This window comes from Holdemania sp. 1001302B_160321_E10 (assembly GCF_015552275.1).
In the GTDB taxonomy this organism is placed as follows: Bacteria; Bacillota_I; Bacilli_A; order Erysipelotrichales; family Erysipelotrichaceae; genus Holdemania.
Genome location: NZ_JADNEM010000005.1, coordinates 113525 through 170690, shown reverse-complemented (window position 1 = coordinate 170690; position 57166 = coordinate 113525). Strand labels below are relative to the sequence as shown.

58 protein-coding genes and 1 other annotated feature (2 of these 59 cut by a window edge) are annotated in these 57166 nt (G+C 50.6%); of the genes, 40 read left to right on the top strand and 18 right to left on the bottom strand.

The window, feature by feature from the left end:
• The 12 genes from I2D94_RS04795 to I2D94_RS04740 form a co-directional block, all read left to right on the top strand.
• Positions 1–100, top strand: partial view of a PTS glucose transporter subunit IIA gene (locus I2D94_RS04795; RefSeq protein WP_229056758.1) — the 3' portion only. The gene continues 377 nt to the left of window position 1, outside the view; only the last 100 of its 477 coding nucleotides appear in the window; the start codon falls outside the window, past its left edge; its stop codon occupies positions 98–100.
• Between the two features lie 161 nt (positions 101–261).
• Positions 262–681: a 50S ribosomal protein L11 gene (gene rplK, locus I2D94_RS04790; protein WP_072683017.1), complete on the top strand. Its 420-nt coding sequence runs from the start codon at positions 262–264 to the stop codon at positions 679–681.
• Positions 682–696: 15 nt separating this feature from the next.
• Positions 697–1380 (top strand): 50S ribosomal protein L1, encoded by a 684-nt coding sequence (gene rplA / locus I2D94_RS04785; RefSeq protein ID WP_072683018.1) that lies wholly within the window; start codon positions 697–699, stop codon positions 1378–1380.
• Between the two features lie 32 nt (positions 1381–1412).
• Positions 1413–1538 (top strand) — a sequence feature (ribosomal protein L10 leader region).
• A 33-nt stretch (positions 1539–1571) separates the two neighbouring features.
• Positions 1572–2093 (top strand): 50S ribosomal protein L10, encoded by a 522-nt coding sequence (gene rplJ / locus I2D94_RS04780; protein ID WP_039863550.1) that lies wholly within the window; start codon positions 1572–1574, stop codon positions 2091–2093.
• 27 nt (positions 2094–2120) lie between these two features.
• Entirely contained in the window at positions 2121–2492 is a 372-nt protein-coding gene (gene rplL, locus I2D94_RS04775) for a 50S ribosomal protein L7/L12 (protein WP_072683019.1), read from the top strand.
• Between the two features lie 73 nt (positions 2493–2565).
• Entirely contained in the window at positions 2566–3162 is a 597-nt protein-coding gene (locus I2D94_RS04770) for a class I SAM-dependent methyltransferase (protein WP_195395796.1), read from the top strand.
• A gap of 109 nt (positions 3163–3271) precedes the next feature.
• On the top strand, positions 3272–7411 hold the full coding sequence (locus tag I2D94_RS04765; protein ID WP_195395795.1) for a DNA-directed RNA polymerase subunit beta: 4140 nt from the start codon (positions 3272–3274) through the stop codon (positions 7409–7411).
• A gap of 14 nt (positions 7412–7425) precedes the next feature.
• Positions 7426–11223 (top strand): DNA-directed RNA polymerase subunit beta', encoded by a 3798-nt coding sequence (gene rpoC, locus I2D94_RS04760; RefSeq protein WP_195395794.1) that lies wholly within the window; start codon positions 7426–7428, stop codon positions 11221–11223.
• A gap of 98 nt (positions 11224–11321) precedes the next feature.
• On the top strand, positions 11322–12662 hold the full coding sequence (gene gdhA, locus I2D94_RS04755; protein WP_072683023.1) for an NADP-specific glutamate dehydrogenase: 1341 nt from the start codon (positions 11322–11324) through the stop codon (positions 12660–12662).
• 111 nt (positions 12663–12773) lie between these two features.
• Positions 12774–13613, top strand: coding sequence for a metallophosphoesterase (locus I2D94_RS04750; protein ID WP_195395793.1), 840 nt, complete (start codon positions 12774–12776; stop codon positions 13611–13613).
• A 140-nt stretch (positions 13614–13753) separates the two neighbouring features.
• On the top strand, positions 13754–14200 hold the full coding sequence (locus I2D94_RS04745) for a MarR family winged helix-turn-helix transcriptional regulator (RefSeq protein ID WP_072683024.1): 447 nt from the start codon (positions 13754–13756) through the stop codon (positions 14198–14200).
• A 211-nt stretch (positions 14201–14411) separates the two neighbouring features.
• Positions 14412–15314, top strand: coding sequence for a sugar phosphate isomerase/epimerase (locus I2D94_RS04740; protein WP_195395792.1), 903 nt, complete (start codon positions 14412–14414; stop codon positions 15312–15314).
• A 69-nt stretch (positions 15315–15383) separates the two neighbouring features.
• On the opposite strand, the gene I2D94_RS04735 is transcribed toward I2D94_RS04740, so the two are convergent.
• The gene (locus I2D94_RS04735) at positions 15384–16634 is read right to left on the bottom strand and encodes a CCA tRNA nucleotidyltransferase (RefSeq protein WP_195395791.1); all 1251 of its coding nucleotides are present in this window, start codon (positions 16632–16634) and stop codon (positions 15384–15386) included.
• Entirely contained in the window at positions 16631–17284 is a 654-nt protein-coding gene (locus tag I2D94_RS04730; RefSeq protein ID WP_072683027.1) for a transcriptional regulator, read from the bottom strand. Before I2D94_RS04730 ends, I2D94_RS04735 begins: the two co-directional genes overlap by 4 nt.
• 195 nt (positions 17285–17479) lie before the next feature.
• Between I2D94_RS04730 and eda the strand changes: the two genes are divergently transcribed.
• Positions 17480–18442, top strand: coding sequence for a bifunctional 4-hydroxy-2-oxoglutarate aldolase/2-dehydro-3-deoxy-phosphogluconate aldolase (gene eda / locus I2D94_RS04725; RefSeq protein WP_072683028.1), 963 nt, complete (start codon positions 17480–17482; stop codon positions 18440–18442).
• A 21-nt stretch (positions 18443–18463) separates the two neighbouring features.
• Positions 18464–19486, top strand: a complete 1023-nt coding sequence (locus tag I2D94_RS04720) for a sugar kinase (RefSeq protein ID WP_072683029.1) — start codon at positions 18464–18466, stop codon at positions 19484–19486.
• A gap of 602 nt (positions 19487–20088) precedes the next feature.
• Here I2D94_RS04720 and I2D94_RS04715 read toward each other — a convergent pair.
• Entirely contained in the window at positions 20089–20724 is a 636-nt protein-coding gene (locus tag I2D94_RS04715; protein ID WP_072683030.1) for a hypothetical protein, read from the bottom strand.
• 12 nt (positions 20725–20736) lie between these two features.
• Complete coding sequence (locus I2D94_RS04710; RefSeq protein ID WP_072683031.1) at positions 20737–22635, bottom strand: BglG family transcription antiterminator; 1899 nt, start codon at positions 22633–22635, stop codon at positions 20737–20739.
• Between the two features lie 181 nt (positions 22636–22816).
• Here I2D94_RS04710 and I2D94_RS04705 point away from each other — a divergent pair, with 181 nt between their 5' ends.
• The 12 genes from I2D94_RS04705 (at position 22817) to I2D94_RS04650 (ending at position 31480) form a co-directional block, all read left to right on the top strand.
• Entirely contained in the window at positions 22817–23131 is a 315-nt protein-coding gene (locus I2D94_RS04705) for a PTS sugar transporter subunit IIB (RefSeq protein WP_072683032.1), read from the top strand.
• A 24-nt stretch (positions 23132–23155) separates the two neighbouring features.
• Positions 23156–24511 (top strand): PTS sugar transporter subunit IIC, encoded by a 1356-nt coding sequence (locus I2D94_RS04700; RefSeq protein ID WP_083538341.1) that lies wholly within the window; start codon positions 23156–23158, stop codon positions 24509–24511.
• 23 nt (positions 24512–24534) lie between these two features.
• Positions 24535–24849, top strand: coding sequence for a PTS lactose/cellobiose transporter subunit IIA (locus I2D94_RS04695; protein ID WP_006057311.1), 315 nt, complete (start codon positions 24535–24537; stop codon positions 24847–24849).
• Positions 24850–25092: 243 nt separating this feature from the next.
• Positions 25093–26535, top strand: a complete 1443-nt coding sequence (locus tag I2D94_RS04690; RefSeq protein WP_195395790.1) for a family 1 glycosylhydrolase — start codon at positions 25093–25095, stop codon at positions 26533–26535.
• Positions 26519–27136 (top strand): YitT family protein, encoded by a 618-nt coding sequence (locus I2D94_RS04685; RefSeq protein WP_195395789.1) that lies wholly within the window; start codon positions 26519–26521, stop codon positions 27134–27136. The genes I2D94_RS04690 and I2D94_RS04685 overlap by 17 nt, the downstream gene beginning before the upstream one ends.
• Entirely contained in the window at positions 27124–27810 is a 687-nt protein-coding gene (locus I2D94_RS04680) for a hypothetical protein (protein ID WP_195395788.1), read from the top strand. Before I2D94_RS04685 ends, I2D94_RS04680 begins: the two co-directional genes overlap by 13 nt.
• Positions 27811–28247: 437 nt before the next feature.
• A complete protein-coding gene (locus tag I2D94_RS04675; RefSeq protein WP_195395787.1) occupies positions 28248–28586 on the top strand; it encodes a PadR family transcriptional regulator in 339 nt (112 codons plus the stop codon).
• Entirely contained in the window at positions 28583–29257 is a 675-nt protein-coding gene (locus tag I2D94_RS04670) for a permease prefix domain 1-containing protein (RefSeq protein WP_195395786.1), read from the top strand. Before I2D94_RS04675 ends, I2D94_RS04670 begins: the two co-directional genes overlap by 4 nt.
• A gap of 4 nt (positions 29258–29261) precedes the next feature.
• A complete protein-coding gene (locus tag I2D94_RS04665; RefSeq protein WP_195395785.1) occupies positions 29262–29804 on the top strand; it encodes a hypothetical protein in 543 nt (180 codons plus the stop codon).
• A gap of 42 nt (positions 29805–29846) precedes the next feature.
• Complete coding sequence (locus tag I2D94_RS04660) at positions 29847–30113, top strand: hypothetical protein (RefSeq protein WP_195395784.1); 267 nt, start codon at positions 29847–29849, stop codon at positions 30111–30113.
• 113 nt (positions 30114–30226) lie between these two features.
• Positions 30227–30934, top strand: a complete 708-nt coding sequence (locus I2D94_RS04655) for a zinc metallopeptidase (RefSeq protein ID WP_083538343.1) — start codon at positions 30227–30229, stop codon at positions 30932–30934.
• 87 nt (positions 30935–31021) lie between these two features.
• On the top strand, positions 31022–31480 hold the full coding sequence (locus I2D94_RS04650) for a hypothetical protein (protein ID WP_195395783.1): 459 nt from the start codon (positions 31022–31024) through the stop codon (positions 31478–31480).
• Positions 31481–31522: 42 nt separating this feature from the next.
• Here I2D94_RS04650 and I2D94_RS04645 read toward each other — a convergent pair whose 3' ends face one another.
• Entirely contained in the window at positions 31523–31864 is a 342-nt protein-coding gene (locus I2D94_RS04645) for a hypothetical protein (RefSeq protein ID WP_039863535.1), read from the bottom strand.
• A 201-nt stretch (positions 31865–32065) separates the two neighbouring features.
• On the opposite strand from I2D94_RS04645, the gene I2D94_RS04640 reads away from it, so the two are divergent.
• Entirely contained in the window at positions 32066–32539 is a 474-nt protein-coding gene (locus I2D94_RS04640; RefSeq protein WP_072683042.1) for a ribonuclease domain-containing protein, read from the top strand.
• Positions 32536–32868 carry a barstar family protein gene (locus I2D94_RS04635; protein WP_229056757.1) on the top strand — a complete coding sequence of 111 codons (333 nt, stop codon included), beginning with the start codon at positions 32536–32538 and terminating at the stop codon, positions 32866–32868. The genes I2D94_RS04640 and I2D94_RS04635 overlap by 4 nt, the downstream gene beginning before the upstream one ends.
• Positions 32869–33231: 363 nt before the next feature.
• Here the strand turns inward: I2D94_RS04635 and I2D94_RS04630 are convergent, their stop codons facing one another.
• The 7 genes from I2D94_RS04630 to I2D94_RS04600 all read right to left on the bottom strand — a co-directional run bounded on the left by I2D94_RS04630 (position 33232) and on the right by I2D94_RS04600 (position 38382).
• Positions 33232–34098 (bottom strand): PTS system mannose/fructose/sorbose family transporter subunit IID, encoded by an 867-nt coding sequence (locus tag I2D94_RS04630; RefSeq protein WP_072683044.1) that lies wholly within the window; start codon positions 34096–34098, stop codon positions 33232–33234.
• Between the two features lie 2 nt (positions 34099–34100).
• Positions 34101–34889 carry a PTS sugar transporter subunit IIC gene (locus I2D94_RS04625; protein ID WP_195395782.1) on the bottom strand — a complete coding sequence of 263 codons (789 nt, stop codon included), beginning with the start codon at positions 34887–34889 and terminating at the stop codon, positions 34101–34103.
• Positions 34890–34907: 18 nt separating this feature from the next.
• Positions 34908–35399, bottom strand: coding sequence for a PTS sugar transporter subunit IIB (locus tag I2D94_RS04620; protein WP_072683046.1), 492 nt, complete (start codon positions 35397–35399; stop codon positions 34908–34910).
• Between the two features lie 19 nt (positions 35400–35418).
• Positions 35419–36099: a PIG-L deacetylase family protein gene (locus tag I2D94_RS04615; RefSeq protein ID WP_195395781.1), complete on the bottom strand. Its 681-nt coding sequence runs from the start codon at positions 36097–36099 to the stop codon at positions 35419–35421.
• 50 nt (positions 36100–36149) lie between these two features.
• Positions 36150–37091: a GNAT family N-acetyltransferase gene (locus I2D94_RS04610; protein WP_195395780.1), complete on the bottom strand. Its 942-nt coding sequence runs from the start codon at positions 37089–37091 to the stop codon at positions 36150–36152.
• A gap of 158 nt (positions 37092–37249) precedes the next feature.
• Entirely contained in the window at positions 37250–37963 is a 714-nt protein-coding gene (locus I2D94_RS04605; protein WP_072683049.1) for a GntR family transcriptional regulator, read from the bottom strand.
• Between the two features lie 71 nt (positions 37964–38034).
• On the bottom strand, positions 38035–38382 hold the full coding sequence (locus tag I2D94_RS04600) for a hypothetical protein (RefSeq protein WP_195395779.1): 348 nt from the start codon (positions 38380–38382) through the stop codon (positions 38035–38037).
• A 457-nt stretch (positions 38383–38839) separates the two neighbouring features.
• Between I2D94_RS04600 and I2D94_RS04595 the strand changes: the two genes are divergently transcribed.
• The 4 genes from I2D94_RS04595 to I2D94_RS04585 all read left to right on the top strand — a co-directional run bounded on the left by I2D94_RS04595 (position 38840) and on the right by I2D94_RS04585 (position 42008).
• On the top strand, positions 38840–39490 hold the full coding sequence (locus tag I2D94_RS04595; protein ID WP_195395778.1) for a hypothetical protein: 651 nt from the start codon (positions 38840–38842) through the stop codon (positions 39488–39490).
• 64 nt (positions 39491–39554) lie between these two features.
• Positions 39555–40250, top strand: a complete 696-nt coding sequence (locus I2D94_RS18650) for an MATE family efflux transporter (protein ID WP_365917668.1) — start codon at positions 39555–39557, stop codon at positions 40248–40250.
• Positions 40251–40257: 7 nt separating this feature from the next.
• Positions 40258–40905, top strand: a complete 648-nt coding sequence (locus I2D94_RS18645) for an MATE family efflux transporter (RefSeq protein WP_365917681.1) — start codon at positions 40258–40260, stop codon at positions 40903–40905.
• A complete protein-coding gene (locus I2D94_RS04585; RefSeq protein ID WP_072683053.1) occupies positions 40905–42008 on the top strand; it encodes a metallophosphoesterase in 1104 nt (367 codons plus the stop codon). Before I2D94_RS18645 ends, I2D94_RS04585 begins: the two co-directional genes overlap by 1 nt.
• Before the next feature lie 151 nt (positions 42009–42159).
• Here the strand turns inward: I2D94_RS04585 and I2D94_RS04580 are convergent, their stop codons facing one another.
• From I2D94_RS04580 to I2D94_RS04565, 4 genes are all read right to left on the bottom strand, one after another.
• Positions 42160–43263: a radical SAM/SPASM domain-containing protein gene (locus tag I2D94_RS04580; RefSeq protein ID WP_195395777.1), complete on the bottom strand. Its 1104-nt coding sequence runs from the start codon at positions 43261–43263 to the stop codon at positions 42160–42162.
• 52 nt (positions 43264–43315) lie between these two features.
• Entirely contained in the window at positions 43316–43912 is a 597-nt protein-coding gene (locus tag I2D94_RS04575) for a hypothetical protein (protein ID WP_195395776.1), read from the bottom strand.
• Complete coding sequence (locus I2D94_RS04570) at positions 43909–44280, bottom strand: iron chaperone (RefSeq protein WP_229056756.1); 372 nt, start codon at positions 44278–44280, stop codon at positions 43909–43911. Before I2D94_RS04570 ends, I2D94_RS04575 begins: the two co-directional genes overlap by 4 nt.
• A gap of 521 nt (positions 44281–44801) precedes the next feature.
• Positions 44802–46685 (bottom strand): BglG family transcription antiterminator, encoded by a 1884-nt coding sequence (locus I2D94_RS04565; protein ID WP_195395775.1) that lies wholly within the window; start codon positions 46683–46685, stop codon positions 44802–44804.
• Between the two features lie 336 nt (positions 46686–47021).
• Here I2D94_RS04565 and I2D94_RS04560 point away from each other — a divergent pair, with 336 nt between their 5' ends.
• Genes I2D94_RS04560 through I2D94_RS04540 form a run of 5 tightly spaced genes read left to right on the top strand, consistent with a single transcriptional unit; the run spans position 47022 to position 51303 of the window.
• Positions 47022–47360: a PTS sugar transporter subunit IIB gene (locus I2D94_RS04560; protein WP_006057274.1), complete on the top strand. Its 339-nt coding sequence runs from the start codon at positions 47022–47024 to the stop codon at positions 47358–47360.
• Positions 47353–48582: a PTS sugar transporter subunit IIC gene (locus I2D94_RS04555; RefSeq protein ID WP_117894976.1), complete on the top strand. Its 1230-nt coding sequence runs from the start codon at positions 47353–47355 to the stop codon at positions 48580–48582. The genes I2D94_RS04560 and I2D94_RS04555 overlap by 8 nt, the downstream gene beginning before the upstream one ends.
• Entirely contained in the window at positions 48579–48929 is a 351-nt protein-coding gene (locus I2D94_RS04550) for a PTS lactose/cellobiose transporter subunit IIA (protein ID WP_195395774.1), read from the top strand. Before I2D94_RS04555 ends, I2D94_RS04550 begins: the two co-directional genes overlap by 4 nt.
• Before the next feature lie 2 nt (positions 48930–48931).
• Entirely contained in the window at positions 48932–50356 is a 1425-nt protein-coding gene (locus I2D94_RS04545) for a glycoside hydrolase family 1 protein (RefSeq protein WP_195395773.1), read from the top strand.
• Positions 50353–51303 carry a S9 family peptidase gene (locus tag I2D94_RS04540; protein WP_195395772.1) on the top strand — a complete coding sequence of 317 codons (951 nt, stop codon included), beginning with the start codon at positions 50353–50355 and terminating at the stop codon, positions 51301–51303. The genes I2D94_RS04545 and I2D94_RS04540 overlap by 4 nt, the downstream gene beginning before the upstream one ends.
• A gap of 344 nt (positions 51304–51647) precedes the next feature.
• Here I2D94_RS04540 and I2D94_RS04535 read toward each other — a convergent pair whose 3' ends face one another.
• Positions 51648–52394, bottom strand: coding sequence for a TetR/AcrR family transcriptional regulator (locus I2D94_RS04535; protein ID WP_195395771.1), 747 nt, complete (start codon positions 52392–52394; stop codon positions 51648–51650).
• 141 nt (positions 52395–52535) lie between these two features.
• Between I2D94_RS04535 and I2D94_RS04530 the strand changes: the two genes are divergently transcribed.
• From I2D94_RS04530 to I2D94_RS04520, 3 genes are all read left to right on the top strand, one after another.
• Positions 52536–53423, top strand: coding sequence for a 4Fe-4S binding protein (locus tag I2D94_RS04530; protein WP_195395770.1), 888 nt, complete (start codon positions 52536–52538; stop codon positions 53421–53423).
• A 1035-nt stretch (positions 53424–54458) separates the two neighbouring features.
• Positions 54459–54971, top strand: coding sequence for a hypothetical protein (locus I2D94_RS04525; RefSeq protein ID WP_195395769.1), 513 nt, complete (start codon positions 54459–54461; stop codon positions 54969–54971).
• Between the two features lie 34 nt (positions 54972–55005).
• Positions 55006–56046 (top strand): hypothetical protein, encoded by a 1041-nt coding sequence (locus tag I2D94_RS04520; protein ID WP_195395768.1) that lies wholly within the window; start codon positions 55006–55008, stop codon positions 56044–56046.
• A gap of 46 nt (positions 56047–56092) precedes the next feature.
• Here the strand turns inward: I2D94_RS04520 and I2D94_RS04515 are convergent, their stop codons facing one another.
• Positions 56093–57166, bottom strand: the 3' portion of a protein-coding gene (locus I2D94_RS04515; RefSeq protein ID WP_195395767.1) for an FAD-dependent oxidoreductase. It continues 693 nt past the right edge of the window; 1074 of the gene's 1767 nt are visible here — the last part of the coding sequence; its start codon lies off the right edge, out of view — the gene reads right to left on this strand; it ends in the stop codon at positions 56093–56095.

Below are 57166 nucleotides of genomic sequence, written 5' to 3'. Positions count from 1 at the left end.
GACGATGCTGGTCGTAACCAACGGCAGCGGGTATCAGCTGGAAATTGCCAAGCCCGGAGTGGTTAAGACCGGCGATCCTGTCATTCGTGTGACGCGTTGATAAATCCGGTCAAAATCGAAAATATCCCTTGACTAAAGGGTTAAAACCGCTTAGAATAGTAATGCTGTCGAAGGCAGCAAGTTTTATTATGCGTGGGAGGACGGTGTTGCACCTGTCCACTAACCACAGCACAGACAATCAATTTTAAGGAGGAATGTCTTGTGAGCAAGAAAGTTGCAAAGATTTGTAAGCTCCAGTTCCAGGCCGGCGGAGCCCGTCCGGGACCGGCGCTGGCCTCTGCAGGCATCAACATGCCGCAGTTCTGCAACGCATTTAACGATGCGACCAAGGATCGTGCAGGCGATATCGTCCCTGTCATCATCACTGCGTATGAAGACAAGAGCTTTGATTTCGTTCTGAAAACGACACCAGCCTCAGTTCTGATCAAGAAGGCTGCCGGTATCAAGTCCGGATCGGGCAGTGCCAAAGCCAACATCGTCGGAAAGATCTCTCTGGAAAAGTGCAGAGAAATCGCTGAGTACAAGATGCCGGATCTGAACGCCAATGATGTAGAAGCAGCAATGCGGATTATCGCCGGGACAGCGCGCAACATGGGCGTTACTGTCGAAGGCATGGAATAAGAGAGGGACATCACGATGGCAAAAAGAGGTAAGAAATACACAGAGGCCCTGAAGCAGGTCGACGCAGCGAAGCTGTACAGCCTGACGGAAGCGGTAGCTCTGGCGAAGAAAATCAACACAACAAAGTTCGACGCATCCGTCGAAATCTCCTTCAACCTGAACGTTGACCCACGTCACGCTGATCAGCAGATCCGCGGCGCGATGGTTCTGCCAAACGGCACAGGCCGTTCCCAGAAGGTCTTAGTCGTGACTCAGGGCGCGAAGGAACAGGAAGCCAAGGATGCCGGCGCAGATTTTGTCGGCGGCAAGGAAATCCTGGAAGATATCAAAAAGGGTTGGTTCGGATTTGACGTGATCGTCGCAACTCCGGATATGATGGGCGAACTCGGCAAGCTGGGTAAGATCCTGGGTCCTAAGGGCTTGATGCCGAACCCGAAGACGGGCACCGTCACGATGAACATCGCCAATGCCGTCAACGAAATTAAGAAAGGTAAGGTTACTTACCGTGTTGACAAAGAAGGCAACATCAATGTTATGATCGGCAAGTGCTCCTTCACTGACGAACAGCTGGCGGAAAATGCGAAAGCGCTGTACAACGTGATCGCGAAGGCACGTCCGGCGGCAGTCAAGGGTAACTACATGAAGAGCATCACGGTTTCCACGACGATGGGACCGGCGATTCGTGTCGCTGCTGAGTAATTGCTTGACAATTACGCAAACCCTGTTAAAATTAGTTTGTTATCAATATACCATAGACAGCAACGGCCTAATGGCTTAATCAGGTTGCCGAGGTAGGAAGATCAACTTTGAACTTTCAAAACCCGTGCTGTCTTGAGTGCGGGTTTTTATATTCAGGTATATTGTGACAGTATAAAATGGAGGTGTACGGAATGAAAGATGCGGTATTAGAATCTAAAAAGGCAGTCGTTTCCGAAATTCAGGAAAAAATGACCGCCAGCCAGTCAACAGTCGTTGTTGAATACCGTGGTCTGACAGTTGCCGAAGTCACTGAGTTGAGAAGAAGCCTGCGGGCTGAAGGCATTGAATTCAAGGTTTACAAGAATTCCATGTCCCAGCGTGCCGCTGAGGCTGCCGGATTCAACGAACTGACAGAACAGCTGACCGGACCAAACGCAATCGCATTCTCTGATGATGCTGTTGCGCCAAGCCGCGTGCTGGCGAAGTTCGCCAAGAAGCACGACAAACTGGTTCTGAAAGGTGCGATCGTCGAAGGTAAAGTCGTCGGCGTCGATACGATTAAAGAACTTTCCAGCCTGCCGAACCGTGAAGGCATGCTGTCGATGCTGCTGAGCTGCCTGCAGGCGCCTGTCCGCAGCTTCGCTTGCGCTGTGAAAGCAGTCGCTGACAAAGACGGAGAAGCTGCTCCTGCTGAAGAAGCAGCTGCTGAATAACAAAACTGACCAAGGAGGAATAAGAACATGGCAAAGTTAACAAATGCTGAAATCATCGAATCTCTGAAAGAGATGACAATTCTGGAACTGAACGAACTGGTAAAAGCGATCGAAGAAGAATTCGGCGTAACGGCTGCGGCTCCGGTTGCAGTTGCGGCTCCGACTGAAGCTGCAGCGCCTACAGGACCGACTGAAGTTTCCGTATTCCTGAAGGAAGTCGGCGCTTCGAAGGTTGGCGTCATCAAGGTTGTTCGTGAAATCACTGGCTTAGGCCTGGTTGAAGCGAAGGGCTTAGTTGACAAGTGCCCAAGCGCAATCAAGGAAAACATCAAGCCGGAAGAAGCGGAAGAAATCAAGAAGAAACTGATGGATGCCGGCGCTTCTGTCGAAATTAAATAAGTTTCGCACAATCCGACAACAGAACAATTCCGTCATGACGGCGGAATGCAATTAGCCCATGGGAGGCGATCGAATGAGTCATTACTTTACTGACAATCGTCAACTACCACAAAACCGGAAGGAGATTTCTTTCCGGTTTTCGGGCTTTATTATCCCTTTGATCACGGATAACGGCGTGTTCTGTAAAAGTGAAGTGGATTTTGGATCGTATGTCCTGTTGAAAACGATCAAGGAAGAACCGCTGGGAGATCACATACTGGATCTGGGCTGCGGCTACGGCGTGATCGGCATCACCGTGAAAAAAATGTTTCCGGACGCTGAAATGCTGATGGTGGATGTCAATCCCCGGGCGGTTGAGCTGGCTGTTCTTAATGCGCAGAAGAACGGCGTGGAGGCTGAAGTTCGGGTATCGGATATCTTTGGGAATGTCACTGAAACGTTGAGCGATATTCTAACCAATCCGCCGATCCGGGCGGGCAAAAAAGTAATCTATGCGATGTTTGAGCAGGCGTATGATCATTTGCGTCCGCAGGGACATCTGTATGTGGTGATCCGCAAGCAGCAGGGCGCGCTCAGCGCTAAAGCTAAAATTGAGGAAATATTTGGCAACTGTGAAGTGATCAACAAGGAAAAGGGATATTACATTTTAAAATCGACAAAAACAGATTGACAACTTGTGTTAAGTTTGGTACTATATTAAATTGCAAAAATGTATAAAAGTTAAGGGGGTTTTAGGCCCTTTTAGCCGTTGTTAACACTGTTATGAAAGGATGGCGTACATGGAAAAAATGCAGAACTACCGTATTGAAAAACTGGGTAAAAAGGCAGAACGCCGGAATTATTCCAAGGTCAGCGGCAACCTCGATCTTCCTGATCTGGTTGAAGTGCAGACTCAGTCTTTTGAATGGTTTATCAGAGAAGGCATCAGGGAAGTTTTTGAAGATATTTACCCGATTCAGAACTACGGTGGAAATATTCGCCTGAAATTCGTAGATTACGAATTCGGCACGCCAAAGTATACCGTCAACGAGTGCAAATACCGGGAGGCGAACTTCGCCGCGCCATTGAAAGCGAAAATGGAGCTGGAAATGGTCGACAATACAACCGGTGAAGTACTGACAAAGTGGGAAGACGTTTTCCTGGGCGAATTCCCGATGATGACGGAAACCGGAACTTTCATTATCAACGGCGCTGAACGTGTTATCGTTTCTCAGATTGTACGTTCGCCAGGCGCTTATTTTGATATTGCTTCCGAAGACAAAACTGGCAAAGATAGCTACAACTGTGAACTGATCCCAAGCCGCGGCACGTGGCTGGAGTTCATGACCGACGGCAAGAAGGCGGCGTTAGGCCGGATTGTCAACATGTCGGTCGACCGCAAACGTAAAATTTTATCCACAATCCTGTTCAAGGCGATCGGGATGTCCTTGAACCTGGAAAAGAGCGAAGACGGCTTTGATACGGCGGAAATCCGCCGGTTCTTAAAAGCGTTGGGACTGGAAGTGTTCGAAGAGAACATCGTTGAGGGCGAACCTCGCGAATTCCTGAACCTGTATATGCTTTTATATACCTCGTTCTTCGGCAACTATGAAGAAATCCGCAATACGCTGGCCGCTGATAAGATCAAGACGAGCAACGAAGCGCTGCTGGCGATCTATGAAAACCAGCGCTCTGATGAAGTACCGACGATCGACGGTTCGATCAACTTGATGAACGCCAAGTTCTTCGATCACCGCCGGTATGACCTGACCAAGGCCGGCCGGTATAAATTAAATAAGAAACTGTCGCTGACGGACCGGATGGAAGGCACTTATCTGGCTGAAGACGTCCTGAGCGGCGAGGGCAAAGTGTTGTTTGAAAAAGGCACGTTTGTCACGAAGAAGGAAAGAAACGTCCTGCGTGTGGAAATGCTCAAGGGCAGCCATGTCATAGCTTTCCCATTCGTGCATGAATTCTCACATCCAGATACTTCCATGATGGATACGTCCTGGAGTCTGGGATTGATCGGCCGTATTCTGGCCAACGACGTCGAGTGCGGCGAACGCCTGTTTGAAAAGGGCACCGTTCTGACGGAAAAAGATATTGAAGCCCTGGCGAAGGAAGTCAAAGAAGTCCGCGTCTATTCCGGATTGGTGGCTAAGCCGGTCGCACTGACGGCAGAAAACGCCTCCGCGGTCCTGAATTATGGTCACCGTTTCTTCGTGATCGGCCGGTTGACGGCGAATAACGAAGACATGACCAACAACGGCGAGCTGGTGGTTGACCGCTACATCCCGGATGAGGATTACTCGAAGCTGAGCGCTTCCGAGCAGCAGGTCATCATCGAACGTGCACATCAGAATCAGGCGATCACAGCCTGGCTGGTCGGCGCGGCCGTGCAGACGATTCAGGTTTCGACGTCTGCGGATTGCAGCAATCCGATCAAGATCGTGGCGATCGACCCGATCAACCAGAAAAAGACGATCACGATTTCCGACATGTATGCCTTCTACAGCTATGAGCTGAACATGATGGACGGCGTCGGCAGCGTCGACGATATTGATATGCTGGGCAACCGCCGGATCCGTACGGTCGGCGAACTGATCCAGAATCAGTTCCGGATCGGTTTGAGTCGGATGGAACGGGTCGTTAAAGAAAGAATGTCGATTGCCGAGGCCGCAGGTCTGACGCCGAAGCAGTTAACGAATATCCGTCCGCTGACGGCGGCGATCAAGGAGTTCTTCTCCTCCTCGCAGCTGTCGCAGTTTATGGATCAGCAGAATCCGCTGGCCGAGCTGACCAACAAGCGCCGTATTTCCGCGCTGGGTCCGGGCGGCTTAACGCGTGAGCGCGCCGGCTTTGAAGTCCGTGACGTTCACAACAGCCATTACGGCCGGATCTGTCCGATCGAGACGCCGGAAGGCCCGAACATCGGTCTGATCTCCAACTTGACAACGTATGCCAAGATCAACGAATATGGCTTTATCGAAACACCGTACCGTCTGGTCAAAGAAGGCGGCGAGGTTACTGAGGAATATGTCTATCTGTCAGCCGATGAAGAAAACGACTACATCATCGCGCAGGCGAACGAAGTGCACGAAGGCCGTCTGATCAACGACATGGTCGTTGCCCGAAAAGCGGGAGAAACAATCATGGCTCACCGCGATCAGGTCGAACTGGCGGACGTTTCGCCGAAACAGATCGTTTCGGTTGCGACCGCATGTATTCCATTCCTGGAAAATGACGATGCTTCCCGTGCCCTGATGGGCGCGAACATGCAGCGTCAGGCCGTACCGCTGCTGAATCCGCATTCTCCATATGTCGGAACCGGCATGGAGCACCGCATAGCGCGGGACTCCGGCAGCGCGTGCATCTGCACCGGCAACGGGGTCGTCACCTATGTCGATGCCAATAAGATCGTCGTTACGGAAGATGAAGGCGAACAGCGCGTTTACGAGCTGCAGAAATTCCGCCGTTCCAACGCCGGCACCTGCATCAACCAGCGGCCGATCGTCAAGCATGGCGAACGCGTGGAACGCGGCGATATTCTGGCCGATGGTCCTTCGATGGAAAAAGGCGAGCTGGCGTTAGGCCAGAACGTGACGATCGCGTTCATGACCTGGCACGGTTACAACTACGAAGACGCGATCATCATGTCCGAGCGGATGGTCCGCGACGATGTCTACACTTCTATTCATATTGAGGAATATGACATTGAATGCCGCGAAACGAAGCTGGGACCTGAAGAAATTACCCGCGATATTCCAAACGTCAGTGAAAATGCCTGCCGTCACCTCGACGGCCGCGGCATCGTCATGATCGGCGCGGAAGTCAAGGAAGGCGACATCCTGGTCGGTAAGGTTACCCCGAAGGGCCAGAGCGAAATCTCCCCGGAAGAAAAGCTGTTACTGGCGATCTTCGGCGAAAAGTCCAGAGAAGTCCGCGACAATTCGCTGAAAGTTCCGCATGGCGGCGCCGGCATCGTCCATTCGATCCGCATTTTCAAGCGCAACGAGGGTCACGATCTGCCGCCGGGAGTCAATGAAGTCGTTAAAGTCTATATCGTTCAGAAACGTAAGATTTCTGAAGGTGATAAAATGGCCGGCCGTCATGGCAACAAGGGCGTTATCTCCAAGATCCTGCCGATCGAGGATATGCCGTATCTGCCGGATGGCACACCAATCGACATCATGCTGAACCCATTCGGCGTTCCATCTCGTATGAATATCGGACAGGTTCTGGAAATCCATCTGGGCATGGCCGCGAAGACGTTAGGCGTGAAGTTTGCGACACCGGTCTTCGACGGTATTTCCAATGACGAATTGAAAGCGATCATGGAAGAAGCGCAGACCTCGCCGGATGGCAAGCTTGTGCTGCACGATGGCAAGACCGGCGAGCCGTACGATGAACGGATCTCTGTCGGCGTCATGTACATGATCAAGCTGGCGCACATGGTCGACGATAAACTGCACGCCCGTGCAACCGGCCCATACAGCTTAGTCACGCAGCAGCCGTTAGGCGGTAAGGCGCAGAACGGCGGCCAGCGTTTCGGTGAAATGGAAGTCTGGGCGCTGGAAGCTTACGGCGCCGCGCATACGCTGCAGGAAATCCTGACCGTGAAGTCTGACGATATCGTTGGACGCACCAAGACCTACGAAGCCATCATCAAGGGCAAGGATCTGCCGGAACCGGGCATTCCTGAATCGTTCCGCGTCTTAAAGCATGAGCTGCAGGCGCTGGCGATCGACGTCAAGATGCTGGATGAAGAAGGTCTGGAAGTCGATATGAAGAAGATGGAAGCGGACGAGATTAACGAAGTTGCAGCCCTGGAGAACGTCGTATCCGAAACCTCGGCAGAGATTCCGGCCCAGGTCATCGACGAGGAGGATCTGCCGGAAGAAGCGGCTGTAATCGGATTTGATGACGAAGACGTTGAGTAAAGGAGGCGTAAGCGATGAGTGTCAATAAATTTGCCGCCATTCAGGTCGGTCTGGCATCCCCGGAACGAATCCGCGAATGGTCCTATGGCGAAGTCAAAAAGCCGGAAACGATTAACTACCGTTCTCAAAAACCAGAACGGGACGGCTTATTCTGCGAACGGATTTTCGGTCCTTCCAAAGACTGGGAATGTTATTGCGGAAAATACAAGAAAGTACGCTATAAAGGCGTAATCTGTGACCGCTGCGGCGTAGAAATCACCAAGAGTTCCGTCCGCCGCGAACGGATGGGTCACATTGAACTGGCAGCTCCGGTTGCGCACATCTGGTATCTGCGCGGCATTCCAAGCCGCATGAGCCTGCTGCTCAACATCACGCCGAAGGCGCTGGAAGAAGTCGTTTACTTCGTATCCTGGGTCGTTACCGATCCGATGGATACGCCGCTGGCTGTCAAACAGATCCTGTCAGAAAAAGAATACCGTGAGAACACCGCACTGTATGGTCCGGGCAGCTTTGTTGCCCAGACCGGCGCGGAAGCGGTCAAGACCTTGTTGGAAAAGGTCGATATTGAGAAAGAACACGAGATTGTCATTAAAGAACTGGAAAACGCGAACGGCGACAAGCGCAAGAAATTGATCAAGCGCTTGGAAACCATCGACGCGTTCCGTCATTCCGACAACAAGCCGGAATGGATGGTTCTGACCGTATTGCCGGTCATTCCGCCGGATTTACGGCCGATGCTGCAGCTGGACGGCGGCCGCTTCGCGACCTCCGATTTGAACGATCTGTACCGCCGTGTCATCACCCGGAACAATCGTTTGAAGAAGCTGCTGGAGTTGGGAACTCCGGCGATCATCGTCCAGAACGAAAAACGTATGCTGCAGGAAGCGGTCGACGCTTTGATCGACAACGGCCGCCGTTCCAAGCCGATCACCGGCGCGGGCGGACGGGCGCTGAAATCCCTGTCGCATTCCTTAAAGGGTAAGCAGGGACGTTTCCGTCAGAACCTGTTAGGTAAGCGTGTCGACTTCTCCGGCCGTTCCGTTATCGCGGTCGGACCGGATCTGAAGATGTATCAGTGCGGAATTCCGCGCGAAATGGCAATTCAGCTGTACAAGCCGTTTGTCATCAATGAAATTGTCAATCAGGGCATCGCCGGCAATCCGAAAACGGCTGAAAAGCTGATCGACCGCCAGGATCCGCGCGTCTGGGACGTCGTGGAACAGGTGATCGACAATCATCCGGTCTTCCTGAACCGTGCGCCGACGCTGCATCGTCTGGGCATTCAGGCGTTTAAGCCGAAGCTGGTCGAAGGCCGTGCGATCCGTCTGCATCCATTAGTCTGTACCGCGTTCAACGCCGACTTTGACGGCGACCAGATGGCTGTCCATCTGCCGCTGTCCGAAGAAGCCCGTGCCGAAGCGGAAATCCTGATGCTCGGTTCCAACAACATTCTGGGTCCGAAGGATGGTAAGCCGATCGTTACGCCGGGTCAGGACATGGTTCTGGGCAACTTCTATCTGAACATGGAAGAAACGGCGGACGAATTCTTCACGAAGGCAGATTTCCTGGATTCTCTGGGCGATCATGAAGCGGCTGAAATGTGGCGCCGGTTCGGCACCAACGAAGGCCATGTCTTCAAGGACACCAACGAAGTCTTAATCGCGTATCAGAGCAAGCAGGTGCATCTGCATACCCGCATTGCCCTGCCGGGATACGCGCTGCATAAGAGCTGCTTCACGGAGAAGCAGAACCATTCGTACCTGGTAACGACGGTCGGCAAGGTCATTTTCAACGAAATGTTCCCGGCAGACTTCCCATATATCAACGATGTCAACAAGGCAAGCTTACAGGCGACGCCGGATAAGTTCTTCCTGCCGTTAGGCACGAACATCAAGGAAGCGATCGCCGCAATGCCGCTGAATCCGGAATTCAAGAAGAAGGATTTGTCCAATGTCATCGCCGAAGTGTTCAACCGGTACAGAACGGAAGGCACTTCCGATATCATGGATAACATCAAGGATCTTGGCTTTGAATATTCCACAGTTGCGGGCATGACCGTATCTCTGGCGGATATCAACGTCGTTCCGAACAAACAGAAATATGTTGAAGAAGGCCGTGCTCAGGCTGATAAGCTGGATAAGCTGCTGAAACGAGGCATGCTGACGCCGCCGGAATGGGAACGCCACTTCTCGAAGCTGTGGGCGGATATCAAGGATGAAATCGGCGATGCCGTTATGAAATCCCTGCCGCGTAAGAACCCGATCAACATGATGGCGGTTTCCGGAGCGCGAGGCAACAAATCCCACTTTACTCAGCTGTGCGGCATGCGTGGTCTGATGGCCCGTCCGACACAGTCGAAGTCCAAGAAAGAATACCAGCCTTCGATCATCGAAGTTCCGATTTACTCTTCCTTCCGTGAAGGTCTGAATGTGTCCGAGTTCTTTATCTCCACTCACGGCGTGCGGAAAGGTCTGACCGATACCGCCCTGAAGACGGCTGAATCGGGTTACCTGACCCGTCGTCTGGTCGACGTAGCTCAGGATGTCGTCATCATTGAGGAAGACTGCGGAACCGACCGCGGCTATCTGGTTGAGGATATTGTTGACCGCAAGACCAACACGATCCTTGAACCGCTGGCTGAACGCTTAATCGGCCGTTACAGCCAGGATGCGATCGTCGATCCGAACACCGGCGAAATTCTGGTTGAAGCGGATACCTACATGGATGAAGCGATGGCGCAGAAGGTGGTCAATGCCGGCGTCACCAAGGCTTATATCCGCAATACGTTCACCTGCGAAAGCGTCAACGGCGTCTGCCGCAAGTGCTATGGCCGCAACATGGCGACTGGCAAACTGGCGGAAGCCGGCGAAGCGATCGGCATCATGGCCGCGCAGTCCATTGGTGAACCGGGCACACAGCTGACCATGCGTACGTTCCATACCGGCGGCGTCGCTTCCGGTAACGACGGCGATATCACGCAGGGTCTGCCGCGAGTCGAAGAATTGTTTGAAGCCCGCTGCCCGAAACATGTCGCAGTCCTGTCCAAGATCGACGGTGAGATCACCGAGATCAGCGAACTGGAAAACAAGAGCGGCATGCGCATCGTGGTCACCAACGAAAAGGAAAGCATCGAACACAAATGCGATCTGACGCAGACGATCCGTTCCTGGCTGAAAGTCGGGTCCCAGGTCGTTGCGGGCGATAAGCTGACCGAAGGTCAGGTTAACCCGAAGGAACTGCTGGAAGTCGCAGGCGTCATGGAAGTTCAAAACTATATCCTGAAGGAAGTCAAGAAGGTTTACGCTTCTCAGGGTATCGAAATTTCCGATAAGCACATCGAAGTCATGATCCGGCAGATGCTGCGGAAGATCATTGTCATCGACGGCGGCGACACCGGCTTAAGCGCAGGTCAGACGCTGTCCCTGAACAACATCACCGGCATCAACCGCGCTTGTCTGTTAGCGGGCAAGCATCCGGCGGTCTTTGGTCCGACGCTGCTGGGTATCTCAAAAGCATCTGTCGAAACCGATTCCTTCCTGTCCGCGGCATCCTTCCAGGAAACCACCAAGGTCCTGACCGAAGCGGCGATCAAGGGCAAGGTCGACCATCTGATCGGTCTGAAGGAAAACGTTATCATCGGCAAGCTGATCCCAGCGGGAACCGGCTCAAAATTCGAGCGTGAAACGACGCACCTGATCGAAGAACGGGCAGCGGAGCTGCGCGAGGAACGGGAAGAACGTTCCGTCGATCTGGAAGAAGATGTCAAGCTTCCGGAAGAAATGCTCGGCAACCACGCTGAACCGGCGGTCTAAAATGAACGAGAGAGGGAATATCCGAAAGGAATGTCCCTCTTTTTTTCATTGAATTTTCAGGCCGAGTAGCATATCATAATAAAAAAGGTGGGATAACAATGAATTCATATTGTGAACGTGTTTTACATCAGCTGAAACAAAAAGACGCCTCGCAGCCCGAGTTTCTGCAGGCGGTGGAAGAAGTGCTGACGTCGGTCAGCCTGATTTTTGATCATCATCCGGAATATGAGAAAATGGCGATTCTGGAACGCTTGACGGAGCCGGAGCGGATCATCCAGTTTAAAGTACCGTGGACAGACGACCAGGGCCAGATGCATGTCAACCGCGGCTACCGCGTCCAGTACAGCAGCGTCTTGGGCCCTTATAAAGGCGGTCTGCGGTTTCATCCGGCGGTCACGCTGGGCATGATGAAATTCCTGGCGTTTGAACAGATCTTCAAGAATGCGCTGACGACGCTGCCGATCGGCGGCGGCAAGGGCGGCAGCGATTTCGATCCGAAAGGGAAGAGCGACGCGGAAGTAATGCGCTTCTGTCAGAGCTTTATGATTGAATTGTCCAAGCATATCGGACCGGATGTCGACGTGCCAGCGGGCGATATGGGCGTCGGCGCACGGGAAATCGGTTATTTATACGGTCAGTACCGGCGTTTAAAAGGTGTCAGCGAGCGCGGTGTGCTAACCGGCAAGGGCGTAGGCTATGGCGGCAGTCTGGCACGCAAGGAGGCGACCGGCTACGGGTTGATCTACTTCGTCTTGGAAATGATGAAAGCGGCGCAGATGGATCCGCAGGGGAAGAAAGCGATTGTCAGCGGCAGCGGCAACGTCGCGATCTATGCCGCGGAAAAAGCGCTGCAGAATGGAATTCAGGTCATCGCGATGAGCGATTCCAAAGGCTATATCGTCGATGAACAGCTGGATCTGAATACGGTGAAGAAAATCAAGGAACAGCTGCGCACCTCGCTTTCGGCATATCCGGAAATGGCGGGCCATGGCGAATATCATGAAGGTTCGGTCTATGACGCCAACCTGAAGGTTGATCTGGCTTTCCCATGCGCGACACAGAACGAGATCAACAAGGAACGTGCCCGGCGCTTAATCGAAGCGGGCTGCCAACTCGTTGCCGAGGGCGCGAACATGCCGAACGATAACGAAGCGATCGCTTTGTTTCGTCAGCAGGGAATCCTGTTCTCCCCGGGTAAGGCGTCCAACGCCGGCGGCGTTGCGACTTCCGCGTTGGAAATGAGCCAGAACAGCATGCGTCTGGCCTGGTCGTTTGAAGAAGTCGACGACAAGCTGCGCGGGATTATGATCTCTATTCATAAGCAATGCCAGGAGGCAATCCGGCAGTATGCGCTGGATCCGAAGGATTATGTGACGGCCGCCAACATCGCCGGTGTTCAGAAGGTGATTGACGGAATGATCGCGATGGGCGATTATTAAAAAGCAAATCGCCGCCGTGTTTTTAAGGCCAACGCGAATCCAACATAAAAGGAGAATCACAATGAAACAACCGGTTTACTATACCATCAGGGTTACTGAGGGAGGCTGGCGATGAAGCTGGCCCTTCTCTTTTTCGGCCTGATCGCCGCCTATCTGTTGATTGGCTGGCTCATCAGTTTTCCAATTCAATTACGATCCTATACACTGTCCAGTCCGAAGATCAAAACGCCGGTCAGACTGGCGGTCGTCTCCGATCTGCACAGCACGGTCTACGGACCGAATCAAAAGCGGCTGCTGGACAAGCTGCGGCAATCCCGGTGCGATCTCATTCTCATGCCGGGAGATATCATCGACGATATCAAACCGCTGCGGGGCGCGGAATTATTTCTTGATCAGGCTGCGGCGATAGCGCCGTGTTATTATTGCACAGGCAACCATGAAAATATTGATACTCTGATCACGCTCCCGGAGGTCAAAGCACGGGTGCGTCAGGCGGGAATTACCGTTTTGGACAGCAGGAAAGAAACCATCACGATCCGCGGAACACGATTCACGTTGTGCGGAATTGACGATCCCCGCAAATATGCGTATATTGATCGGGATTCACAAGAGGAAATTGAACTGATGAAGGCGCTGGGTTCGGTGCAGACCTGCCCGGAATATACGATACTCTTAGCGCACCGGCCGGAACGTTCGCCGATCTACGCGCAGTTCGGGTTTGATCTGATCGTGTCCGGCCATGCCCATGGCGGACAGGTTCGAATTCCCGGTTTGATCAACGGTTTGTTTGCGCCCCGGCAAGGCTGGTTCCCGAAGCGGGCAGGCGGTTTGTATCAGGAACAGAACTCGGATTTAATCGTTTCCCGGGGATTATGCCGGCGATGGTATCTGCCGCGAATCTTCAATCCGGTTGAAATTCCCGTAATTGAACTCACTCACAATGACGGATAAAAGAACGAAACGCTTCGTTCTTTTCTTTTTAATCAGCGTGAAATGTGAAGTAAAACGTTTAATTCACATTGAATTCGGTAAAATTGTAACGTTTAACTGGACTTTTGATTTATAATAAGAAAAAAGAAAGGAGTGAGTTCATGAATCAAATTCGGGACGTTGTGAATTTGGACACCAAAGCGTTTATTATGTTTTCAGATTTAATCAAACAGTTTTATGAAGTAAAATCCGATACGCTTAAAGTTTTGAATCTCAAGTTATCCCATCTAAAAATCCTGCATCTGTTGTCTGACCACAATGGAATTAATCAGCAGGAAATTGCGGTCATTTCCGCCAGTAAGCGCTCTACAATTTCAGAAATCATTTCAGAAATGGAGAGTGAGGATCTGGTGATGCGAATCGGCAACGATAAAGACCGCCGAGTAATGAACATCTTCCTGACGGAGAGAGGGAAAACCGCTTCGGATCTTATTCAGTCGGAATTCAGAAAATATTGTATGCAATGTATGGACAGTTTTTCAGACGCTGAAGTTTTGCTTTTCCAGCAGCTGCTCAACCGGTTTCAATTTCAAAACGAAAAAAAATAAACGCTGCGAATCGAAGCTCATTGGAAGTTTTCCTCTTCTGGAAGACTTCTTTTTTTAGTGTTGGTAAGAATGAAGATCAGGATCAAAAAAGGAAAATGACGAAGATGCGGCTTGTCAGACATCGGGGGTGTTTGCTTGTTTCCTGACAAGATTGGCCGTATAATAAAAACAGAAAGGTTCTGCTTACAGAGAGCGGAAACAGGAGGGAAACATGCGGGAATGTTCACTGCACTTTGATTTTGTCAACGCCGAGGGCAAGCTGGATCTCAACAAGGCGGACACGCTCATGGAAATGGCGTTGAAATTAGGCATTCATACGTTCAATACCTATTGGGATCAGGAGGTGTATCCGGAAAAGGATGCCGAAGATCAGGAATTTGCCGATCAGATTCATGCGCTGGCTGTCCAAAAAGGGATGAAGGTGTCGTCTTATCATTTTGTCGGTTCCGTGTTGGATGAGGACGATCCTGAACAGAAACGGGTCCGTCATTATATGCAGAAAAGTCTGGATATTTACAGTGTTTTGGAACCGGGGGTGTTCGTTGTGCATCCGGGGACTTTTTCAGACGGGGGATTTAAGAAAAATAAAATCGTTCATCAAGCTTCGTTAGAAAAATGGGGTGCAGAAGAAACGAACCGGCGGGTTGTGGAAAACCTGCGCTGGTTTGGCCAGCGGGCTGCGGAAAAAGGGATTAGGCTGGCAATCGAGAATATCTATGGCGGGCGTTTTTACAGTCAGATCGACGAATTGATTGCGCTGGTGGAAGAAGTGAATTTGGAGAATGTCGGTTTCTGTCTGGACGTCGGCCACGCGAATGTGGACGGCGTGGATATCCCGGCCACGATCCAGCGCATGGGAAAGAAGCTGTACGAAGTGCATCTGCATGACAACAACGGGAAAAAGGATCAGCATCTGCCGATCGGTTTTGGTACGGTGAACTGGATTGAAGTTATTGAAGCGCTCAATGCGATCAATTATCCAGGCACTGCGACCTTTGAGTTCTTCCGCTGGCCGCTGCCGGATTACGAACAAGGATTAACCCGCGCGGTGGAAATGTGGCGCACGCTGGAGTTCATTCAGGAAAACGGATATTTCACGACCAACTGGAATTAACGGGAGTCAGAAAAAAAGTCGGTTTTCAAAAATCATGAAGAAGACAAAAAAAGCCGGAGCCCAGAGTGTTTACTCGGGGTGTTCCGGCTTTCGTTGTTGATGGACAAAGCTCAGAAGTGCTTCTTTTTGATTCGGAATCTGATCTTCCATCACCGCTTTCAGCGTTTGCGTTAAAAGTGCGGAGATCTGGGGGCGGGGACAGCCGGCGGCGATCAAGTCAGCGCCGTTGACCGCCAGTTGTTTGAGGGTCAGGCAGTCCTGGCCGCGAATTTCTTCACTGGCGGCGATCAGGCGAGCGGCTTGTTGCGGTGTAAGCCGGTTTAAGCCCTGTTGAAGCTGGATCCATTCCACGACCAAATCCGGAAGTTCGCTGATCAGAAGCCGCAAACCAATGCGATCCTGAGGAAGCGGGCGATTTTGATATTGGACAAGTTGGATCAGATTTTTTTTGTTTCGATTGGAAAACCTCAGCTGCCCAGCCCAATGCTGAGCCTGATCAATGCAATAGGTCAACGGCGCTTGCGGCAATTCCAGAAAGAAACAGGCCAGCCGGGGCAGCGTCACCGGCGGACAGAATCGGAATGCGTCGAACGCTTTTTGAATCGCCTGCGGTGATTGCAGGGCGGGAAGCTGAGGAAACAGAACCGTGAGAATTTCATGATTGCCGGCGAAGATTTCCGGCCAGCGAAGTCCGACGACCATCTTTTCCATTTCCCGGGCAATGCGCTCGGCAGACAACACCCGCAGCAGTTCTTTCTGATGAAAGAGCGCGGAACGTGTGTCAGGATGGATTGTAAATCCCAGGGTGGAAGCGAACCGCAGCGCCCTGAGAATCCGCAGCGCATCTTCGTCAAACCGCTGCACCGGATCGCCAATGCAGGCAATGATTTTGTTTTTCAGGTCTTGCTGGCCATCGAAATAATCCCGCAGTCCGAGATCCGGATGCCAGCACAGCGCGTTGATCGTAAAATCCCGCCGCGCGCAGTCTTCCTGTAAAGATCGTGAAAAGTGAACGGATTCGGGATGCCGGTGATCGTGGCAGCCGGCATCAGATCGGTAAGTCGTGACTTCGATCGGAAAATCGTGAATCATGACCGTCACTGTGCCGTGCTTCAATCCCGTCGGAATCACCAGGTATCCCGCATTGCGGAAGCAGGCGATCGTCTGTTCAGGCAAAGCGGAGGTCGTTACGTCGATATCCTGCACCGGCCGTTCCAACAATGCGTCGCGAACGCAGCCACCCACCCACCAGGCTTCATAACCCGCTTCGTTAAGGCACTTCAGGCCGGTCAATCCGGCACTGCGCAGCGTGGGATTCATTCCTTATCTTCCTTGCGGATGGTATCCAGATAGCTGTAAAGTGTAAACTTGGAAATATCGAGGAAGGCGCAGATCTTATCACCGCTCTTTGTGATCAGGAAAGCGCCCTTGTGATCAAGGAATCGAACGATTTCCATCTTTTCTTCCTTATTCATTTCCCTGGCAGGCTTGTCCATGCGCTTGCGGCATTCCTGCAGAAGCAGCTCCAGAATCTGATTGACGTCGTTGGTAAACGGTTCCTCGCCGATCTTTTTTTCTTCCTGCGGAAGCAGGGTAAATGCGTCCAGATTTTTTCGAGCTTCCACCAGCGGCGTGATGTCGGTATTCAGACACAGTGAACCGATATTCTTCCCTTCGCTGTCCTGAAAGAAAATTGAGCTGTTGCGGATGATCCGGCCATCGTCGGTCACCATGACTTTATTATAGCGGTGAGTGTCGGTTTGTTCGCTGGAGAGAACCTCCAGTCCCCAGGCGCCGCCGCCGTCGCCAATCTTTCTTCCGCTGATCTGGCCGTTGCGGATATCAATGATCGTATGCGCATAATCCTTCGTGTTGTCATGCAGCACGATTTCGCATTGCGGTCCGAAATGATGTTCCAGCAGATCCAGAATCTGGGAAAAAAGCAGACGTTGTTCTTCGATCGAATTCACCTGCGAATTCCTCCTTTTTCTCTAATGAATATTGTTTCAGAGGAGTGGATAAATGTCAAGATAGTCCGGATGAAACCTAAAATATTTTTAGCATATTACTAAATATCTAAAAAAAATTTAGAACATCTCTTTACAAACCGGGGAAAGCATGTATACTAGAAGTGTATCAACTCATAAAAAAAAGGAGTGGAAATCATGGATGCAATTTTAGAAAAAATCAGCCGGATCGGCATTGTGCCGGTCATCAAAATCGACCGGATCGAGGATGCTGAACCGCTGGCCAGGGCGTTGTGCGAGGGTGGTCTGCCTGTCGCCGAGGTGACGTTCCGTACTGAACATGCCAGGCAGGCGATGCAGATCATCAATGAAAAGTTCCCGGAAATGATCCTGGGTGCAGGCACCGTTCTGACGACCAAGCAGGTCGACGATGCGATCGAAGCGGGAGCGAAGTTCATCGTTTCGCCGGGACTGAATCCGGAGATCGTCCGTTACTGCCAGTCTAAAAACATCATGATTCTGCCAGGCTGCGCGAATGCCAGCGATATTGAAGCAGCGTTGTCATTTGGCTTAACCACGGTGAAATTCTTCCCGGCTGAGCCGTTAGGCGGCCTGAAAATGATTAAGGCGCTGGCGGCTCCGTATGTGAACGTCAACTTCATGCCGACCGGCGGAATTAAGGAAAATAATATCTGCGAATACCTGGCTTACGACCGGATCGTGGCCTGCGGCGGCACCTGGATGATCGATTCCAAGCTGATTGCCAACGGTGAATTCGATAAGATTAAGGAACTGACGCAGAACGCAGTTAAGACGATGCTGGGTCTGAAGCTGGATCATGTCGGCATCAACGCTACGCCGTCAACCTCTGAAGGGATTGCGAACGAAATGGCAGGTCTGCTTCAGTGCGATGTCCGCGCCACATCCAAGAGCTTCTTTGCGGGCGAGACCGTGGAAGTGATGAATGAAAACGGCCGCGGAACGCATGGGCATATCTGTTATACCGTGAATTCTGTGGATCGCGCTGTCCGTTACTTTGAAGCACGGGGTTATAAATTCGTTGAAGAAACGAAACAGTTCGATGCCAGGGGGCATCTGAAATTTGCTTACTTTGAAGGTGAAATCGGCGGCTTTGCGATTCATCTGAAAAATGCGGCATAAGGAAAGGGGTAAATCTCAATTATGAAAATCATTACATTAGGCGAAATCATGCTTCGTTTGTCCACGCCGGGCAATACTCGTTTTGTTCAATCTGATTCCTTTGACGTCGTTTACGGCGGCGGCGAAGCGAACGTCGCGGTTTCTTTGGCTAATTATGGTCATGACGCGTATTATGTCACCAAGCTGCCGAAGCATGAAATCGGTCAGTCGGCGGTCAACGCACTGCGCCGGTATGGCGTGCATACCGACTACATCGCCCGCGGCGGTAATCGGGTAGGCATCTATTATCTGGAAACCGGAGCTTCAATGCGGGCTTCCAAGGTTATTTATGATCGTGCGGGTTCCTCGATTGCCGAGGCTTCGGTCGATGATTTCGATTTCGATACGATCATGGAGGGGGCCGATTGGTTCCACTGGTCGGGCATCACGCCGGCGATCAGCGCCAACGGCGCGGCTTTGACCAAAGCGGCCTGCATTGCGGCGAAGAAGCACGGCGTTACTGTTTCCTGCGATTTAAACTATCGTAAAAAGCTGTGGACACCAGCCGAAGCGCAGGCGGTCATGAAGGATCTGATGCAGTATGTCGATGTCTGCATCGGCAATGAAGAAGATGCGGAGCTGTGCCTGGGCTTTAAGCCGGAAGGAACGGATGTTTCCAGCGGCAAGCTGGATCTGAACGGCTACAAGACAATCTTTGAGCAGATGCGCGTCCAGTTCGGTTTCAAGACGGTCTGCACAACGCTGCGCGAAAGCTTCTCCGCCACGCATAACGGCTGGTCGGCGTTGATTTATGACGGCGAGGAATTCTATCAGTCCAAGCGGTATGAGATCAATCCGATTGTTGACCGGGTCGGCGGCGGCGATTCGTTCTCCGGCGGTCTGATTCACGGCCTGTTAACCAAGAAGACGCAGGGTGAAGCTCTGGAATTCGCGGTTGCGGCTTCGGCGTTGAAGCACACGATCAACGGCGATTTCAATCTGGTCAGCGCCGAGGAAGTCGAAGCGCTGGCAGGCGGTGACGGCTCTGGACGTGTTCAGCGCTAATTTAGAACAATGAATTATCAATCCTTTGTTCCTCTAGGGAGCAGAGGATTTTTTTGTGTTATTTTATTGAGTTGGAATAAAAGCAGATCAACGCTGAAATTAATTCAAGAAAGGCAAAAAGATTGTTTCATTCGTTATTCGATCGCAGGCTTAACTAACTATTTTAAATATTCACGATAATACATGGGGATTAAGGTAGATCATGTTAATTTGGAAAAAGTGATGAGTCTATGAATTACGATGTACAGCTTCTCAAAATGGGATGTTTCTGACGTGAGAGTGCAGCTGATTTAATACATAGATTCGGATTGCCGACACGCTGCTTTATACAGATAAAAAGCGAGGTTTGATAACTGATATTCGTAAAAATTACTCCGTTGCGGTCAATCTTGAAACAGTCGTGCCGGCCGCAATGTTTTTGAGATCGCCTCCGGGATAGCCGCAGATGCCTCTATTTCTCATCATTCCGCTTTTGTATATGACAAACAAAGGATGGAAATTCGCAAATAAATTGAAAATGAGCTGAAGAATATCATGACGACACAGGGATATACGCTTTCTGATCGCAGTAAAAAGGTTCAAAGTTTGGATTCATTTATAGATCAGTCTTTCATAAAAATAAGATCTAACAGATGGAAACGCTCGATATCCAAAGAACCCAGCGCCTGATAACAGCTGTTGCAATAGGCGACCACTCGTTTGTCAGGATAGTAACCAGCCTGAGCTTGCAAAAGCTTTTGCTGCTTGGCAAAATCCAGAATTTTAACCTGAGCCTGCAGCGCTTTGAAGTAAGTCGGGGCGCTTTGCAGATTTCGCTCGCTGATCGGATTCATCAAAAGGGTGCCGCAGGTGGGCGGCGCTGTCTCACCCATTTCATGCACGGTATAATTCATTCTCGCCAGCAAGCTGCGAACCTGACGGCGCAGAGGGACATCTGCCCGGGCGCAGTCCTGCAGCGTGATGACCTGTCCGTGCACATCAGGCCAGAGAAACTCACAATCCTGCTCCAACAAGTCATAAAGTGTTATGACTGAACAAGAAGGAAATCGTTCTTTAAGAATCGCTGTGCAGCTGAGACAAACCGTGATCAGGGTATCGCCGGACTGAAACTTCAATCCCTCACTCCGGCAGCAGCCCGTCGTTTCAGCGTTCCAGCGACATTGAAGATAATCCCTTATTTCAGCGGCAGTTTGCGGATGGGCAGCCTGAAACTGACAGCTGGGAAATGCAGTAAACATCAAATCCCTCCTTTAGAACTGACTGAACTTTGCCATGAATTCATCATAATTTCTCGTTTCCAACAATTCAAAAGCCAGATGACTATTTTGAATAATTTTGGAGATTTTATCAAAGAAAATCCGTGTCAATGCCTGATTCTCATTGATACAGACCAAGAAAATAATCTGAACCGGTTTCGCATTCCACGTCACCGGTTTTTTCAGCTTGCAGATGGAGATAAAATTCGGCAGCTGTTCCGGGTTTAACGGATGCGGAATCGCAATTTTATTATTATATTCGGTTGTCCCCATGCGCTCCCGGGCGGCGACGGAATCATAGAAATTCGCAGGCAGCGGCAAACTTTTTCGAATGTGTTCAATTTGTTTCATCAAGGCTTCCTGCCGTGAAGAAGCGCTGATTTCCAGATACAGCTCGGGACGGATCAGTTTGTCCAGATGAAACTTCTCATTCAGATTGTTCAGCAGCAGGCGCAGGATATGCAGATCATTCTCCGAAAGACTTGGCTGGATTTTTAACGTCGGTTTATCGAAACGCAGATTCATTTCCGTGGCATTAAGAATCACGTCGAACTTTTTCAGTTCCTCTGCATCCAGCGATTTCGCATCGAACAGCTTGACCAGATTGATAAAATCCGCCAGCGTTTTGTTTAGCCGGTAAGCGATCAGCTTAAACAAACTGGAAATATCGTTGGAGATCACGGCGATATTCACTTTTACCCGCGCTTCCGGGCCCCGCTCCAGAGCCAGCGCGATGTGCAGCGTGAAGTACATGATTTCTTCCTCGGACACGGCGATGCCATATTTTCTGGGAATAAACGACAGGCCGCAGACCGCCAGCTCGTTGGCGAACGGAAACTCGTCGCGGATCGACGACAGATTCGACTGCGTGACCTGCATGTTATTTTCCAGCCGGTGCAGAAACGGCACGATGTGCGTTAAGAGATTCGCCCGCAGATCCTTATCCTCAAACAAATCGATTTTGGACAGCTTCAAGATATTGCGCAGAAATAAATTATAAAAAACAACGGCGTCCTGCGGCAGATCCTCACCCAGACTTCCATGATCGGCGTTGATTTTCTTTTTCCCGTTGATATGGAAGGCAAAATAACACAGCTCCGCTTCCGGCAGCGACACATGGAAAATTTCCTCGATCGAGCGGTTGATATCAATCGCTGTTTTGTATTCCAGCGACTGCCGCATGGCTTCGCTGACTTCCTGATTGATGATATTGTTGGTTTCCACGCGGTTGATCGCGATCAGAATATGCAGCGACAGCGCGCTGCAGGAATCGGCGGTGATCGAAATGTTCGCGTTCATCAGTGATTCCGCGATGACGTGCTGAATCAGGCTCAGCTGCTTCGATTTGTAACTGGTCTCCTGCGGCAGAAAGTCGATGATTCCGCTGATCGACGCTTCCTTGGACAGACATCGGCGGATATCCTTTTCCTTGCCGGTGATCCGATAGCCGTTGCTGTGACTGTGCTGCAGTGTCAGATGATAGCGTTCCAGCGTCGGCTTCAGCTCCTTAAGATCCTTGCGCAGCGAGGAAGGAGAAATATAAATTTCATCGGCCAGATCGTATAAATTGAGATATTCATTTTCTGTGATCAGCCGGGCAAGCAGATATTTTTTGCGGTTTTCCGGAGAGCCGACGTCATTGACTTCCCCCACGCTTAAAGACTGGACATAATGATTGAATTTATCCGGATCGTAGACGATCAACACCGATCCTGATCCGCGCTTGATTAAAATATCAGCCCCGTTTTCCATCAATTCATCCTTGAGCTGATTGATGTATTTCAACAATGTCTTGACGCTGACGTTCAGCGTAAAAGCCAGCGCCGAGCTGGACAGCGGTTCCGAGGAAGCCATCAGCTTCTGAAGCAGAATCAGCCGGTCTTTTTCGTACATAAAACGCCCCTCTTTTCTTTTTCATTATAAACAATTATAAAATTTGAAATTGCCTTTATCTTCTTTAACACAAAGGTAAATTCTTCAAATAAAGTTTACCTTTTCGATAGGGAACTCCTTTCCTGCACCGTTTTCTTTCCGGTGGTATAAATAAATCAGAAGCCAAGAGGAGGGTAATGCAATGAACATTTTACTGGTCTGCGCCTGCGGTTCCAGCACCAGCGTCGTCTTGCAGAAAATGAAAGAAAACCTGACAAGCGACGAACCGTGGACAATCGAAGCAAAGTCGCTGTCGGAGGCGAAGAAGGTCATGGGGAAATATGACTATGTCCTGCTGGCGCCGCAGATCCGCTATCAGATCAAAACGGTGCAGAGTCTGGCCGAGCCGTATGAGGGCTTAACGGTCATGAACATTGAACCGGCAGACTTCGGCCGCTGCAATGGCAAGGCGATTCTGGATCAGATTCGCCGCTGCGAACAGGCAAAACAAAAATAAAAGGGAAAAGGGGGACTTTATTCCATGGCGAAACAACAGCACGAAAAAAAGAAATTCCTCGACCGGTTTGAAGAATTATGTATGCCGATGGCGACCTTCTTCGGAACCGAACCGCACTTTCTGGCGCTGCGCGACGGCGTCGTCAGCGCGCTGCCGTTTACGTTTGTCGGCGGCATTGCTTTCTTAATCTACAAGTGTCCGTGGCAGGAAGGCTACGCGACCGGCGTCGGTTTCTTTGACGCCTTCATGAACGCCTGGTTCCAGATGTCGACGAACTTCAAGGACATCTGTTATGCGCCGTATGGAGCGACGCTGGGCATCATCTCGATTTTCATCTGTTTCACCGTAGCGTATTCGCTGGCCGAGCATTATAAAAAGAACGCCGTCAATTTCGCGGTGTGCGCAACCTCGATATATCTGTTGATCGCCTCACCGGTTATTTCCGGCGCGATGTCGATTGCCTATTTAGGCTCCGTCGGCATTCTGGTCGCCTGTCTGGTCGCTCTGGGATCGGTGGAAATCATGCGGATTTCGATTGAGAAGGGCTGGACGATTCACATGCCGCCCAGCGTCCCGCAGGTCATTGAGAATACGTTCAGTACGATTTTCCCATATGTCTACGCGTTGATACTCTTCTATGCACTGAGCGTGATTTCCCAGCTGGCTTTCGGCAAGCTGCTGCCGGAGCTGTGGCAGTACATCTTCACGTTAATTACCGTGGCGGTGGAAAACCCGGTCGCCGTCACCGTGCTGACCGCGTTTGAAAACCTGTTGTTCTCGTTCGGCATTCATCCGACGACGGTCGTCGGGCCGCTTCTGGATCCGCTCCAGCTGGTCACGCTGACCGCCAATGCCGAAGCCTTCGCGGCCGGTACCGCGCTGAATGCTCTGCCGCACGTCTATACCCAGTCGTTCTGGGCGTATTATTCCTGCATCGGCGGAGCGGGCTCCACGCTGGCCTTGTGCGCAATGTGCGTCAAGAGTAAGTCGAAACAGCTCAGCGCCGTCGGCAAGGTGGCGATCATTCCATCGCTGTTCAATATCAACGAGCCGGTGATCTTCGGCCTGCCGATCTTCCTGAATCCGATTCTGGTCATTCCGTTCATGTTAGCGCCATCGGCCAATATCCTGCTGGGCTGGCTGTGTACCTCGCTGGGGCTGGTCAATCATTCGTTCCTGTTTTTGACCTCGACAACGCCGACCGTGCTGGGCGCGTTCATCTCGACGCTGGACTGGCGTTCCTGCCTGTTAGTCGTCGTGATGTTTGCGATCGACTGGGTGATCTATTATCCGTTCTTCAAGATCTATGAAAAACGCTGCATCGAGCAGGAAAGCGGGGAAGCCGCTGAATTGGAAGCGTCCGCCAACGCATCCGCATAAGACAAAAGAAACGAGGCAGAAACATGACCGATATCAAAATGACAGCTTTTGAAATTATCTCGTATGCCGGGGACGCAAAAAGCTCTGCTTACGAAGCGCTGGAAGCGGCGAAACAGAACGATCATGCCGGCTATGAAGCGAAGATGGAAGAAGCGGAAAATAAAATTAACGAGGCTCACAAAGCGCAGTACGCGATGCTTCAGGAGGAAGCCGCCGGACAGATGCACGCCGAGTTTTCGATCATCGTCGTGCATGCTCAGGATCATTTGATGACGACAATGGCGACGATCGATCTGATCAAAGAGCTCAGCGAACTGTATTTCCTGCGGCACGCATAAACGACAGACAGCTGCCTGCATTCCAGGCAGCTTCTTTTCCAATCAGACTATTTCAGGTCAGACTATTTCAGACTGAACAAGCAAGCCTCGGAAAGGCCGTCACGAAAGCGGGTAGAAATACACAAAACAAAAGGTGAAAGTAAAATGCAAAATTAAAAACGGAAGTAAAACAATAAAGTGAATTGCGAAAGCAGAATACAGAGTAAAAACGCAGAAGTCAAAAACTTGAAGAAGGAGGAAGCGATGAAACACGGATTTCCAGACGATTTTTTATGGGGCGGCGCGATTGCAGCCAATCAGGCAGAGGGGGCATGGCAGGAAGGCGGCAAAGGGCTGTCCGTACCCGACGTGGACTGGCACAATCCCCATTTAGTCCGCGGCGGCAAGCGCGATGCGGATTCAGAAATGACCAGCACCCGGTTAAATGAATTATTAGCGATCAGGGAGGACTGGCAGTTCCCCAAGCGCAGCGGCATTGATTTTTATCACACCTACAAGGACGATCTGGCGCTGATGAAGCAGCTGGGACTGAAAGCCTTCCGCACCTCGATCAACTGGGCGCGGATCTATCCCAACGGCGACGACGAGCAGCCCAACGAAGAAGGTCTGCAATTCTACGACGACCTGATCGACACGATTGTAGCCAATGGCATGGAGCCGATCATTACGCTGTTTCATTATGAACTGCCGTTAAAGCTGGTGACGGAATACGGCGGGTGGCGCGATAAACGTCTGATCGAATTTTACGCCCGCTTTGCCCGGACTTGTTTTGAGCGTTATCAGGGAAAGGTGAAATATTGGATTTTGATCAATCAGATCAATCTGATTTATGTCGAATCGTTTAATTCCCTGGGTATTCTGTGCGATCAGGTCGACAACCTGGAAGAAGCGAAATACCAGGCGATTCACAATCAGTTTGTCGCCTGTTCGCTGGCGACCAAGCTGGGACGGGAGATCGATCCGGAATTCAAGCTCGGCATGATGATTTCCGATCATAACTGCTATCCGGAAACTGCGTCGCCGGAGGATGTGTTCAGCACCCTGCAGAAGAATCAGATGAGTCAGTTTTTCTATGGCGACGTGCGGATCCGCGGACAGTATCCGGGCTATGCGCTGCGGTATTTTGAGGATCATCAGCTGAACATCGTGATGACGCAGGAGGAACTGGATCTGATTCACAACTATACCGCCGACTATATGGCGTTCAGCTATTATTACTCGCGAATGAATTCAGCGGTTCACAACACGGCCGATCTGAACGATATCTCCCGCAACCCGCTGCTTCCGGCTTCGATTTGGGGCTGGTGCGTTGATCCGCTGGGTCTGCGCAATTCGCTCAACGTGTACTATGACCGCTACCAGCTGCCGCTGATGATTGCGGAAAACGGACTGGGAGCGCTGGATGAGCTGAAAGCAGGAACGGTTGCGGATGATTACCGGATTGATTATCTGCGCGAGCATCTTAAGGCGATCAAGGAAGCGATCCGCGACGGCGTCGAGGTGTTCGCTTACTGCGCATGGGGACCGATCGACATTGTCAGCTGCACGACCAATGAAATGTCCAAACGTTATGGGTTTGTGTATGTCGATCTAAACGACGACGGCACAGGCAGCCGGAAACGGTTTAAGAAAAAGAGCTTTGACTGGTATAAGCGGGTGATTGAAACGAATGGAGCGGATCTCTAGCCTGAGATGGAAGACAGCGGTCCTGGCGGCGCTGGCCGGCGTGGGCATCGGCGTGGGCGTCGGCTTGATCTTAAACGCGAATATCGGTTCGGACACGGTCACGGTTTTTCAGGATGGGCTGCATTGCCAGCTGCATATCAGCTATGGTCAGGCGTCGCGGCTGTATAATCTGGTTTTGATTGCGGCGGCGTTTCTGACCGCACGGAACTACTTCGGGGCCGGTACTGTGATTTCAGCGCTGGTCACTGGCTTCGCGATTGACGGCACAGTGGCGCTGACCGGCGGTCTGATCGCCGGAATCAGTCTGCCCGGACGCCTGCTTGTCTTCCTTATCGGGCAGACAGTATACGCCTTCAGCTTGGCGATGTTGATCCGCTGTCAGTTGGGGATGAACGGATTGGACAGCCTGCTTCATGCGGCCCAGGCCCGCTTGGGCATATCGTATTCGATTCTGCGCTGGGGCGCGGATCTGGCACTGACGGTGCTGGGCTGTCTGGTCGGCGGCATCGCGGGCGTCGGTACGGTGATTTCCATTGTCACGACGGGCCCGCTGATCCATCGGTTTCAAAGAGGAAGGAGGACTGAATCATGCTCAAATTGATTTTGTTGTCGATCCTGGGTGTCGCGGGGCTGGCGCTGCCGCTCACGTTGATTCTCACGGCGAAAGAGAAACCGAAAATCCCCGGCGTCTTGTTGGGAGCCGCATTTTACTTAACCGCCAATCTGTTCTTGAATGTGTTTAAAAATGCCTGGTCGCTGAATCTGGATACGCCCACCTCCACGGTCTTTTATTTGATCACGGCGGTCTTGACCTGGACGCTGACAGCCGCGTTGTTTTTTCGCCGTTTTCGTCCGGCTTCGCTCGGCAGAATCAGTCTGATTTATGGCGGCTATGCGCTGATCAATACGTTTGTCGTGACGATGGCCGGTTATTCTCCGCTGATTCAGTATGGCTTACTGGAGGTCAGCGGTCAGACTGCTCAGCTTCCTGCGGCATCGGCCGCGATATTGAGCGCCGCTTATGCTTCTCTTGGTCCGCTGGAGCTAATTCTGGCATTAATTGAACTGGTGGTGGTTTTCCTGATTCTGGCCCAGCTGTTCCGGCGGTTATTCGCAGACAATTCGGTGAAGCGGCTGGCGGAGTTTGGTCTGGGATTGTTCCTTTTGATGGTGATTCAATATGGAAAATGGGGGATGCTCGTCAGCTTCATCGCCTATGGAATGGAACTGGCGGGACTTCTGGTACTTGGTAAACAAAAGAAGTTGAAACCATGAATGAAACAACATCTGCTTTTCCTTCCGATTTTATCTGAGGCGAAGTCTTTGCGGCAAATCAGAGGGAAGACGACAGGCAAGCTGAGGGCAAGGGCGTTTGTCTGGGGGATATCAATGAATGTATTGTAAATCTGCCGCGGGATCAGAAATGCAATACTGAAATGATGATAATACGGATTCAGGAAGCGCTGGCGCGAAAAAACAGATTTTCCCCCAAAGCTGCGGCACATCTGTTTTTTATCTGGATTGAAATGAGGGGAAGTGGCTGAATCTAATGGTAAGCTGTGTGCTTGAATCATCAGGAACACAGCTTTTATTTTGGCATTGAATCCTCTTGATCACAAAGCAGGAAGTATTGATAGATAATGCCTTGTTATACCTTGATGAACTATGTATAATAAAAGCATAGAAGCTCTAGGCGTGGAAGGAGGTTGTTTATGAATTATGATAAAGGCTTGATCGCCGGCAGTTCCGCTTTGTTGGTATTAAGTTTGTTGAAGGAACAGGAACGCTACGGCTATGAATTGATCAAGACGCTCAAAGACCAGTCGAATGACGCGTTTGATTTTAAGGAAGGCACATTGTATCCGATTCTGCACAAAATGGAAAATGAAGGCTGGATCCGTTCGGTAAGCAAAACGGTGAACGGGCGGACGCGCCGGTACTATGCCATTACGGCTCGGGGCGTCAAGCAGCTGGAAGCTCAGCAGGAACAGTGGGAAAGCTTTTCTTCCGCAGTCAATCAGGTGCTTTCGTTTCAGGGCAGCGGATCATGAATCCGATTGAGACTTATGTCCAAGCCGTAACGGCGCAGGTTCATTTCTTTCTGGACCGCGGCAGAATCGGCGATGAATTGCGCGCTCATCTGCAGGACAGCGTTGAGGATCTGATGCAGGAAGAGGGCTTAACGCTGGAACAGGCGCAGGCAGAAGCGGCAGCGAGAATGGGGGATCCGCAGGCCGTCGGGCGGGAGCTGAACCGAATTCATCATCCGCTTTTAGGATGGCTCTGGCTGATCACGATGTCCTGTGCGGCGATTGCCGGGATTGTCTTCGTTTATTTATTGCTTACTGTAGGATGGAATGAAATTCAATACCTTTTGCCTATGACCCCTGAACATGCCGAAAAGATCGCGGCCGTAAATGAAAAGATTGAATTAGCCGGGCATACCGTGACTTTGGACGCCCTTTGGAAATCTGATGAAGGCGAGTTGATCTTAACGTATCATATCCGCAATAAGCTGTCCTATTCTCGTTCCGGCTGGTCGGTAAACTTCTTCTCTATCCAAAATGGAGACGACAGCCTTCCAGTTTATCCTTATTTTGAAGCGACCTCTTTCTTCGGCTCGAAAGGGATGCTCACTTTTACAGCACCGGCTTCCGATGTAATTGAGCTTTTCTTGATCGACGGACAGCGGGTGTCGTTGGACCTGAAGGAATGGGAGTAAAAGAATGAAAAGGAAAAGAGAGATTGTGGCAGGCATAGCCTTGATTCTGATCACACTTGTATTGTTGGGATGGATTAGCGGTTATTATCTATCACCCCAGGCATGTGTGGAAGATTCGCTGCGGGGACTGTATTTCAGCCCGGCTGAAAAGATCGACGAGGTTCAAATTGGGGATCGTTATTATTATCTGTATGCGAACGATCATCAATATGCGCTGCATGGCGCTCAGAAGACGGCAGGTATCTTTTATATCACGACCGGAGGGAGCACACACAATGATTATGCGGATGCTGACGAAGCATTTCAAATCGACGGACTGAGTGATGGGAAAAATCAGTTGTTTGTCATCCATCGCAGCCAGCCTGAAATCGTGAAGGTGGAAATGGATCCCGGTAAAGGCCGGCCAGTAATTGTTTTTGACCAATGGGAGCATGATTTTTCAATCAAGGTCCAGCAACTGGAAAACTCTGAAGAGGCGACATGGGAGGGAACCTACCGGGCCTATGATGCGCAGGGAAACCTTGTTGAGGAACAGATCTATCCGTGATCCTCTGCAACAAAAGAAATCGAGGGAAACAAGATCAACCTTGTGATGAATCCGGAGGAAGCCTGTGATCTTCAAAGGATGGAAAACGACGGAATTTATATGGCAGTGATCGTGCGCAGGGATCCGCGTGTAGATCGGGTGGAAGCCCAGCTGAATAACGGTTTGACGTGGACTGTGGAACAGGGACATGATGATTTTGCGCTGATCACCTTGGAAATTCCGGAGGCGTCTGTTTCCTGTTGGCCGGGGATCTATCGAGCTTTAGATAAGGATAAGCAAGTTTTAATGGAAAGAACGATTCCTGGTTAGTTTCGTTATAAAATTCCCGGTTTGTCACCGGGATTGACAAAGCCGTGCGGTTGTCTAGTGGAAAGTATCGTAAAATCGTGTAGAATAAACCTGCCTGATAGGGAGGAATGTTTATGTTCTACGCATTTTACGATATTTTTTATTTGCTGGTTCTGGCGGCGATTGGATTTTCCATGTGGGCCAGCGCCCGGGTGAATTCGACGTTCCGCACATATAGCCAGCAGCGCACGCGCAACGGGATGACCGGCTATGACGCGGCACGGGAAGTGCTGGATGCCAACGGTTTGTATGATGTCCGGATCGAGCGGATATCAGGAAATCTGACCGATCATTTCGATCCCCGCACGAATGTCATCCGGTTATCCGATTCAGTTTATGGTTCTGCTTCCACCGCCGCGGTCGGTGTGGCCGCGCATGAAGCTGGACATGCGATCCAGTATGCCCATGGATATGCACCGTTAAGGATTCGCAACGCGATCATTCCGCTGACGAATATCGGTTCCCGGATGTCCACGCCGTTGATTTTGATGGGATTGATTTTCTCCAATATGGGGCGCTCGGCGATCACGATCGCGTATATCGGCGTGGCTTGTTTTGCATTGAGCGTTGTGTTCCAGTTGGTCACACTGCCGACTGAATTTGACGCCAGCCACCGGGCAGTGGCCGCGATTGAAAACTGCGGCTTATTGACAAGCGAGGAAGTAGGCTCAACCAAGAAAGTGCTGTCAGCGGCGGCGATGACGTATGTTGCGGCGCTGGCGGTCGCGATTACACAATTTCTGCGTCTTTTGAATATCGTTCAGCGCAATGACCGGCGCTAAGCGGACGTGCCGGTGAATCCAGAAAAGAAAAGAATCCGGCCGCAGAAACGAAAACTTCAGGCCAAACACAGGGGGCCGGAAACCTTTTTGGACTACCCGATTACCCGGGGCGGAGTTCTGGCCGACGCCTGGCTGATTCCGAGCGAGGAAGCAGAAGCCTGTGTCCGCCGGCGGGAAGCTTGCGCTGCCCAGCTGATGGCCGAAATAAAAACCTTCTGCAGCCGCGACTTTCGGGATTTAGCGCAAACGGAAGACGACGAAGTTGTGTGGGGCGAAGCGGTGTTCGGCGCCGAACGCAGCTGTCCGATCTTTCTGGACCCGCAGATGGTGGAGAACGCGATGGAAGCGGCGAAGAAAAGGAACTGCGGAAATTTATTCTGGAAAGCAGCGGATTGGCGGAGTTCGCAGCCCAGCTCCACTCCAATTCTCAGTTGTAACTGGATCGACTCACTTATCATTTTCCCCAGCTTGGAAACTGAAATAAAAAAGCAGCCTGAGATTTCCTGTTGCAGGAAGTTTCAGGCTGTTTCTCGCCAGGCCAGCTGAGCTTGCTCAGATTAAGGCTTAGGGATGTGGAAAGAATCTTCTTTATTTAACCGTCTGGAATTCTTTTCGTTCAATTTCCTGCGGTGCTTCGATTTCGCGGGCGAGGGTGTGCTCCGTCAATTCGGAAAGCAGCTTAAGCTTCTTGTTGATCAGCGGCCGCATGCAATTCGGTACATGTTCCTGATGGGCGCGGTGAATGGCGACGCATTCCTTGCAGTTGCCATGATAGCGGCAAGCTTTCCGGCAAGGACAATGGTCCTTTTCCTTGTACTCTTCACGGAAAGCGGCGGCGAATTCTTCCTGAAGCGCCAACCCGGCCTGACGATTGCCGTTATGGAATTGCTCCATCGCGGCGAGTTCTTTTGGATTTCCTTCGATGATCATCAACAAATCCCCTCTTTCTTTGTTTGCCTTCCGCGGCAAACAACGCCCCTATTTTAACACTGGAAAAAGGAGGACTTCAAGGGATTCCTTATAAAAAGAGGAGGGAAGGGGAAGCATAACTTATTTTGCCGTGAAACAGAGAAGAATGGACTTTGCGTTCTTCTCTATTTTGTTTTATGATGTTAAAAAAGGAGCGTGTTTATGAAACTGCGATTTAAATTAGGCTTGGCGTTATGGGCGATGCTGAGCTTGTTGGGATGTGCTTCGACGTCGGTGCCGCAGATCCCGCCGGCCACTTCCCAGCCGATGGAAGAAACAATAACGGTTCAGGAGGACGGCTGGTATTCCACGAAGGAGGAAGTCGCGGAGTATCTGGAAACCTATGGACATCTGCCGGAGAATTACATCACGAAAAAAGAAGCTCAGGCGTTGGGCTGGGATAACGCGAAAGGAAATCTGTGGGACGTGGCCGAAGGCAAATCCATCGGCGGCGACCGCTTCGGCAACCGCGAAGGTTTGCTTCCCAACGCTCACGGCCGGACTTGGTATGAATGCGACATTGATTATCAAGGCGGTTATCGGGGAAAGGAACGCCTCGTCTTTTCCGATGATGGTCTGATCTATTATTCGGATGATCATTACGCAAGCTTTGAAGCGGTGAGGGGAAACGAATGAAGCGCGCTTTGATTGACGGACGCGAATGCCGGGATAAACAGACGCTGCATCGGCAGCTTAAAGACCAGCTTGCCTTTCCCGATTATTATGGAAATAATCTCGACGCTCTCTATGATATTTTAAGCACCGCGCAGGAACCTTTTGAAATTGAATTAATAAATAGGGAGGAACTGATCGGAAATTTAGGCGGCTATGCGGACGCGCTGCTTGCGACCTTACAGGACGCCGCCGCAAACAATGCTTTCCTTCATCTATCCGGCGTGACAACGCCGGCAGAGAATGTTGGTAATCAGGCAGAAAGTCAAAATCAAACCGATCATGAATCGTGAAGAGCTTTCCGCTAATTGTGTCAGAGAGTTTGTGTACGACGGTACAGAATACCAGCTGATCAGCTCGATGAGGTCCAGAAGTGCATTAAGGCTGTTCAGGCAAGAAATGCGGATGAATGTGTCAGCACAACCCGATGAGGAAAGCGATTGAGAACGTCGATCAGATTGCGGTTCGCAAACGAATGCGAAACATCAGCGTCGCGCAGCCTTGTTTCCCATCTTAAAACAAAGAGTACAGATTAGGTCAGGGCAGCGCGTCACCGCTGTCCTTTTTCCACAAAAAACTCAGCGCTGTGAGTGAAGCAGCGCTGAGAGTGTTTCCTCATCTGTCCAAAAGAGGATGGATGAATTCAGTTTACGGATTTACGCGTAGAAACCGGTGGCATAACCGATGAAGGTCAGGACACACGCCAGAACGAGGATCAGTCCCATCAATTTCAACGGCGACCATTTCTTCTTCGCATACAAACCATAGACGCCTAATGTCAGGCCCAGCGGCAGGATCTGCGGGAAGATGGAGTTCAGTACGGAATCGGCGTTGAACAGCACCTGGCTTTCCAGGATCGTGTTGGTCGTGGCGTCATAGACGTCTTTGACGATCTGAATCGGCAGCGTGCAGGAAACGAAGGAAGCGGTCAGGGCGCCGACAACGATCAGGCCCAGCACGGTCATCGTGTCCGTCAGTAAATTCAGCCGGCCTGTCGCCATAAATGTCTGCATCCCTTCCAGTCCGGACTTATAGCCCAGCTTGAACAGGAACCAGCTCAGCGCGCAGGTGCCGATCGGATAGACAAGCATGTAGATGACCGGTCCCAGCCAAAGCATATTGGCGGAAGCCTGAGAGATCGACAGGCAGATCGTCAGCAGGATCGGAATGATCGTCGCAACCCACAGCGAATCGCCGATGGCGGATGTCGGGCCGATCAAGGCAACTTTGACGCTGCTGATGAGTTCCGGAGTACACTGACCATTGGCATTGGCCTCTTCCAAACCGCAGACGATACCGTTGCAGATGGAACCGACCTGTGCTTCAGTATTGAACAATGTGATATGACGCTGCAGCGCAGCCGCCCGTTCTTCTTTCGTGTCGTATAATTCTTCAATGACCGGGGCCATTGCCTGACCGAACGCCATGCCCAGCATTGATTCTGCCTGCTGGGAACAGCCGTTCCAGAAAAACCACGTCCGGAAGGATTTCTTTAATGTTTTTTCACTGATTTTCTTAGCCATGATTAAGCTCCTTTCCGATCAGCCAACGAGGAGGCTGCGACATAGTAGAGAACCGCGGTGATGATCGCGACAACCGCGACCGCCATCGTGCTTAAACCGAAATAAGTGACGAGAATGAATCCGGCTAAGAAGATGACGATGTGATATTTCTTCTTTAATAAGAACGATAAGATGATGCCCATTCCCAACGAAGCCATCATGCCGCCGAAAATGCTCAGCGCAGTGGTGACCCAGCCCGGAATCAGCGTTGCGAAATCAGCCTGGCCGGAAGCTGCGGTCATCGACGTCAGAACGAGCACCGCCGGAACAAAACGGCATAAGAAACCGATTGCCTGACCCATGAAGACGTTCGGAACGATCATTTTGCGGGTATCTCCAGCTTCCGCATATTTTGCGGCAACCCGGTTCAGCGGCAGGTTTAAGGCATACGACAAATTCCACATGACCTGGCCGACCAGTCCGCCGATCCCGGCGAAGACCACGGCCAGACCGATCGTTCCGGTCGCGTCCATCCCCTGACCGAAGACGATCGCCGCAGCGACGCCGATGTAGGTGGCATACGATAAGTCCCAGGCAACCGCGCCGCCCGGCGTGACGTTGCCCATATACATGATCTGTAACGGAATTCCGACGACCATGGCGGTCCGAATATCCCCTAAAATGACGCCGACGACCAGCGCCGCGACTAACGGACGGCCTAAAGTGTACCAGCCGATGGTGTTGCCGACGATAGAACCGATGGATCCCAGATACACAAAGATTGCGATCAGGATGATTTGAATGATTGACATAATTACCCCTCTGACTTTCTATTCAATCGTTTTGCGGAAAGCGTCCCAGCTTGTCCGGGTAGTGTTCGGCAGCTGTTGGAAGCAGACGTCTGCGCCTTTGGCGCTCAAGGCGTCGATCACTTCCACGTCCTGCTGGCTGAGATAGAAGATGCCGGTTGCGCCGGAAACCTTATGCACGGAATCCGGACGTTTGGCAATGTTGCCCAGCATCACGAAGTCAGCTTTCAGCACGGTGTCTTCCAGTTCTTCCAGCTGCTTTGGGAAGCGCACGATGACCAGCCGGTTGGTGCCGCTGTCCTGGCTTAACAGGCTGCGGGCTTCCTCCGTGGTGACAATGTGCGTTTTATAAAGCGGCGGCACGCTCATCGTCATGATCGATTTCAGCATTGGATTTTTGGCGCTTTCATCGTCGATCGCAATGATTTCCTGGATCGCCAAGGTCGGACACCAGGCGACGATGGTCTGGCCGTGAATCAGCCGGTCATCGACGCGGACTACAATTTTACCCATGGTTATTTCTCCTCTCTTTTTACCACAGCTGCGGTTCGATCAGACTGGCGTACATATACGCGACGGTATAGCCGCTGTTGTTGGATTCGATCTGGCGGACTTTGCCGATCGTCGGATAATACTGCTGGTAAGGAAAGTCGTTGACCTCGCCGCGGAAGACGGCGTATTCCTTCATTGCGTCGTACCATTGGGTCACTTCCTCTGGATTCAGCGTGAAGTAGGCCTGCGGAAGGAAGCCGACGAGATCCTCAAACGTTTCGCCGTAGACCAGGCGGATCGGATTGCCTTTTTCACGCAGCCGCTTGACGGCGGTGACGACGGCGTCGTGAGTGTTGATGTGCCGCGGATGCATTGAACCGCGCCAGTGCGTAATGACCAGATCGACTTTCTCATCGACGAAATACTGTTCCATCCGCTGAGCGAAGTCCTCCAGCGAAGGCATATTGCTGGAAACGTAGCCAAGCCAGATCGTGTCGGCGCCCAGCTTTTCCGCAGCTTTCTGATTCATGGTCAAGAGATCTTTGAGATACTGCTGCTTCGCTTCCTTCGTCGCGGCCGGATCTTCCAGCCGTCCCTGAGTGACGTGGATCAGCGTGCAGTGCGCGCCTTGCCGGGCATATTTGAGGATCAGCGGTCCGCCCATCAGCTCGGCGTCCAGCGAATGTGCGCCGATGCTGACGACGCGTTGGATTGATGTCATAATGTGTTCTTCCTTTCTTTAATAGAGCATGCTTTTCGTGCGGATTTCGGTTAATCCAAATTCTTGCGGTAATCGGTGAAGGTGCGGAAAACGGTGATTCCATGACGCTGGTAGAAACGGCGTCCCGGTGCGTCGGTGGAGACGAAATACATGTGATAGATACCGCGCTTCTCCATTTCCAGCTGCATCAGATCGAGCAGGATGCTGCCTAAGCCCCAGTTGCGCTGACTGGCCATAACACCGATCGGACCGAACCGCATCGGATTGCCGTCGATCTGACGCATGCAGAAGCCGGCGAGCTGATCGTTTTGATCCACGCACAGCAGCACGTTGTCTTCCGCCAGATTGTTCTGCATACTGATCAGCAGGTTGCGCTTCCAGCCGCCGCCGAATTCCACCTTGGCAAATTCAAGCAGGTCGACGCAATATTTCCAGCTGAACGGAATGAACCGGAAACCAGCGGCTTCGGCTTTCGCCTTGCGGGCCAGCGCCGCTTCATCGAGCTGGTAACCATGCAGATCCTTGCACATCGAGTAACTTTCCTCGCCGCTTTGATAGCCCATTGCATCAAAGAAGGCGGCCGATTCCGGATAGTTCTGCTTGTCGATGCCTGGGAAGAAATAATTCGGGCTGTACGCGGCGACCGTGACGTTTTTAGCGCCGCGCGCCTTCATGTCGGCTTCGGCTCTTTCGACTAAAGCCCGGCCGATTCCCTGACGGCGATGTCCGGCTTCGACGAATAAGACGTTGATCCAGCCCCGGTCCGGCTCCGTTCCCCGTTCCAGATAAGGAAACTTGCGGCGGGTGGCCAACAGGAAGCCGACGACTTTCTCATCCGCCATCGCCACATAGCACAGCGATGGATCGAAGTTGTCGTCCAGCAGCGCCTGCTTGCGGAATTTCTGTAAGGTCAGCGGATCGCAGGGCAGACAGGCGTTCCACAGATCAACAACCGCCTGTTCATAGCACTGGTTATAATTCTGAATTTCCATAGATCTTCATTCCTCCTCAGTCAGTATATTAACGAACAATCTCAATTATCTTATAATATTGATATGTTAACATATTAACTGATTTCATTATACGGTGCAGCCTCGCAATATGCAAGCCCTTTCAGTCAAAAAAAGAACATTCTGTCGAAGAATGTCCTCTACATTTTGATATTGACGGTGACGGAATACCAATCTTTGTTGAAATACGTTTCCGCATATTCGATGATTTCATCGCGCTGATCAAAGGTCAGCCGCTTAACGAAGAACGTCGCGGCATTCTTGCGGATGTTCATGAGCCGGGCGATCTCGGTGTTGCCGATCTCGCGCACTGAGTAATTTTCATTTACCCAGACCGGCGTGACATTGACCTGAGCCAGCGTTTTATAGAAGGATCTGGTTTCGTAGACAGTCTGTGCCTGTTCCAGCGAAAGCAGACGGCTGTCGACAAACGAACTTTGATAGGCGATCGGCTCGTCGTTAGCCAGGCGGATTCGCCGGACGCAGACGATCGGCTGATCGGGATCAATCGTTAGTTTCTCAGCAATCTGAGCGTTGGTGATCAGTTCGATTTTATCCACATGCATGTCAATCTGGTATCCCTGCTGAAGCAGTTCGTCGCTGAAACTGAGCGAAGTCAGTCCGCGGATCATCTGCTTCTTGGCGACAAAGGTGCCCAACCCTTGAATACCGGTGAGATAACCCTCGTTGATCAAATCGGTAAATGCCTTGCGGACCGTGATCGTCGAGACATTATATTTTTTTTTCAGCACGGATTCACTGTCGACCTTATCGCCCGGTTTCAGCTGGCCGGATTTGATGGCGGCGATGATATCCTGTTCGATTTGGAAATACTTGGCGACCTTGTATTCCATTTCTCTTCACTCCTTAACTTAATATGTTAACTTATCTGGATTATAGCAGATTCCGATTTTAAAAGATAGAGTCATTCCCCGGAAAACAGGATTTCGACCAATCCCCAGCCGCTAAGGACCATCGAGGCGTCACTGATCAGGAACAGGTGGAAGGCGATAAACCGCGGGCCTGTTAATGAAATCAGGAAAGTCAGGATCAGCCCGGCGATCAGGGCGGCGATCAGAGAAGCCCCGGAAATATTGCGGAAATCTTTGCGGTGAAAAACAAGCCCGCAAAGCAATCCAAAACAGAAATAGGCCCCGATCACGGCCTTTGGATTAAACAGAAGCAAAGCTTTGCGGTGTTGATTGAGCGCCAACATCAGCGCAGACAGCCCTGCGGCGGCAAGCAGGGTAAAAGCTGAATTCTTGATCTTCATCTTAATCCTTCCTTTCTTTGTATTGGATGAAAGGGATCTCGTCTTTGCCTGTTAAACTGAGGCATCCGAAAACTTGGAAACAGGAGTTACTGGAAGAATCTGATGATTAAGGCTGGTCAGTTTCTCCATGAGGATTTTATGGAGAGAAACAGAAGCAACAATTTTAAAATTAAGGTGGAATAGTTTTATTCTGACACGCTGCACGTTTGAACGAACGTAAAGATTAAACGAAAACAAATCATTTTATAGCCTTATTATACCATTTCCAGAGGGGATGGGAAGCAAAGGAAACGCAGAGATTTTGAAACAGGAGAAATCCGGCGTTTTATTTATGACCGCTGCGATTTTATGGGGGAAAACGGAATTTTTACCGGTATAAGAAGTTTGCTTTTCCTGCCCGTTAGGACTATGATAAGGGGTATTGAAAAGCGGATGCAGGGCGAAAGGGGCGGTAAGGATGACGGCGATTTTATTTCCGGAAGCGATGTGTTTGGTGGATCCTGCCAGCGGTCAGGTGAGTTGGGGCGCGAATCAGGAATGGTATGGTGATTTGTGGCAGCGCAAAGCAGGCTGCGGACCAACGGCTGCGGCTTCGCTCCTCTTTTATCAAAAACAGAAACAGCGGTTGATGCACAGGCAGCCGCTGTTATCCAGCCGGCAGAATTTACTGGATCAGATGAATGAGCTGTGGAATTATATCACGCCCGGTCATGGCGGGGTAAACCGGGTCTCGATGTTTACCGAAGGATTGGAGAAGTACCGTGCTGAAGTCAAAGAAAACTTTAAAGTTCAGGCGCTGGAGGTCGCGGAGGATCCGGCCCAAAGACCGCAGTGGACGACGGTCAGCCAGTTTCTGGAGGAAGCCCTGAAGCGGGATGAACCGGCGGCGTTCCTCAACCTGTGCGCGGGGGAGGAAAAGCGGATCGACGACTGGCACTGGGTGATGATCAGTGCACTGGACCCGCAAACCGGCGTGGTCACCTTTTTTGACGAAAGTCAGATCAAGGAAGCGGATCTTTCGCTGTGGTTAAGAACAACGACGAAACGGGGCGGATTCGTGACGTTGCGCTGGCCTGCGCCGGGAATGGAAATGGCCGGGAAGGATTAACAATTTTCACAAAGTGGATTATAATTACTCTTAATAAATAGAAAAGCAAACAAGGGGGAAAGGCATGGCATCGAAACAACGTGGACTCATGACTTCCGGCGTGATCTGGAAAGAACTTTTATTATTCTCAATTCCGTTATTGCTGGGAAATTTATTCCAGCTGCTCTACAACACGGTCGACTCGATTGTCGTCGGCAACTTTGTCGGGCATCAGGCGCTGGCTGCCGTCGGTGCGAGCACGCCGCTGATCAACATGTTGATCGGATTTTTTATGGGCGTCGCCGCCGGCGCGGGTGTTCTGGTTTCGCGGTTCTTCGGCGCGCGGAAGCTGGAAGAGCTGCATATTGCGGTGCATACGTTTGTGGCGTTTACATTTTTGTTCGGCGTGCTGATGATGGTGGCCGGGATTACGCTGACGCCGCTGTTTCTGCAATGGATGGGGACGCCGGCGGATATCATGGAGATGGCGGTGCTGTATCTGCGGATTTATTTTCTGGGGATCATCCCGACGATGTTGTATAACTCCGGGGCCGGCATCCTGCAGGCTGTCGGCGATTCGCGCCGGCCGCTGTGCTTTCTGACGATTGCCAGCGTGCTGAATATCATTCTGGACCTGGTGTTTGTCATCCAGGAACATGGGCGTGGCCGGGGTGGCCTGGGCGACGCTGATCGCGCAGACGGTGTCCTGCATTCTGGTGGCGGTCACGCTGCTGCGGTCAAAGGAAAGCTACCAGATCATCCCGAAGAAAATCCGGATTGACAAGCCGATGCTGATGCAAATTGTGCGGCTGGGAATTCCCAGCGGTCTGCAGCAGATGATCGTTTCCTTCTCCAACGTGCTCGTCATGTCATATGTCAACCGGTTTGGCTCGGCGGCGATCGCCGGTTTCAGCTCGGCGAACAAGTTTGATAATTTCCTCGGTCTGCCGGTCAACAGCTTCATGCTGGCAATCACGACGTTTGTCGGACAGAACATGGGCGCGAATCAGATTGAACGGGTTAAAAAGGGCATTACCACCTGTATCTTTATGGGAATCGGCATTGTCATCGCGATCGGAATTCCGGCCTATCTGTTCTCGGATCTGTGCATTCGGATGTTCTCACAGGAAGCGGACGTGATTTATTATGGATCGTGGATGATGCGCACACTGGTGCCGTTCTATTCGATTCTCAATGTGGCGCAGGTGCTGACCGGCGCGGTGCGCGGAACGGGCAATACGACTGTGCCGATGCTGGTCAACGTCTTCTATTACTGCATCATCCGGCAGGTATTCCTGGCGGTGGCGATGATGTTTGTCAATTCGATCGTCGTCGTGTTCTGGAGCTATCCGCTGACCTGGACATTGTCGGCCGTGACGTTGTTTCTTTATTATCAGCGGGGAACCTGGCTGAAACACAGCGGAGTCCGCGGCTGATGCTGGATCGTTCACAGCTTCGAATTCAGGATCTTCATTCCTATCGGGCGCTTTTCATTTCGGATATCCATGGTGAAAAAGACTTGCTGGAAGCTTTGTTGAAAAAGGCTGACTATGTTCCGGGGAAAGATTTCCTGTTTCTGTTGGGGGATCTGATTGAGAAAGGCAGCGCCAGTCTGGAAACGCTGCGGCTGGTGATGACACTGGCCCGCAACGAACGGGTTATCGTGTTAAAGGGAAATAATGATGAAGCGGAACAACTGCTGGAAGATAAAATACCGCTGCCGATGAAGTTGAGTTATCTGCGGACGCGGCGGTCGCTGATCAGCGAGATGGCTCGAAAACAGGGCGTGACAATGGATGAAAAGACCGATTTTCAGGCTCTGCGTCAGCGCTTGACAGGCGCGTATGCCGCGGAATTTGCGTTTTTGCAAGAGTTGCCGCTGATCGCCGCGGGTTCGGGTTATGCTGCGGTGCATTCCAGTATTCAGGACCTTCAGCATTTGTTAAATAACGATCCGCGCCTGATTTTAAAAGATAATGATTTTTTGTTGAAGTCTGCCGTGGGATTTCCGTTCCCGGTGATCGTGGGCCACATGCCGACAGTGGCGCTGAGTGACAGACAGGGAAATTGCGGCGTGCATTTTCTGAAAGATCGGAATATCCTGGCGATCGACGGCGGATGCGGAATGCATGCGCATGGTCAGCTGAATGCCCTGATCGTTCACAACGGCGACTTTCAGCAGTTTCAGACGGTCAGCGTGGATCGTTTGCCGCGGCGGCGGGTTGTTGCCGATCAAGCGGGCACGCCGAAGGATCAGCAGGTATTCGTGCGGTATTTTGAAAGTGAAATCGAAGTGCTGGAGGAAGCTGGCGAATTTCTGCGCGTGCGGCATCAACGAACTCACCGTCTGTTGGAAATCCCCCGAAGTGCGCTGCGGATGATCGACGGCAAGCCGCATTGTTTTAACAGCACAAGCTGTTGGCTCTCTTTGCGTCAAGGGCAGGAAGTGGCGGTTATTCAAACCTTTGCCGATCGGTCGTTCTGCAAAAGAAACGGTCAGCTGGGCTGGGTCGCAAATGCCGTGCTGGACATCCGGTAAAGCAGGAATAATGCGGGCAGACGGCGGAGAAAACCGTCTGTTTTTTGGAGGTCAATTAAAAAGTCAGCTGGAGAGCTGACTCAAAATTTATTTCATTCCCATTATTCGATGCTTTTTTGTTTTGTTTCTTTAAACGATGATCGTTTTATGTTTACGCTTGTCTGCGCAGGATCATCGCCAGCTGTGTCAGAATCGCTTCATGTTTCTGAATGAACGCCTGATAACCACAGAATTCCTCGTCGAAGTAACAAATATTCAGGCGCTTGCACTGACCGTGGCAGATTTGTGCATAGCGGCAGGTTTCGCAAAGCTTTGTTGATCGACGCGGCCCCTGCAGGAAGCCGGACAGGATCTTTGATTTCGATAAATCCGCCAGGCTGCAATCCCGCAGATTGCCCAGTTTGTATTCGTCCAGCACATAGAAATCGCATGGATAGACGCTGCCGTCGCTCTCTACGACAAACTGCATGCTGCAGAAGCCCAGAAAACCGCATTGCTGCGGCGGGACACCGTCGAACAGCGGAATCAGATTATCAAACAAGGTCACGCTGATGTAGTGATCTTGTTTTAATTCTTCCAGCCACAGCTGGAAAAATTCATCATAAAACCGGAAGAAGGTCTGCGGCGTCAGGGAATAAGGATCGTTCTGATCCTCCAGCGGCGGCAGACAGGGAATGAGCTGGATATAATCGAGATGCTGTTTCAGATAGAAATCAAATAATTCTTTCGGATGCTCCGCCAGCTGACGGGTTAATACCGTCAGAATGTTGAAATCAATCTTTGCCTGACGCAGTTTTTCAATGTTTTCCAGAATGCGGGCAAACGTTCCCTGACCTTTGGCATCCGGGCGCATCGCATCGTGATGCGCGGCGTAGCCGTCCAGCGATACCCCGACTAAAAAACGATTCTGTTTCAAAAAGCGGACCCATTCGTCATCGAGCAGTGTCGCGTTGGTTTGCAGCGCGTATTGGATTTGGTGGTAGCTCTTCTTCTTCAGGTTGACCCGGCGGATAAACCGGCGGAAATAGTCCAGCCCCGCCACAGTGGGTTCCCCACCCTGAAAGGCGAAGGTGATCGTCGCTTCTTCACGGAAGAAGCCCAGCGTCTTGTCGATCAGAATATTCATCGTTTCTTCGCTCATCACGCCGTAGGAAGGAATCTTTCGGTTTTCCGCGACGTCGCAGTAAAAACAATAACGGCAGCGCAGGTTGCATAAGCTGGACGCCGGTTTGATTAACATCGAAAAGTATTTCATAGAGTGACCTCATTTCTACTTGCTTTTTCTTTTAGAGTGATCAATATTCCGCTTAGTTTTCTTCCCGGCGCTGAGCCAGATACAGTCCCCAATCTTTTAATTGCTCAGGGATGGAATAGATGTCCTTCCCCTCAACCGTGACGGTTTTACTGACGCCGGGATGCTGCGGATCAAAGAGATCCCAGGCCGTAAGCAGATTTGGATTTTCGCGCATTTGATGCGCTGCGAAGAACTCGGCGTAACTTTGAAGATTCTGGCTGAAGATCGTTACTATGTTATATTTGCTGAACAAAATTTCATCGCCGCTCTGCAAACCGCCAAAGCCAAAGGCCGAGAGTCCGTCTTCAAACAAAAGCGGCCCCGTTTGCTTTAAAAGGGCGAGCGCCGCAGCTTGCGAACAGCCGTCGAGATAATACACATCGACATGCAGCTTTTCCACGACGCCCGGCCGGATTTCCTGTTCATTTCTGGCCTGAGTGGGCAGCTCCAGGATAAAGAAAAGGGGTTCTTCGTGGACCGCGATGAAATGCTGCATTACGGATTCGATCTTATCGGTTCCGACGTTGGCTGTAATTTGATCGCCATTGATTTTATATTCTTCCTGCAAACGTTCGGCAAAGGGAACATGGCAGCCCGCTTTCAGCTTCATTTCAGAGCCTCCTGCCGGACTTCTTCCGCGCGGAACTGGATCATCTTGATCAGTAAATCTTCAGGAAGCGGCTGATCCCAGCTCAGCTGCAACGTGTTTTTTTCGTTGGTTTTATAGGCGGTTAAATCAGTCCGAAACTGTCTGATCGTTGTTGGACTCGTATAGAAACCCAGGTGCTTTTGATTCCCGGCAAATTGTAGGCAATAACGGCCTTCCAGCATATATGTCGGTGCACCCCAGGACAACTTTTCCTCACACTGAGGTATCGTTTTTTTGATCAGTGCCCGCAGCTGATTTAACAGATTTCGCTGTTTATCCGGGAATGAACTGAGGTAATCTTCAACGGATTTCCGTTTTTCTGTTTTCATATTTATGTCGTCCCTTTCATTTGCGATTCCCTGTCCGCACTGCTGTTTCCCGGTCATCAAAGGAAGCTCAGCCGTTGCGGTCTTCAATTAGCTAAGAGAATCAGGCTGTATAGCCTGCGGTGGTTTCTTAATCATTATAGCATGTTTTCACCCAATTCCCGAGGAAGGCGAAATATCGCAAAAGGAAAAATTGGACTGAAGTGAAAAGGGCTGAAAGTGCCGAGGCATAGAGAAAATTGGAAGGCAGCTGCTAATCAGATCACATCGCCGCAGCCTTTCGTTTATAAAATCCGCTAAAAGATAAAGAACGAGACTGATAACAAGAAAAGCTTGAGCTAGGGGAAATTCAGAAGATGCTGTTTTTCTAAAGCCGCTGATTCGGAAATATAAAAACCCCCGGTTGAGAAATGCGGGAGTTTCGTCGTTTCAACAAGAAAGAGATCTGAAATCAGAAAGAACTGGAATGTTCCTGGCTTTTTATCGTTGATATGCCAATCCTGAAGCTTTATTGAAACAGTAAATTACATTGTAAAGCTGAAGATGACATTGGTAAATTCCTCAAAGGTCTTGCATTGGCGCAGGACCTCAAGAATGGACGGATCGGAGAAAAGCAGGATTAACGCTTCGTAGAGTTCCTTAAACAAGTGCGAGTCTTTCTCATTGATCGCGATCAATAAAACGATATGCACGCGCTGTGCTCCCCATTGGATGCCGCCGGGAGAAATGGCGATGGCCAGTCCGGTTTTTTCACAGTCCATTTTCATCGAATGGGGAATTGCGATCTGTCCGAAAGCAGTGGAGGCTGCCTGCTCCCGCTTCAGCACTTCATCCAGAAAGTGAGAGGAAACAAAGTGTTCATTATGCAGCTTCCGGCATAAGATTTTCAGGATGTCATCGCGCCGGCTGTCCGCTTGTTTATCCAGATAAAATAAGGCAGGTGAGAAAAACTGCGGATAATATTCCGTCAGGATCTGCATTTTTTTGCGGTCCAGAACAGTCTGAATTTGACTGTAAATCTCTTTGAGATTCATCGCGCTGATCATCGGCGGAAGCAGGATCGTAAAGCCCCGGTTCGCGTGGACCGGCACGGTGGTAAACAGAAGCTCGTAGCTTTTATCCTTCAGATCCTCCTCAAACGAAACAACCGTCGGAATGATGATATCTGAATCAAAATGGATTAACAAACAGTTGTAAATCTGTTGCTGATTCTGCTGATAATCCGGGCAGAGCAGCGCGCATTTCAACTTTTTGATGTCCTTCTGCTGCCGTTCCAGATCCGCGCCGATGTGCATTGCCAGATAGGCCGTTTCATCGGGACTGATCTGAATGTTGAAATGTTCGTCGAGATAATCCGTAATGCAGATCGCGCAGTCGTAAAGCAGCGGACAGGAGGATTGAATCGTTTCCAATAATGGATTTTTCAGGCTGGTCTGCTGCTGAGAACGGTAGAACAGATTCTTGAAATGCAGAGATAATGGCACTAACAGAGTTTCTTTGTTCAGCTGCAGGTGATAACGGCGGTTGATTTCGTCGATAATCTCATGCGTCAGCGTGAAAATCTGCGGTCCGACGATTGTTTTCAGTGTTTCATCATCTTTGCGCTGCATAAAATTGATGTTTGCGGTGATCAGCTCGTTCATATTCTGCCGCTCCAGCGGATTAAATTGTACGCTGAAGTGGGTGGAAAAAGTAGCGATCAATTCCTCACAGATCGGATGGACTGTTTCCTGCCGGCCGTCGGCTTCGCTGAAGGCATTGCCGTTGAGGATCCGGTCAAGAATAACCGTGATATGTAAAAGCAGGTTGGTATACCCGAAGTCGTTGATATAACAATTATATTTCATGAAGATATCGTGCATCGTCGTCTGCAGATACGCGATATCAATTTCCGGGAAATGCGTTTTCAGCATCGCGGCGTCGACAAAGTGTCCAGCGGCCTCCTTATATAAGGTCTGCGTCAGAAAGCGGCGTTTGTTGCGCTCAGTGCCGATGAGAAAAATCGCATCGTTCTTGCATTTTAAAGACAAATCGTAAGCAGCATATTGTTGATTGACTTTGGAAATCAGCTGTTTCATCGAAGAATAGCTCAAATACAGCTCATCGCACAAATCGTAAAGATTCAGCGAGGACGCATGATCGACAAAAAACAGATGCGTGATGTAGGAAAACCGCTCCTCATAGGACTGCGCCGGTGTTTCTTCCGGAACCGGCAGCGGCATTTGTTTATTTAAGATGTACCCTTTCGCTGTCGCCTGGATTAAATTGGGCTGTTCCTGATTGATCCCCTTGATGTGATTCTTGATCGTCCGGCTGCTGACATGAAGCTGCTCCGCCAGACTGGTCGAGCTTATCGGCTCCGGCTGCTTCTGCAGCTGCTGGATGATTTTCTCTTTGATTGGATCCATTCGGTTTCCCTCCTTCCGATTGGATAAAATGAGAATTACGGTATTTTTGGATGGCTGTCGTGTATCGGTTTGCTTGCCCGGCAGGACCTGAATACCGGAGCTTTTATCCGGCAGCCGCCTGTTTTGAGAACAAATCTAAGTTGAACACGGACGCTTTGTTGATTTTATTATACGCATGAGTTCCCGCCGGGTTCAATCAATGAAATTCACCGCAGGCATGAAATTGTTGGAGTTTTCACACCAGCGGTGAAAAAAGCGAGTGGAAAGGAATCCCTTTATCGACAATAATGAGAGCGTAAGAACCGGTTCTCATACGAAAAGGAAGGGAAAATCAAGATGGATAAAATCAGAATTCTGCTGTGCTGCGGCGCGGGCATGTCGAGCGGATTCCTCGCTCAGCAAATGCGGATCGCCGCTAAGAAAATGAATGTCGTCGCCAAGATCGAAGCTAAAAATAAGAACAGCGTTCAGGATGATGTGAACGCGATCGACCTGCTTCTGTTAGGTCCGCATCTGGAATATGTGAAAGCGGAGATGACGCAGCTGTGCGAGCCGTATCATGTGCCGGTGATCGTCATTCCCAAAGAAATGTACGCCGGACTGGATGGCAAAGGGTTGATGGAATTAAGCATGGAAGCAATTAAGAAGAATAAGGGAGAATTCAATCATGGATAAGTTGATTCAATGGCTGGGCAGCGATTTTGCCCCGAAAGTCGCCAAGTTTATGGACAAAAAAATCATCAAGGCACTCTCCAGCGCACTGATGGCGAACGTTCCGATCCTGTTGCTGGGATCGTTAGTTTCCATTTACAATCTAATCGCCGGTTATCTGCCGTTCTTACCGGATTTATCGCCGGTATACACGTTCAGCTTCGGCATTATGTCGCTGACGCTGGTCTTCTTAGTCGGCTATCACGGCGCAAAGGAATATGGCTTCGGCGAATATGGCGTTTCAACAGGCTTGATCTCGTTGATGATGTTCATGATGATCATCCGTCCGTCAATCGAAAATTTCCAGTTCCAGGTGGCTTTCGGCCGCTTTGGCGGGACCGGTATGATTCCGGCGTTCTTCGCGGGGATCGTTACGATTGTGATCAGTAATCTTTACTTCAAGCTGCATTGGTTTGAGGATTCGGAAGCGATTCCTGATTTCTTAGTCCGCTGGCTGAACCAGGTCATCCCGGGCATTGTCGTACTCGTGCTGACCACGACCTTGATCTATGGCCTGAATCTGGATTTGTTCGCGCTGATCACGCAGCTGTTCAGTCCGCTGATTGCGATTGGACAGACGTTCCCGGGCTTCTTGTTATGCATCTTCATTCCGGCGTTCTTCTATTCCTTCGGCGTCAACAGCTGGTTTATGAATCCGATCACGACACCGATCGCGCTGGCCGGCATCACCGCCAATGCGGAAGCCTTTGCCAACGGGCTGGCGCCGGCCAATATCTATACTTCCAATATCACCTTCAGCGTTATCTTTATCGGCGGCATGGGTGTGACGCTGGCGCTGAACGTCATGATGTGCCGTTCCAAAAGCAAGCGCCTGAAGCGCTTCGGCCAGGTAGCGCTGGTCCCATCACTGTTCAATATCAATGAGCCGCTGGTCTACGGTGCGCCAATCGCGCTGAATCCGATTCTGATGCTGCCGATGTGGATCAACTCGCTGGTTATCCCGACAATCGTCTGGTTCGTCTTAAAGGCCGGGCTGGTCACCATCCCGCACGCCGTCATGAATGTCAATCAGCTGCCGATGCCGATCTGTTCCTTCTTGGCGACACATGGGGATTTCCGGGTCATATTGCTGGAAGTCGTCCTGTTTGCGGTATCCTGGGTTATTTGGTATCCTTTCTTTAAAGCCCACGAAATGAAAGTGTTGAAGGAAGAGGAAGAAGCATGAACGAACAAAACACACAACCAGCCCTGGTCAGCGCCGCGATGGAAATCATCCTGCACGCCGGCGACGCCCGCAACGATGCCAAGCAGGCCCGCGAAGCAATGCGGGAAATGAATTTCACTGAAGCACACGTGCTGTTGGAAATGGCGAAAAAGGAAATTGCGGAAGCGCATCGGGCACAGACGGAAATCATCCAGAATGAAGCCCGCGGCATCCGCTATGAATACAGCATGTTATTTAATCACGCTCAGGATACGCTGATGACGATCAACAGCGAGATCGAGCTGACTGCCGATTTGATTCTGACTTTTGAAGTCGTCATGCGCAAGCTGACGGAAAAGGAGGGTTAACGATGGCGAAGTTTCCGGAAACCTTTCTGTGGGGCGGCGCCAGCGCGGCAGTCCAGATGGAGGGCGGCTGGCAGGAAGGCGGCAAAGGCGTTAATGTCGCTGATATCCAGATCTGCCGGGTGCACGACGCGCATGGCGGCAACGTCAATTATACACGGCAATCCTTGACGGAACGGGTGGCGGATGTTTTCTCCGATCACCCTGTTCATCATTATCCCAAGCATGAGGCGGTTGATTTCTATCATCGCTATCCGGAATACATTGAGCTGATGAAGCAGGCGGGTTTTAAGGCCTTCCGCATGAGCATCAGCTGGGCGCGCATTTTCCCTAATGGCGATGATGCACAGCCTAACGTGGCAGGCCTTGCCTTTTATCGTCAGGTTTTTGAAGCCTTGCATGAGGCCGGGATCACGCCGATTGTCACGCTGTCGCACTACGATATGCCGCTGGCGATCGTCCAGCATCATCAGGGCTGGTATGGCCGTGAGACGATCGAAATGTATGTGAATTATGCCCGGGCCTGTTTTGAACAGTTCCACGATTTAGTTCCGTACTGGATCGCTGTCAACCAGATCAACCTGATCTTCGGCGAATCATTCAGCTCGTTAGGCATGATCATGGACGAATACGAGGATTTCACGGCGGCGAAGTACCAGGCGGTTCATCACGAATTTGTGGCGAATGCGCTGTTAGTCCGGGCAGCGAAGGCGATTGATCCGCAGATCCAGATCGGCGTCATGCTTGCCGATCAGATGACTTATCCGCTCAACAGCGATCCGAAAGCTTGCGAGCAGGCGTTAGAGGCGAACCGGATGAAGGATTATTTCTATTCCGACGTGCAGCTGCGCGGGGAATATCCGGGATATGCCAAACGTTATTTTAAGGAACATCACATTACAATTCGGATGGAGCCGGGTGATGCGGAGCTGATCAAGGAAAACACGATGGATTTCCTGGCGGTGGCATATTATTATTCACACTGCGTCGATGCTTCCGGCAAGAAGGTGGCCAATCCGTTTACGAAAGCAACGCAATGGGGGTGGACGATTGATCCGACTGGACTGTATATCGCGATGAGCTCCTATTGGGATCGTTATCATGTACCGATGATGATCGCGGAAAACGGCATCGGCGTGGAAGAAACGCTGGACAGCGAAGGTCAGATTCATGACGATTACCGCATTGCCTATCATCGCGAGCATATCGCGCAGATGCGGAAACTGATAGAAGATGAAGTGGAATTGTTTGCTTATACGCTGTGGTCGCCGTTCGATATCGTCAGCGGCAACAGCTGCGAGATGGAAAAACGCTACGGCCTGATTTATGTCGATGTGGACAATAATGGTCAGGGTACGCGCAAGCTGGTGAAAAAAGACAGCTATGCCTGGTTTCAGCATGTCATCGAAACGGACGGTGCAGAGTTATGAAGTCCTGGAGCTATGGCTTATTAGCGGCAAGTCTGTGCCTGAGCTTAGCCGGCTGCGCTTCTTCGCCCGCGCAGGACTCAACTCCAACGTCCGATCCGGAGAAGCTCCCGGAAACAGTGAAAATGCCGACCAGCGAGAAGGTTGAGATCGATTCCGCCCGCGGCATCAAAATTCAGGCTGTTCTGGATTTGCCGGCGGACATGCCGGAAGCGGGTTATCCGTTAGTTGTTTTCGCTCATGGATTTCAGGGCAGCAAGGAAGAAAGCGGAGCGTTTACCGATGTCGCAAAAGGACTGGCTGAACAAGGTATCGCCAGTCTCCGGCTGGATTTCCCAGGCTGCGGTGAAAGTCAGGAAGACTTTATGGCCTACACGCTGGAAAATATGCACGACGACGTCGCCAGCGTTTTCGCGTATGCCCGTGCGAATTACAAGATTGACGAAGACCGCCTCGGGATGCTGGGGTACAGTATGGGCGGCCGCGTGACTTCGCTGTATTTAAGCGAGGAAAAGGTCGGAACGACCGTCTTATGGGCGCCGGCGGCGGCCGACGGGCTGAAGTCGCTGACAAGCATGGGGAATGAGGAAACGATTAGAAAACTGATCGAAGAATCCGCGGACAGCGGCGTTGCTACTATCCGGATCTGGAATCAGGAGGTTCCGGTCGCGCACGACTTCTTAGAACAGTCCGCGCAAGCCAAACCGATGGGCAATCTCAGCGCCTATACCGGCAGTTTGATGGTGGTCACCGGCGGGCAGGATAACACCGTAACCAAGACGATCACGGATCCGATCTTTGAAGCGGCGGTCAATACTAAAATCACAACCCATCTGGATGTGCCGCGCGGCACGCACTCGCTTGGGGCCGGGGAATTCGGCAACGATTCGGACGTCCAGAATGCCGTTGTTGAGGCAACTGTCCACTTCTTTGCGGATCAGATGAAATAATGGAGGATTCCTGCGAAAAATTGGAGCATCGCATCCAAGGATTAAAGCGAGAAATTCAGCTCTTTCATAAATCTCCCCGAATAAAAAGGCATGATCGTATGCCTTTTTGTTTACGCCAGGCGCAAACAAAACTGAAAACTGTTGAATCTGGCGAAGGGTTTCCATCAGCCGCGGACTTTTTGCAACAACGTTAATTGTGGAGTGAAAGCAAGACCAGCGAAAAGACAGAACATCATTTTCCCTTAAAGAAGGAAGGCGGCGGAGGAAAGAAATGAAGAAGCAGGAAAAAAACTCCCGAAACGAGTGATGCCCGGGAGAAAGCTTTGAAAATAAGAGGATTAAAGTTAGATGAAAAAGGAATTAAGAAATGAGAAAGAAGGATCCCAGCGTTCGATCTGTTCGTACAACCAGTCACTTTCCGGACTTGCTTTTTGCCGATAAGCGTCAGTGAATGAATGCAGGAAACGGAAAAAAATCTGAGTGTAGTGAACTGGCGCTTGTGAATCTGTGCGATGGCGCAGAATTTGTAAGAGAATGCCGCCGAACAGGATATCAGCTGCAGCGATCAGGTTTTCCACATCGGCCGACAGGAAATAACCTTCCTCTACACAGGGAAGCAGGATATTCTGATTCTTTCGTGCAAAGTCCGTTTCTCCAGTCTGTGCCAACAGTGGGGCGCTGAGCTGTTCGCGAATCTCTGGAAAGACCGCAAAATAGTCTGGAATTCGCTGGTAAATCAGCGCTTTTTCTTCCAGTTGGAAAAAATATAGAAACAGCTGGGGATGCTGGAAAGATTCACGGCATTGGGCGAGCCATTGGCCCAGGTAGTGATTGAGCGAGCCGTTCAGCTGTTCCTGTAACTTCGAAGCGTCGATCCAGATCAGGCTCATTCGCTCGATCAGCGTGAAGGCGATCAGCTGGTTCATATTTTGAAAATAGTTGTAAAGCGTCGCGCTGTTGTAGCCGGCGGCGGCAGCGACCTGGCGCAGCGTGATCGCATCGACCGGCATGTCATCCGACAGTGAGACGACCGCGTCGATAAAGTAGCGGGTCATCCGGGATTTCTTTAATAGAGCGTTATGTTCATTCATAGACATGTCCTCTTTGCCTGTCATTATAGCATAATTCTCAAAGATCAAAATAAAATAACTCATTGATTGTAAAAATAATCGTTTGATTGTTGAAAAATGAACAAACCCTGATACAATGGAAGAGACGAGGAGGAAATAGAAATGAAGAAGGAAATATCACGTCGAAATTTTATTAAAGGAACCGCTGCGTTGACGGCTGGGGCTGCGCTGATGGGACTGGCCGGCTGCGCTGAGGAAAACACGCCGGCACCGCAGGAAGCGCCGAAATCCAAACATGTAAAGGTTGCGGTTTTTTCGCCGACAGAAGGAACAAAGAATGCCGCGGCGATGTTAGCGGCGAAGTTCTCTGATGATGTAGAGTTTGCGGATTTGACCAACGCGGCATCCCGGACAGAAGAAGTGACGTTTGCGGCTGAGGATCTGGCGATCGTCGCTGCGCCGTCGTATGGCGGACAGATTCCGATGATCGAAGGTTTGTTTACAAACTTAAAGGGCGATAACACCCCGTGCGTCGTCGTCTGCGCCTTTGGAAACCGCGCAGCGGAGAACGTCTATGCCAACATTGCGAGTATTGTTTCCAAGCAGGGTTTTGTCGTCGTTGGCGCAATCGGTTTGGTAACGCCGCATGTCTTTGCCAGCGTTGCCAAAGCGGGACACAGCCGTCCAAATGTTGAAGACAATCAGATCATGGCTGAATTCGCGGGCAAGGTTATGGATAAACTGAACAGCGGAACTGTTGAAGCGATCACGATTGAAGGAACGCCGGAAGTTGATTTCGCGAAGGAAATCTCAGCAGCACCGAAAGAATTCAAAGCGGAAAATTGTATCCAGTGCGGAGCCTGCGCGGCGAATTGTTCGACCGGAGCCATTGATCCGCAGACATTGGAAATTGATGAGACCAAGTGTATCAACTGCATGCGCTGTTCGTTTGTCTGCGAGTATAACGCGCGCTCGTATGATACCGCAGTAAAACGTGACTTTATCGAAGGCAAGCTGTCGACGAAGAAGCCTGTTGAATATTTCATCTAAGTTACGGGTCTTTGGTTATCCCAAATCATCAATCAGGAAAGAAGGCAACCGCAGCGAAATCCGCTGCGGTTTTTCAATGGCCGCAATGAAAGAACTTGATGGAGAGGCAGGCTTCTACAGCGGCAACAGGAAGAATTTTGCGATACTGAAATTTTGCTTATAAGATATGGAGTTAACGATTCGGTGTTGGTAGGCCGCGGCACAGATGAGGACTTGTTTTTTTGGATAATAAGGGAAAAAGATTTTCACCTCTTTTGTTTTGCGAGCGACAACTCAGCGAAAATAAATAAAAAGTTCTTGAAATAACTCAGGAATGGAATATACTATAAGCGTAGGGACGCTTGAGAAAGCGATACCCGTCAGACACTATCTCTTATTTGAGAAGTGGTGGACAGATAAGTGCCGGTTATCTTTGTGGGATGCGGCACTTTTTCTTCTGAGTTCTATAATTTTTAAGATGCAGTCCAAGCTGGTTGTCAAAAGCTGGGCAACCGCCAGAATGTCCCTTATCGTTAAAGAAGACAAAAGTTCCATGAAAAAATTCATAGAAAGCCCCTCCTTTCCAGAGCTGCAAAAAACAAGCTCGAAAAACAAATGAATCAAAAGAAAGATCCATCCAGGACGGGCAGCCGCTTTATCAAAGACCCTACATCTTTAATATTGCGTAAAATTCAAAAAAGCCTTCTGAGAAAATGGGAAAAGTAAAATTACTTTTGAGGTTTAGTAAAACTCTAAAGGGCGGATCTTTATTTAAAAGTGTCTGAAAGTTTTTTATCATAGCGGGGGGATGATCTGGAAAATGATACGAAATAAGCTTGGTAATTCCGAATTTCTCCTTTTGCAAAGGAAATTTTTTTATTTTCGGGCAGTCAATATCTGAATACTTTTTTATGTCCAATGTTTCTTTACTATTCTTGACAGAAAGCAGTTATAATGAAATCAGAATCCACGACCTGTCAATCTGCGTCTGGTTTGCCTATTCTAATGTGGACGCCAGTTTTGTGAAATCAAAGAACGTTGATAAGAGGAATGAATATGAAAGGTAAGACAGTTTTGTTAATCATTTTAATTTCTGTTATTGCGCTGATGACTGCGTCTGGTTTGGTCATGGCTTTTTACATTTCTGAACGTGAATTTCAAGGCGAGAAAATCTTGTCTGTCGTTCGTTTTACCAGCGCCGATGAAAAGACAGAGGCGGCAGGTGACCTAAAACTGGTGAGCACTCCTGATTTTATCCTGATCGAGTTCGACGGTCAGGCCTGCCAGATTAAAAAAACGGAAGGTCTGGTGAGCGCCTTGGAAGGCGGACCTTATTTATGCGAGAATGAAACTCCATGGGAAATTTATTTTGGAAAGCACTACGATGCGATTGGAATAAATAAGATTGCAAATTTGACAAGGATAGAAGATTGGCGAAGTTATCAACACACTGACGTCTTTTTCCTAGCCTTTTCCGGGAAGGCAGAAACTGCCGCAAGGATGAAAAAACAGGATTGCGTTCGGCAGTTTAAAAAGCTGACGCCGGTATTCGATATGCAGCTGGATTGACCCTGAAAATGGATTGCGAAAAGGGGAGAAAATCATGGGAAAAAGAATCATTCTGTTTTGTGCGAGCTTGTTTTGGCTCTGTTCCTGTGCGCCGTCGACGGCCAATGTGCCGCCAGAGGAAACTGCCGCATCAGAAGAAGCAAGATACATCGTGGAACTCATTGGCGGCCGGGAAGAATTTTATACCCAGGGGAAAATTGCGGTTATTCTTGATCCGCAAGTTCGCTATCCAAAGTATGAAATCATCGAAAATTACGTTGAAATCAAACAGGGGAATCAATGGAAGCGATGGAAAGAACCGCTGTTTCCGACAGATGGGTCGTCAATTCCCGAGGAAGAAATTCAAACGGTAAGCGTGCTGATCTACGCTTTGGATTCGCTCCATTTTGATCAGGATCAAGTCTTCCGTATTGCTCTTACGCTACGGGATAAGGAGGGGGATGTGACGGTGACAACCGTGCCGGCGACGGTGATTGCGGGTTCGCCGACTCAGGAAGAATTAGATCGGACAGAGTATTTAACGCTTTATCCGTATTCAGAATACGCAGACGGAAATATTTTTACGCAAAGCCGTGCGGTAGATCCCGACAGTGCGCCGGTTCTTGTCGATATTGAAGCCTGTAAGGTAATCAGTCGTTTTTCAGGGATGTTAATAAGGAAAGTAGCCTGCGAAGTGGTTGACCGCAGCGCCTGTCCAGTTGCAGATTACCATGATTTTCTGCCGCAAACGGATCAACCGCTGATCGCCAAAAAGACCGTCGGCGGTTATCTTGACGGTCCTTTATATGAAACGGAAATGGTCAGCGGCGAAGTTCTGCGCGATCTGATCGAGGAATTGCTGGTCAATGCCAATTCGGAAGTGATCCCGATTCCAATATGTTTCAACTCAGGTCAGGGATTTGCCGAGGACTTGGACAGCGAGTCTTACGGTTATGTTTTCATTACGGAAGATTGGCAGCGAAGCTACTTTTTTTCACAGTCTGTCCAGAATTCAGGCATTGATTTCGAGATCATCGAGAATGGAAAAGCTTTGGCGCATGTCTTTATTCCGACTTCGTTCCGCCTGAATCCATAAACAAAAGAATCCGGCGAACCGAAGTTTACCGGATTTAAAATCTGAATTAGAGTTCCGCCAGTTCGCGGCCTAACAGATAGGACAGCGTGCAGCAGACGGCGCCCAGGTTCTGTCCCGGCATGACGAAGTTGTAGGAGTTGGCATAGAAATCGCCTACCATGATGCCGGTGTTATACAAACCTTCAATCGGCTGATCGTCGGCGTCGCAGACCTGCAGATGATCGTTAGTGCGCAGACCGCCGCAGACTGTTAAGAAGGTTGCACCTGTCACCTTGGAGCCGTAGAACGGAGCCGTTTCGATCGGATAGAGCACTTCCGGGTTCACATGGAATTCGTCATCCTTGCCCGCTTTGACAAATTCATTGTAGCGCTTAATGCTGGCAAGCGCATTCGCTTTCACTTCATCGCTGTAACCTTCGTACATCTTATCGACCAGTTCTTCCAGGGTATCGGCTTTGAAATAATTGGAGTTGCTGTTCCACATTTCAATATATTCTTCCGGGGAATAAGCTTTGATGCCGTTTTCCTCGTCGACGCAATGGCCGAACGGTTCCCACTGATCCTGGGTATAGGCATAATTGACATCCCAGACGCCGAAAGCGGTGCGCTGCGGCAGCTGGAGTACCGACATCGCGCCGTAAGCGAAGTTGGTGACTTCGTTCTGGAATCGCTGACCGCGGATATCCAGATTCAAGCCCCAGAAATTCGAGATAACCGCATGGGAAGGACCCGGCACGCCGCCGTTGATCATCGGAGCACAAGGGTAGGTTTTCTGCCAGGCAGCGCCGACCCACAGCCCCATTTTCTGACCATCGCCCGGCATTAATCCGTTATAGACCAGACCGGCGTCATAGTCGATCTCATCCGATAAAGTATCTTTAAAGATTTCGTAAGCCCATGGCGAATACTTGGCCATCATATCTTTGTTTCGGGAGAAGTCGCCGGTAGCCAGCACGATCGCCTTGCGGCCGACATATTTAACATAGCTTCCGTCTTCCTTCTGCGCGACGACGGCGGAAACGCGTCCGGTGTTGTTATTTTCCCGGATCAGATATTTTGCGACGGTCTTATAATGAATTTCTCCACCCATGTCCGCAATGTGGCTGGCATAGGCCTGAGC

Coding starts and splice junctions, on each gene's coding strand:
- I2D94_RS04685 (WP_195395789.1), top strand. CDS start 26,519: ATGGAGCGGATCTCTAGCCTGAGATGGAAGACAGCGGTCCTGGCGGCG.
- eda (WP_072683028.1), top strand. CDS start 17,480: ATGGATGCAATTTTAGAAAAAATCAGCCGGATCGGCATTGTGCCGGTC.
- I2D94_RS04770 (WP_195395796.1), top strand. CDS start 2,566: ATGAGTCATTACTTTACTGACAATCGTCAACTACCACAAAACCGGAAG.
- I2D94_RS04560 (WP_006057274.1), top strand. CDS start 47,022: ATGGATAAAATCAGAATTCTGCTGTGCTGCGGCGCGGGCATGTCGAGC.
- I2D94_RS04625 (WP_195395782.1), bottom strand. CDS start 34,889: ATGTCAATCATTCAAATCATCCTGATCGCAATCTTTGTGTATCTGGGA.
- I2D94_RS04540 (WP_195395772.1), top strand. CDS start 50,353: ATGAAGTCCTGGAGCTATGGCTTATTAGCGGCAAGTCTGTGCCTGAGC.
- I2D94_RS04745 (WP_072683024.1), top strand. CDS start 13,754: ATGAATCAAATTCGGGACGTTGTGAATTTGGACACCAAAGCGTTTATT.
- I2D94_RS04690 (WP_195395790.1), top strand. CDS start 25,093: ATGAAACACGGATTTCCAGACGATTTTTTATGGGGCGGCGCGATTGCA.
- rplL (WP_072683019.1), top strand. CDS start 2,121: ATGGCAAAGTTAACAAATGCTGAAATCATCGAATCTCTGAAAGAGATG.
- I2D94_RS04550 (WP_195395774.1), top strand. CDS start 48,579: ATGAACGAACAAAACACACAACCAGCCCTGGTCAGCGCCGCGATGGAA.
- I2D94_RS04575 (WP_195395776.1), bottom strand. CDS start 43,912: ATGAAGCTGAAAGCGGGCTGCCATGTTCCCTTTGCCGAACGTTTGCAG.
- I2D94_RS04735 (WP_195395791.1), bottom strand. CDS start 16,634: ATGAATCCCACGCTGCGCAGTGCCGGATTGACCGGCCTGAAGTGCCTT.
- I2D94_RS04740 (WP_195395792.1), top strand. CDS start 14,412: ATGCGGGAATGTTCACTGCACTTTGATTTTGTCAACGCCGAGGGCAAG.
- I2D94_RS04710 (WP_072683031.1), bottom strand. CDS start 22,635: ATGTACGAAAAAGACCGGCTGATTCTGCTTCAGAAGCTGATGGCTTCC.
- I2D94_RS04615 (WP_195395781.1), bottom strand. CDS start 36,099: ATGACATCAATCCAACGCGTCGTCAGCATCGGCGCACATTCGCTGGAC.
- I2D94_RS04535 (WP_195395771.1), bottom strand. CDS start 52,394: ATGAATGAACATAACGCTCTATTAAAGAAATCCCGGATGACCCGCTAC.
- I2D94_RS04555 (WP_117894976.1), top strand. CDS start 47,353: ATGGATAAGTTGATTCAATGGCTGGGCAGCGATTTTGCCCCGAAAGTC.
- I2D94_RS04620 (WP_072683046.1), bottom strand. CDS start 35,399: ATGGGTAAAATTGTAGTCCGCGTCGATGACCGGCTGATTCACGGCCAG.
- I2D94_RS04640 (WP_072683042.1), top strand. CDS start 32,066: ATGAAACTGCGATTTAAATTAGGCTTGGCGTTATGGGCGATGCTGAGC.
- I2D94_RS04600 (WP_195395779.1), bottom strand. CDS start 38,382: ATGAAGATCAAGAATTCAGCTTTTACCCTGCTTGCCGCCGCAGGGCTG.
- gdhA (WP_072683023.1), top strand. CDS start 11,322: ATGAATTCATATTGTGAACGTGTTTTACATCAGCTGAAACAAAAAGAC.
- I2D94_RS04680 (WP_195395788.1), top strand. CDS start 27,124: ATGCTCAAATTGATTTTGTTGTCGATCCTGGGTGTCGCGGGGCTGGCG.
- I2D94_RS04610 (WP_195395780.1), bottom strand. CDS start 37,091: ATGGAAATTCAGAATTATAACCAGTGCTATGAACAGGCGGTTGTTGAT.
- rpoC (WP_195395794.1), top strand. CDS start 7,426: ATGAGTGTCAATAAATTTGCCGCCATTCAGGTCGGTCTGGCATCCCCG.
- I2D94_RS04750 (WP_195395793.1), top strand. CDS start 12,774: ATGAAGCTGGCCCTTCTCTTTTTCGGCCTGATCGCCGCCTATCTGTTG.
- I2D94_RS04695 (WP_006057311.1), top strand. CDS start 24,535: ATGACCGATATCAAAATGACAGCTTTTGAAATTATCTCGTATGCCGGG.
- I2D94_RS04700 (WP_083538341.1), top strand. CDS start 23,156: ATGGCGAAACAACAGCACGAAAAAAAGAAATTCCTCGACCGGTTTGAA.
- I2D94_RS04645 (WP_039863535.1), bottom strand. CDS start 31,864: ATGATCATCGAAGGAAATCCAAAAGAACTCGCCGCGATGGAGCAATTC.
- I2D94_RS04630 (WP_072683044.1), bottom strand. CDS start 34,098: ATGGCTAAGAAAATCAGTGAAAAAACATTAAAGAAATCCTTCCGGACG.
- I2D94_RS04570 (WP_229056756.1), bottom strand. CDS start 44,280: ATGAAAACAGAAAAACGGAAATCCGTTGAAGATTACCTCAGTTCATTC.
- I2D94_RS04585 (WP_072683053.1), top strand. CDS start 40,905: ATGCTGGATCGTTCACAGCTTCGAATTCAGGATCTTCATTCCTATCGG.
- I2D94_RS04545 (WP_195395773.1), top strand. CDS start 48,932: ATGGCGAAGTTTCCGGAAACCTTTCTGTGGGGCGGCGCCAGCGCGGCA.
- I2D94_RS04715 (WP_072683030.1), bottom strand. CDS start 20,724: ATGTTTACTGCATTTCCCAGCTGTCAGTTTCAGGCTGCCCATCCGCAA.
- I2D94_RS04665 (WP_195395785.1), top strand. CDS start 29,262: ATGAAAAGGAAAAGAGAGATTGTGGCAGGCATAGCCTTGATTCTGATC.
- I2D94_RS04670 (WP_195395786.1), top strand. CDS start 28,583: ATGAATCCGATTGAGACTTATGTCCAAGCCGTAACGGCGCAGGTTCAT.
- I2D94_RS04580 (WP_195395777.1), bottom strand. CDS start 43,263: ATGAAATACTTTTCGATGTTAATCAAACCGGCGTCCAGCTTATGCAAC.
- I2D94_RS04635 (WP_229056757.1), top strand. CDS start 32,536: ATGAAGCGCGCTTTGATTGACGGACGCGAATGCCGGGATAAACAGACG.
- rplA (WP_072683018.1), top strand. CDS start 697: ATGGCAAAAAGAGGTAAGAAATACACAGAGGCCCTGAAGCAGGTCGAC.
- I2D94_RS04605 (WP_072683049.1), bottom strand. CDS start 37,963: ATGGAATACAAGGTCGCCAAGTATTTCCAAATCGAACAGGATATCATC.
- I2D94_RS04675 (WP_195395787.1), top strand. CDS start 28,248: ATGAATTATGATAAAGGCTTGATCGCCGGCAGTTCCGCTTTGTTGGTA.
- I2D94_RS18650 (WP_365917668.1), top strand. CDS start 39,555: ATGGCATCGAAACAACGTGGACTCATGACTTCCGGCGTGATCTGGAAA.
- I2D94_RS04595 (WP_195395778.1), top strand. CDS start 38,840: ATGACGGCGATTTTATTTCCGGAAGCGATGTGTTTGGTGGATCCTGCC.
- I2D94_RS04705 (WP_072683032.1), top strand. CDS start 22,817: ATGAACATTTTACTGGTCTGCGCCTGCGGTTCCAGCACCAGCGTCGTC.
- rplJ (WP_039863550.1), top strand. CDS start 1,572: ATGAAAGATGCGGTATTAGAATCTAAAAAGGCAGTCGTTTCCGAAATT.
- I2D94_RS04525 (WP_195395769.1), top strand. CDS start 54,459: ATGAAAGGTAAGACAGTTTTGTTAATCATTTTAATTTCTGTTATTGCG.
- I2D94_RS04720 (WP_072683029.1), top strand. CDS start 18,464: ATGAAAATCATTACATTAGGCGAAATCATGCTTCGTTTGTCCACGCCG.
- I2D94_RS04765 (WP_195395795.1), top strand. CDS start 3,272: ATGGAAAAAATGCAGAACTACCGTATTGAAAAACTGGGTAAAAAGGCA.
- I2D94_RS04655 (WP_083538343.1), top strand. CDS start 30,227: ATGTTCTACGCATTTTACGATATTTTTTATTTGCTGGTTCTGGCGGCG.
- I2D94_RS04565 (WP_195395775.1), bottom strand. CDS start 46,685: ATGGATCCAATCAAAGAGAAAATCATCCAGCAGCTGCAGAAGCAGCCG.
- I2D94_RS04520 (WP_195395768.1), top strand. CDS start 55,006: ATGGGAAAAAGAATCATTCTGTTTTGTGCGAGCTTGTTTTGGCTCTGT.
- I2D94_RS04530 (WP_195395770.1), top strand. CDS start 52,536: ATGAAGAAGGAAATATCACGTCGAAATTTTATTAAAGGAACCGCTGCG.
- I2D94_RS18645 (WP_365917681.1), top strand. CDS start 40,258: ATGCTGATGCAAATTGTGCGGCTGGGAATTCCCAGCGGTCTGCAGCAG.